General features: G+C 59.0%; 54 protein-coding genes and 3 pseudogenes (1 of these 57 running past the window's edge). 23 read left to right on the forward strand and 34 right to left on the reverse strand.

Going from position 1 to position 54836, the window contains the following annotated elements; translation table 11 throughout:
* Positions 1 to 134: 134 nt before the first annotated feature.
* Both AAIL66_RS19735 and AAIL66_RS19740 read right to left on the reverse strand, forming a co-directional pair.
* Positions 135 to 1736, reverse strand: a complete 1602-nt coding sequence (locus tag AAIL66_RS19735) for an EAL domain-containing protein (protein WP_343497544.1) — start codon at positions 1734 to 1736, stop codon at positions 135 to 137.
* Between the two features lie 111 nt (positions 1737 to 1847).
* A complete protein-coding gene (locus AAIL66_RS19740; RefSeq protein ID WP_343497545.1) occupies positions 1848 to 2273 on the reverse strand; it encodes a hypothetical protein in 426 nt (141 codons plus the stop codon).
* A gap of 244 nt (positions 2274 to 2517) precedes the next feature.
* Between AAIL66_RS19740 and AAIL66_RS19745 the strand changes: the two genes are divergently transcribed.
* Positions 2518 to 2958 carry a hypothetical protein gene (locus AAIL66_RS19745; RefSeq protein WP_034355577.1) on the forward strand — a complete coding sequence of 147 codons (441 nt, stop codon included), beginning with the start codon at positions 2518 to 2520 and terminating at the stop codon, positions 2956 to 2958.
* A 358-nt stretch (positions 2959 to 3316) separates the two neighbouring features.
* Here the strand turns inward: AAIL66_RS19745 and AAIL66_RS19750 are convergent, their stop codons facing one another.
* Positions 3317 to 4135 (reverse strand): DUF2182 domain-containing protein, encoded by an 819-nt coding sequence (locus AAIL66_RS19750; protein ID WP_034355575.1) that lies wholly within the window; start codon positions 4133 to 4135, stop codon positions 3317 to 3319.
* Positions 4136 to 4192: 57 nt separating this feature from the next.
* Entirely contained in the window at positions 4193 to 4795 is a 603-nt protein-coding gene (locus AAIL66_RS19755) for a DUF1326 domain-containing protein (protein WP_034355609.1), read from the reverse strand.
* A 349-nt stretch (positions 4796 to 5144) separates the two neighbouring features.
* Here AAIL66_RS19755 and AAIL66_RS19760 point away from each other — a divergent pair, with 349 nt between their 5' ends.
* On the forward strand, positions 5145 to 5423 hold the full coding sequence (locus AAIL66_RS19760; protein ID WP_343497546.1) for a hypothetical protein: 279 nt from the start codon (positions 5145 to 5147) through the stop codon (positions 5421 to 5423).
* Between the two features lie 135 nt (positions 5424 to 5558).
* Positions 5559 to 6245, forward strand: coding sequence for a pyridoxal 5'-phosphate synthase (locus AAIL66_RS19765; protein ID WP_343497547.1), 687 nt, complete (start codon positions 5559 to 5561; stop codon positions 6243 to 6245).
* A 521-nt stretch (positions 6246 to 6766) separates the two neighbouring features.
* Here AAIL66_RS19765 and guaA read toward each other — a convergent pair.
* The 4 genes from guaA to guaB all read right to left on the reverse strand — a co-directional run bounded on the left by guaA (position 6767) and on the right by guaB (position 10699).
* The gene (gene guaA, locus AAIL66_RS19770; protein ID WP_003064855.1) at positions 6767 to 8383 is read right to left on the reverse strand and encodes a glutamine-hydrolyzing GMP synthase; all 1617 of its coding nucleotides are present in this window, start codon (positions 8381 to 8383) and stop codon (positions 6767 to 6769) included.
* A 33-nt stretch (positions 8384 to 8416) separates the two neighbouring features.
* A complete protein-coding gene (locus AAIL66_RS19775; protein ID WP_003064858.1) occupies positions 8417 to 8857 on the reverse strand; it encodes a type II toxin-antitoxin system VapC family toxin in 441 nt (146 codons plus the stop codon).
* Positions 8854 to 9126 (reverse strand): type II toxin-antitoxin system prevent-host-death family antitoxin, encoded by a 273-nt coding sequence (locus AAIL66_RS19780; protein ID WP_034355606.1) that lies wholly within the window; start codon positions 9124 to 9126, stop codon positions 8854 to 8856. Before AAIL66_RS19780 ends, AAIL66_RS19775 begins: the two co-directional genes overlap by 4 nt.
* Positions 9127 to 9223: 97 nt before the next feature.
* The gene (gene guaB / locus AAIL66_RS19785; RefSeq protein WP_003064862.1) at positions 9224 to 10699 is read right to left on the reverse strand and encodes an IMP dehydrogenase; all 1476 of its coding nucleotides are present in this window, start codon (positions 10697 to 10699) and stop codon (positions 9224 to 9226) included.
* 97 nt (positions 10700 to 10796) lie between these two features.
* Between guaB and AAIL66_RS19790 the strand changes: the two genes are divergently transcribed.
* Complete coding sequence (locus AAIL66_RS19790; protein WP_343497548.1) at positions 10797 to 11300, forward strand: DUF4124 domain-containing protein; 504 nt, start codon at positions 10797 to 10799, stop codon at positions 11298 to 11300.
* Between the two features lie 70 nt (positions 11301 to 11370).
* Here AAIL66_RS19790 and AAIL66_RS19795 read toward each other — a convergent pair whose 3' ends face one another.
* Together AAIL66_RS19795 and AAIL66_RS19800 are read right to left on the reverse strand one after the other, a co-directional pair.
* Positions 11371 to 11733, reverse strand: a complete 363-nt coding sequence (locus AAIL66_RS19795; RefSeq protein WP_343497549.1) for an RnfH family protein — start codon at positions 11731 to 11733, stop codon at positions 11371 to 11373.
* Positions 11726 to 12178, reverse strand: coding sequence for a type II toxin-antitoxin system RatA family toxin (locus tag AAIL66_RS19800; protein ID WP_003064868.1), 453 nt, complete (start codon positions 12176 to 12178; stop codon positions 11726 to 11728). The genes AAIL66_RS19795 and AAIL66_RS19800 overlap by 8 nt, the downstream gene beginning before the upstream one ends.
* A 159-nt stretch (positions 12179 to 12337) precedes the next feature.
* Here AAIL66_RS19800 and smpB point away from each other — a divergent pair, with 159 nt between their 5' ends.
* Both smpB and AAIL66_RS19810 read left to right on the forward strand, forming a co-directional pair.
* Entirely contained in the window at positions 12338 to 12811 is a 474-nt protein-coding gene (smpB, locus tag AAIL66_RS19805) for an SsrA-binding protein SmpB (protein ID WP_003054725.1), read from the forward strand.
* Positions 12812 to 12914: 103 nt separating this feature from the next.
* Positions 12915 to 13313: a DUF4259 domain-containing protein gene (locus AAIL66_RS19810; RefSeq protein WP_003064869.1), complete on the forward strand. Its 399-nt coding sequence runs from the start codon at positions 12915 to 12917 to the stop codon at positions 13311 to 13313.
* 52 nt (positions 13314 to 13365) lie between these two features.
* On the opposite strand, the gene AAIL66_RS19815 is transcribed toward AAIL66_RS19810, so the two are convergent.
* Complete coding sequence (locus AAIL66_RS19815) at positions 13366 to 13659, reverse strand: hypothetical protein (RefSeq protein WP_034355560.1); 294 nt, start codon at positions 13657 to 13659, stop codon at positions 13366 to 13368.
* Between the two features lie 210 nt (positions 13660 to 13869).
* Here AAIL66_RS19815 and alaS point away from each other — a divergent pair, with 210 nt between their 5' ends.
* Positions 13870 to 16494, forward strand: coding sequence for an alanine--tRNA ligase (gene alaS / locus AAIL66_RS19820; RefSeq protein ID WP_343497550.1), 2625 nt, complete (start codon positions 13870 to 13872; stop codon positions 16492 to 16494).
* A 245-nt stretch (positions 16495 to 16739) separates the two neighbouring features.
* On the opposite strand, the gene trmB is transcribed toward alaS, so the two are convergent.
* The 4 genes from trmB to AAIL66_RS19840 form a co-directional block, all read right to left on the reverse strand.
* On the reverse strand, positions 16740 to 17474 hold the full coding sequence (gene trmB / locus AAIL66_RS19825; protein WP_003074922.1) for a tRNA (guanosine(46)-N7)-methyltransferase TrmB: 735 nt from the start codon (positions 17472 to 17474) through the stop codon (positions 16740 to 16742).
* 29 nt (positions 17475 to 17503) lie between these two features.
* On the reverse strand, positions 17504 to 18562 hold the full coding sequence (gene gluQRS, locus AAIL66_RS19830; protein WP_343497551.1) for a tRNA glutamyl-Q(34) synthetase GluQRS: 1059 nt from the start codon (positions 18560 to 18562) through the stop codon (positions 17504 to 17506).
* 41 nt (positions 18563 to 18603) lie between these two features.
* Positions 18604 to 19719, reverse strand: a complete 1116-nt coding sequence (locus tag AAIL66_RS19835; RefSeq protein WP_034379415.1) for an FAD-dependent oxidoreductase — start codon at positions 19717 to 19719, stop codon at positions 18604 to 18606.
* Positions 19720 to 19849: 130 nt separating this feature from the next.
* A complete protein-coding gene (locus tag AAIL66_RS19840) occupies positions 19850 to 20788 on the reverse strand; it encodes a LysR family transcriptional regulator (RefSeq protein ID WP_343497552.1) in 939 nt (312 codons plus the stop codon).
* 121 nt (positions 20789 to 20909) lie between these two features.
* Here AAIL66_RS19840 and AAIL66_RS19845 point away from each other — a divergent pair, with 121 nt between their 5' ends.
* The 3 genes from AAIL66_RS19845 (at position 20910) to AAIL66_RS19855 (ending at position 22812) form a co-directional block, all read left to right on the forward strand.
* Positions 20910 to 21611, forward strand: coding sequence for a pirin family protein (locus tag AAIL66_RS19845; RefSeq protein WP_003064881.1), 702 nt, complete (start codon positions 20910 to 20912; stop codon positions 21609 to 21611).
* A 69-nt stretch (positions 21612 to 21680) separates the two neighbouring features.
* Entirely contained in the window at positions 21681 to 22088 is a 408-nt protein-coding gene (locus AAIL66_RS19850; protein ID WP_012838442.1) for a DoxX family protein, read from the forward strand.
* A 169-nt stretch (positions 22089 to 22257) separates the two neighbouring features.
* Positions 22258 to 22812, forward strand: coding sequence for a flavodoxin family protein (locus AAIL66_RS19855; RefSeq protein WP_034355547.1), 555 nt, complete (start codon positions 22258 to 22260; stop codon positions 22810 to 22812).
* A gap of 149 nt (positions 22813 to 22961) precedes the next feature.
* On the opposite strand, the gene AAIL66_RS19860 is transcribed toward AAIL66_RS19855, so the two are convergent.
* The 10 genes from AAIL66_RS19860 to AAIL66_RS19905 all read right to left on the reverse strand — a co-directional run bounded on the left by AAIL66_RS19860 (position 22962) and on the right by AAIL66_RS19905 (position 34040).
* Positions 22962 to 23747, reverse strand: a complete 786-nt coding sequence (locus AAIL66_RS19860) for a sulfurtransferase (RefSeq protein ID WP_343497553.1) — start codon at positions 23745 to 23747, stop codon at positions 22962 to 22964.
* A gap of 50 nt (positions 23748 to 23797) precedes the next feature.
* Positions 23798 to 24604 carry a MinD/ParA family protein gene (locus tag AAIL66_RS19865; RefSeq protein WP_034355541.1) on the reverse strand — a complete coding sequence of 269 codons (807 nt, stop codon included), beginning with the start codon at positions 24602 to 24604 and terminating at the stop codon, positions 23798 to 23800.
* A gap of 49 nt (positions 24605 to 24653) precedes the next feature.
* Positions 24654 to 25448 (reverse strand): GGDEF domain-containing protein, encoded by a 795-nt coding sequence (locus AAIL66_RS19870; RefSeq protein WP_051517656.1) that lies wholly within the window; start codon positions 25446 to 25448, stop codon positions 24654 to 24656.
* Positions 25449 to 25488: 40 nt separating this feature from the next.
* Positions 25489 to 27204: a SulP family inorganic anion transporter gene (locus AAIL66_RS19875; protein ID WP_034355603.1), complete on the reverse strand. Its 1716-nt coding sequence runs from the start codon at positions 27202 to 27204 to the stop codon at positions 25489 to 25491.
* A 38-nt stretch (positions 27205 to 27242) separates the two neighbouring features.
* Positions 27243 to 27620, reverse strand: a complete 378-nt coding sequence (locus AAIL66_RS19880) for a hypothetical protein (protein ID WP_343497554.1) — start codon at positions 27618 to 27620, stop codon at positions 27243 to 27245.
* Positions 27621 to 27678: 58 nt separating this feature from the next.
* Positions 27679 to 29055, reverse strand: coding sequence for a DUF1329 domain-containing protein (locus AAIL66_RS19885; protein WP_034379410.1), 1377 nt, complete (start codon positions 29053 to 29055; stop codon positions 27679 to 27681).
* Between the two features lie 185 nt (positions 29056 to 29240).
* Entirely contained in the window at positions 29241 to 30716 is a 1476-nt protein-coding gene (locus AAIL66_RS19890) for an amino acid permease (RefSeq protein ID WP_034361973.1), read from the reverse strand.
* 536 nt (positions 30717 to 31252) lie between these two features.
* Positions 31253 to 32047, reverse strand: a complete 795-nt coding sequence (locus AAIL66_RS19895; RefSeq protein ID WP_003064901.1) for an ABC transporter ATP-binding protein — start codon at positions 32045 to 32047, stop codon at positions 31253 to 31255.
* 23 nt (positions 32048 to 32070) lie between these two features.
* Positions 32071 to 32955: an ABC transporter permease gene (locus AAIL66_RS19900; RefSeq protein ID WP_003054767.1), complete on the reverse strand. Its 885-nt coding sequence runs from the start codon at positions 32953 to 32955 to the stop codon at positions 32071 to 32073.
* A gap of 116 nt (positions 32956 to 33071) precedes the next feature.
* Positions 33072 to 34040 carry an ABC transporter substrate-binding protein gene (locus tag AAIL66_RS19905; RefSeq protein WP_034355528.1) on the reverse strand — a complete coding sequence of 323 codons (969 nt, stop codon included), beginning with the start codon at positions 34038 to 34040 and terminating at the stop codon, positions 33072 to 33074.
* Positions 34041 to 34436: 396 nt separating this feature from the next.
* Here AAIL66_RS19905 and AAIL66_RS19910 point away from each other — a divergent pair, with 396 nt between their 5' ends.
* Positions 34437 to 34595 (forward strand): hypothetical protein, encoded by a 159-nt coding sequence (locus AAIL66_RS19910; protein WP_343497555.1) that lies wholly within the window; start codon positions 34437 to 34439, stop codon positions 34593 to 34595.
* Here the strand turns inward: AAIL66_RS19910 and AAIL66_RS19915 are convergent.
* Complete coding sequence (locus AAIL66_RS19915) at positions 34584 to 36287, reverse strand: electron transfer flavoprotein-ubiquinone oxidoreductase (protein ID WP_034355525.1); 1704 nt, start codon at positions 36285 to 36287, stop codon at positions 34584 to 34586. The two genes, AAIL66_RS19910 and AAIL66_RS19915, sit on opposite strands and share 12 nt — an antisense overlap.
* A gap of 257 nt (positions 36288 to 36544) precedes the next feature.
* On the opposite strand from AAIL66_RS19915, the gene AAIL66_RS19920 reads away from it, so the two are divergent.
* The 7 genes and pseudogenes from AAIL66_RS19920 to AAIL66_RS19950 all read left to right on the forward strand — a co-directional run bounded on the left by AAIL66_RS19920 (position 36545) and on the right by AAIL66_RS19950 (position 43967).
* A complete protein-coding gene (locus AAIL66_RS19920) occupies positions 36545 to 36967 on the forward strand; it encodes a thioesterase family protein (RefSeq protein ID WP_012838431.1) in 423 nt (140 codons plus the stop codon).
* A 309-nt stretch (positions 36968 to 37276) separates the two neighbouring features.
* Positions 37277 to 38572, forward strand: coding sequence for a dicarboxylate/amino acid:cation symporter (locus AAIL66_RS19925; RefSeq protein WP_039050781.1), 1296 nt, complete (start codon positions 37277 to 37279; stop codon positions 38570 to 38572).
* Between the two features lie 61 nt (positions 38573 to 38633).
* Positions 38634 to 40496, forward strand: a complete 1863-nt coding sequence (locus AAIL66_RS19930; RefSeq protein WP_233425242.1) for an ATP-binding protein — start codon at positions 38634 to 38636, stop codon at positions 40494 to 40496.
* Between the two features lie 13 nt (positions 40497 to 40509).
* Entirely contained in the window at positions 40510 to 41832 is a 1323-nt protein-coding gene (locus tag AAIL66_RS19935; protein ID WP_343497556.1) for a sigma-54 dependent transcriptional regulator, read from the forward strand.
* 93 nt (positions 41833 to 41925) lie between these two features.
* Positions 41926 to 43036 (forward strand): annotated as a pseudogene (locus AAIL66_RS19940) (saccharopine dehydrogenase NADP-binding domain-containing protein).
* Positions 43036 to 43581, forward strand: a complete 546-nt coding sequence (locus tag AAIL66_RS19945) for a DUF4166 domain-containing protein (protein WP_034410145.1) — start codon at positions 43036 to 43038, stop codon at positions 43579 to 43581. The pseudogene AAIL66_RS19940 and the gene AAIL66_RS19945 overlap by 1 nt, the downstream one beginning before the upstream one ends.
* Positions 43578 to 43967 carry a thiol-disulfide oxidoreductase DCC family protein gene (locus AAIL66_RS19950; protein ID WP_034355509.1) on the forward strand — a complete coding sequence of 130 codons (390 nt, stop codon included), beginning with the start codon at positions 43578 to 43580 and terminating at the stop codon, positions 43965 to 43967. Before AAIL66_RS19945 ends, AAIL66_RS19950 begins: the two co-directional genes overlap by 4 nt.
* Positions 43968 to 44031: 64 nt before the next feature.
* On the opposite strand, the gene AAIL66_RS19955 is transcribed toward AAIL66_RS19950, so the two are convergent.
* A complete protein-coding gene (locus tag AAIL66_RS19955) occupies positions 44032 to 44604 on the reverse strand; it encodes a hypothetical protein (protein ID WP_343497557.1) in 573 nt (190 codons plus the stop codon).
* Between the two features lie 150 nt (positions 44605 to 44754).
* Between AAIL66_RS19955 and AAIL66_RS19960 the strand changes: the two genes are divergently transcribed.
* Complete coding sequence (locus AAIL66_RS19960; RefSeq protein WP_343497558.1) at positions 44755 to 45453, forward strand: RtcB family protein; 699 nt, start codon at positions 44755 to 44757, stop codon at positions 45451 to 45453.
* A 41-nt stretch (positions 45454 to 45494) separates the two neighbouring features.
* On the opposite strand, the pseudogene AAIL66_RS19965 reads toward AAIL66_RS19960, so the two are convergent.
* The 3 genes and pseudogenes from AAIL66_RS19965 to AAIL66_RS19975 form a co-directional block, all read right to left on the reverse strand.
* Positions 45495 to 46289, reverse strand: a pseudogene (locus AAIL66_RS19965) (IS5 family transposase).
* 92 nt (positions 46290 to 46381) lie between these two features.
* Positions 46382 to 47061, reverse strand: a pseudogene (locus tag AAIL66_RS19970) (IS5 family transposase); the annotation flags it as partial.
* A gap of 130 nt (positions 47062 to 47191) precedes the next feature.
* A complete protein-coding gene (locus AAIL66_RS19975; RefSeq protein ID WP_343497559.1) occupies positions 47192 to 47455 on the reverse strand; it encodes a helix-turn-helix transcriptional regulator in 264 nt (87 codons plus the stop codon).
* A gap of 478 nt (positions 47456 to 47933) precedes the next feature.
* Between AAIL66_RS19975 and AAIL66_RS19980 the strand changes: the two genes are divergently transcribed.
* The 3 genes from AAIL66_RS19980 (at position 47934) to AAIL66_RS19990 (ending at position 49760) form a co-directional block, all read left to right on the forward strand.
* Positions 47934 to 48410 (forward strand): HAD domain-containing protein, encoded by a 477-nt coding sequence (locus AAIL66_RS19980; protein ID WP_343497560.1) that lies wholly within the window; start codon positions 47934 to 47936, stop codon positions 48408 to 48410.
* Positions 48411 to 48533: 123 nt separating this feature from the next.
* Positions 48534 to 49076, forward strand: coding sequence for an HAD domain-containing protein (locus tag AAIL66_RS19985; protein ID WP_343497561.1), 543 nt, complete (start codon positions 48534 to 48536; stop codon positions 49074 to 49076).
* Positions 49077 to 49289: 213 nt separating this feature from the next.
* Complete coding sequence (locus AAIL66_RS19990) at positions 49290 to 49760, forward strand: hypothetical protein (protein WP_343497562.1); 471 nt, start codon at positions 49290 to 49292, stop codon at positions 49758 to 49760.
* A 426-nt stretch (positions 49761 to 50186) separates the two neighbouring features.
* On the opposite strand, the gene AAIL66_RS19995 is transcribed toward AAIL66_RS19990, so the two are convergent.
* The 4 genes from AAIL66_RS19995 to AAIL66_RS20010 form a co-directional block, all read right to left on the reverse strand.
* Entirely contained in the window at positions 50187 to 50588 is a 402-nt protein-coding gene (locus AAIL66_RS19995) for a diacylglycerol kinase (protein ID WP_343497563.1), read from the reverse strand.
* A 5-nt stretch (positions 50589 to 50593) separates the two neighbouring features.
* On the reverse strand, positions 50594 to 51295 hold the full coding sequence (locus AAIL66_RS20000; protein WP_343497564.1) for a phosphatase PAP2 family protein: 702 nt from the start codon (positions 51293 to 51295) through the stop codon (positions 50594 to 50596).
* Positions 51296 to 51448: 153 nt separating this feature from the next.
* The gene (gene flgB, locus AAIL66_RS20005) at positions 51449 to 51832 is read right to left on the reverse strand and encodes a flagellar basal body rod protein FlgB (RefSeq protein WP_343497565.1); all 384 of its coding nucleotides are present in this window, start codon (positions 51830 to 51832) and stop codon (positions 51449 to 51451) included.
* A 491-nt stretch (positions 51833 to 52323) separates the two neighbouring features.
* Positions 52324 to 54558 (reverse strand): heavy metal translocating P-type ATPase, encoded by a 2235-nt coding sequence (locus tag AAIL66_RS20010; RefSeq protein WP_343497566.1) that lies wholly within the window; start codon positions 54556 to 54558, stop codon positions 52324 to 52326.
* A 77-nt stretch (positions 54559 to 54635) separates the two neighbouring features.
* On the opposite strand from AAIL66_RS20010, the gene cadR reads away from it, so the two are divergent.
* Positions 54636 to 54836: the 5' portion of a Cd(II)/Pb(II)-responsive transcriptional regulator gene (cadR, locus tag AAIL66_RS20015; RefSeq protein WP_343497567.1), read on the forward strand. Its footprint extends 246 nt past the window's final position; 201 of the gene's 447 nt are visible here — the first part of the coding sequence; its start codon is at positions 54636 to 54638; its stop codon lies off the right edge, out of view.

The following is a 54836-nucleotide window of genomic DNA, read 5'->3' on the forward strand; positions in this document are numbered from 1 at the left end:
ACATCCGTTTCATGAGCCCGAACGTCAGCAATGCAGCGACTGCTGCCGCTAACGCCCGTCATGCATTCATTTCGTTAATGGACAGGCAGACAACCTTGGTCTACCTTTGGACTGCTCCAGTGCAATATGCAACTCTAAGCTTCATGCTCGAGCACCCTCAAATTTCTGTGGTTGTCCAAACCTTCATCGCTTGGAGAGCAAGTCAACAAAGCTATGAATTGCTTGGCAGGCAGCGCTTTCGCATAGAGCCACCCTTGACCAAACTGGACACCTGCATTTTTGAGATAAGTCTCCTGCTCACGTGTCTCGACGCCCTCTGCAATCATGGCCAACTTCAATTCATGCGCCATGCCAATAATGTGGCGCGTGACAATGTTTTGTGCAGCGTCGTGACCAATTGCATCGACGAAAGATTTGTCGATTTTCAATGCATCTAACGGTAGTCCGTCAAGGAGTGCAAGGCTTGAATAGCCTGTTCCGAAATCGTCGACCGCAATCCTGAACCCTGCGTCTCTAGCGGCCGCGATTGTCCTCCTTGCAGCTGGAACATTCATAAAGCTACGCTCCGTCACTTCAAGCCAGATCTGCGATGGATCAATTCCAGCCTTTGCGGTGGCCGTGGTAAGTCCAAGCAGAAATTGCGCACTCTCTATATCGTGAACCGAGATGTTGATGGAGACATGTAGATCCGACTTACTGCGGAGCAATGTCCCCATTTCGCTCGTAACGGTCTCGACCACCAAATTAGTCAACGAAGAGATCAGGCCACTCGCCTCTGCCAGAGGGATGAATTGATCGGGCGGCACCAGCCGACCACCTTGCTGCTGCCAGCGCACTAGCGCCTCAGCTGCGATGCACCGCCGAGTCGAGAGTTCAATGATCGGCTGATAATGAACAACGAATTCGCGGTTCCGTATTGCCTGCTCCAGTGTCTTTGCAGGGGAAAGCTGTAATCTTGAGACCCAGACGATAAATCCAATAAGAGTGAACGAAATTCCACCGCCGACTAGCAGGATGTAACGCCAGTCCACAGAGGTTTTGTATCGGGCATGTTCACGGTCTATGAGTGCAAAGGCAACCAGATCATCATTGACTGCATGTGTCGCATACACATATCGGGAGCTCGTTACGAAAGGTTCGCCAGAGATCAGTGCCTTGATGATTTGCGAATCAGCAGATCCAGAAACTTCCAGTACATGCCCCTGGTTGGTCGCCAGACCTAGCGTCGTGTCGGGATGCCCAACCAAGTCGGTAAACCGCCCAGGCATGATGAGAACCCCGTAGTCGCCGCGACGCAGTTCAATTCGTGGTTTGCCTTTAAACAGTATGGGCTGCTCGGCAAAGTGAAGTGAATATTCGTCGCCGAGATCCAAATCTCCAGCGTGTGCCCTAGCGGGCGGGGAGATCACGCCTAATCGTGTGCAGACCAATTGTCCGCTTCTGAAATAGCCAACGTCCTCAATGCTATGTGCATCTACGGCAACCTGGCCCATTTGACCCATGTGCTCTGGTGAGCAGTCCGCCCCGTCTATCGCTTGAGCGCGGACGAGTGCCTGCTTTGCATTCTCCAATGTTCGTTCACCCCGGAGTGCTGTATAGGATGCGCGGTCATTGACGTAGAGTTGGAGCGTCTCGTTAGCGTTGTCTTGGTCAATCGCGAACATGGCGACTAACGGCAGGGTGCTGGCGAGAATTGCAAACAAGGTGGCAGCACTAATAACTATCCATCTTCTCATGCGATCTAGCTATACAGAGGGTTCCAAATTAACCCATTGATGCTCTGCGCATGACTATTAACATGCACACATAGTGGGCGCTTTAATGGTTGTTGCTCCCAGCATTTAAACTCAAAAATCTTCCCGCTCGCCTTTAGAACAAGAATTTTGTAATGGCTTTTTCCATAATTCCATGATCAAAAATTCAGATTTCTTGTGTAAGAAACTCATTGATCGGAAAAAAATGATCAGTGGAATGTCTTTGTTTTTTGCTGCATGCGTCATCCAACCGATCCAACAGAAATCGGAGGCAGCGATCATAGGCTTGCCAGATCTCAGCAGCTGCAAGTAGTTTGAAGCCGACACTAGCAATCGTTGGCTGGAATTCCGCTTCTGGCCGAAGCCGGGCCTGGCTACTGGTGAGTACAGCACCGCAAAGCTGACCTTCGGGGTTGCGCCTTGAGCGTCCGGCTCAGGACAGGCAGTCAACGGGTGCAGGGCCGTCGCCAGTCGGCCAGGAGCAGCCGTTCGCGAAGGCTGCTTGGCCAACTGCTTCAAGCTGAGAGCTGACGTAGGGGCTTCAACATCGAAGGTCGGCGGCGATCAACAGCTGAACTTGATGGTCTCTGGCTGCAATCTCCAAGAATCGGCATTCAAGGATTTCCGCAGCCCTTGTCGGCGACCACCCCGATCCGGCCTCTTGACGACGAATCACCGTGCCTTCAGGCAAAATCCAGACGATCGGGGCAAGCCTGGCGTCAGGTCTGCCGGGAAGCCCACCTTGAAGAATGGAACAGCATCAATGGCACTGACGAAGAAGGGCGAGTTCATGTACGGGACGACGTCCGGCGACACCCAAGCCGAGCTGCGCAGCTACAGCGTTGCGAATCGCCATGAGGCCGTCCGGTTTGCCTCGTCCAAATGCAATTGCGGGTGCCGGACTTTTGCGCTGCAGACTGATGAAGAAGCAGGCGTGGCAATCCGCACCTGCACCGACTGCGGGCAGAGACACCTGATGGGCGACAGCGCGGACTACGTTGAAGAGGCCGCCCCCGAGGCGCACGAGTGCGTGTGCGAGAACGAGGTGTTCGAGCTGATGTCCGGCGTCTCCGTGTACGAGGGCACACATGACGTGCGCTGGTACTACATCGCTTGCCACTGCGTGGAATGCAATTTGGTTGGGGTCTTCGCAGACTGGAAGTGTGAAGCGGGTGATGCGGCGGCTTTCCTAGCCAAGGTATGAGCGCGTGCCCTCCGCAGAGATCCTGCTCGCAGGCTCGAGCGGCCGAGTAGTGTCATGAGGTGGCCCGGCGGACTTGGCTGTATCAATGACGGCAATCGCTGCATAGCGAAAGTAGATGTGTGAAGTAGCTTTTGCAGTCGTTAGGGCTCTGCTCGGTCTGCGACGGAACATATCAACGCGGACATTTCACTGTTTGTTAATTTCCACGCAGAACTGACCCGCAGGGGATGCTGTCGATGCTGGCCGGATCGATGCCTGTTTTCTGCAGTGCAAGTCGGCACAACAATGAATTGGCCGCGAAGGCGAGCATCGCCACCGCGGCGAGAGCGTTTGCAAGGAGGTGCGGCCAGCACGCGTGTCAACCATGGCTCATTACGATGATGGCAGACCAAGACAGCAGCGCGATACCTAGCGGCTTGCTGAGACGCCGGCCCCAGGGGATGTTCTTTTCGATCGCCATCATGGCCGCGAGCAGGAGCATCCAGCCGAGGCTGCCGGTACCGAGCGCAAACATCAACAGCATCAGCGCCCAGCAGCAGCCGACGCAAAACAGGCCGTGGTGAGCGCCAAGCGCGAACGCCTGCCGCGCTGGGTGCTCACCCCCATGCCAGTGCTCGATCACGAAGCTCAAGGGTGTGCGACACTTTTCCAGGCATTGGTACTTGAGCTTGCTAAATTGAAAAACACCGGCCAAGGCAATGGTCGCCGCACCCAGCAGCCAGCCATGCCAAGCCAGTGTGGGTACGCTGGAGAGCAAAGACAGCACCGCAGAGTGAAGTGCGTGTGCCAGCAGCCCGAAGCCCCCCCATACCGCCATATAGCCCAGGCCGAGCAGCATGCAGAGGCGCCCATGGTCCGTGCGCCCGGTCGTCAACCGATCAAAGGCGTTGAACAGCGGCAAGGTGGTGGGTAGCATCATGGCCGCCGTCATCAGGATCCAGGCAACGGCGTAAAGCGCCATGGGTACGACCACATCGCCGGCGGGAACGACACGGCACAGAAACGCTGCCGGCCCTTCCGCCGTCCAGTCACCGTGTTCGAGATAGCGACCGTAAGGGCTGCGCGCCCAAGCCCACAACGTCACCCAGGCAAGCACCACCAGTGCTGCCAAGACCGGCAAGAACACGCGACGGTGACGGGTGGCCCTGGTCAGCGTAGGGCTTGCCTGCGGCGTCATTGGGAAATCTCCGCGCTTGTGCTCCGATCGCTACTCGCCTTGGATTGACCCGGCGGCTCAGGCGTCGAAGACAAAGGTGCTCTGCAGGGCGTTGTGGTTCTTGATATCGAGGTCGATGGCGAGGGCGGCGTTTTTTGATCGGTAGGTCGGAGCCTTGCCCACAAAAACCGGTGCCCCGGGTACCGTCGAGAACACGGTGTCGGAAAGCGTGGTCTGCCTATCCATGGCCCCACGATACGGCTCGAGTTCAGCGAAGTAGTCCTTGCCGATCTCCAACTGGCCCTTACCCTCCTTGACCGTGAAGCGGATGGGTGCTCGCTCCACGGATACCACCTCGCCGATCAGCTTGGCGAGATCGGCGACCGGCCCCCCGGCCTGGCCGGTGTAGACCTTGAGCAGCGCTTCCTCTTGTGCCTTGGAGGCCTGGTCGTCGACAAAAATCGCGGCCCTCCAGTTGCCTTCCAGAATATTGCCGGGAACATGGGCTACGGCAGCGATGGTATTGCCGCCCACGTCAACACCATCCACGTTTCCCTTGTCTATGCGCCAAGCGACGATGGTGTCGCAAGTGCCGTAGTCCGGGTCCTCGCCAATCCAGCAGGGGCACAGAACCTTACAGTTACAAACCTCGAGCAGGCGACCTTCCAAGTGATAGCTCATACGAACCTCCATGGGAGCCACAGGAACACGCACTTGTCGTCTTGGCTCGCGGCGGCAAGATGAACAATAATTCTGCGCAGCGTGGCGGATCAGGTCAAACTCGATGACGTGCCAATTGCGAGGTTATTGGGTTATTCAACCTCGGAGGCGAATGAGCACTTCGACGTTGGCAATCTGCAGCGTCATTGAAAGACGGCCCGTGGGCGACAACGTGAGCTTGGTGTGCGCCCTGACAGCAGTCATTCGACTTGTGATCAGGAAGTCGTTCGACAGGCCACTATCGGCGGCCAGTACGAAGTGGTGCTCTCGGCCAGGAGCAGACCTCTAACTTAAGGGCAGAATTTCGGCCATGAGCAACGACTTTAATGAAGAGCTGCCATGGGACGCGACCCTTGCGAACACGCTCCCTGGGCAATTGGTTCTCGTTGGACTTGCCTACTTTGACGTGGGTGCCGAGGAGCCTTTCGAGCAGCAACAACTGTTCGGTCGCGTCGTCCATGCCGATGAGCGCAAGGGAATTCTTTTATCACTGGAAGGCCAGCGAGGCGGCGAGCAGTTCCACCTACCTCCCGATACGCATTCGTTTCGAAAGGCTGAGCCCGGCGAGTACCGGCTTCGGACCACTTAGTGGTGAACCCGGACTTCACGGTGACGTTCTCGATTCAGAAGCAAGCGAAGACTCGGCGCGACAACTGAAGACGGCCAGAAGCGGACTCCGACTAACGACGGCCATGAGGTGACGGAGAATCTGCGCATTGCGAACATGAATCGTTTACTTAGTGAAAGAGACAACACCGTGTCCAACATACGAGAGCTGCTGCGGAACCTAAAATCCTTGCCCGGCCCATATAAGCCTTTCGACATCACGCTTGCGCCCGCCAACCCCGAAGTCCTTTTCGTCGAATGGCTGCAGATGGCCATCGACGCTGGAATCCGAGAGCCGCACTCGATGACCTTGTCCACCGTGGATGCTGACGGACATCCCGATGCGCGTGTCTTAATCCTCAAAAATGTAGATGACCACGGTTGGCACTTCGCCATCACACGCAGCAGCCCCAAGGGCCACCAAATTTCCTACAAGTCCAATGTGGCACTGACCTTTTATTGGCCTGCACTTGGACGTCAAATCCGCATTCGTGGTGTTGCGCACGACATGGGTCCTCAAGCTCAAGCAGCCGATTTCTTGGCGCGACCACATGGCTCTCGCGCCGGAGCTCTACTCGGTCGGCAAAGTGATGTTCTGGACTCTGATAGTGAGTTTGAAGATGGGTTGGCCAAACAACTGGAGCGGCTTGAAGAGAACCCGCAACTCATCTCGCCCGAATGGGTTGTCTATGCTGTGCGGCCTGACACCATTGAGTTCTGGCAAGGTCATGAACAGCGACGCCACATACGTCTGCGCTACAGACGCGACGGCGCTGTCTGGACAACCGAGCGCCTATGGCCGTAATGTTACGTAGCTCGGAGCGGGCGGCGGTTGGCTGGCTGCTCTTCGGCGGTCAATTCGCTAGGGCGACGGTCAGCATAGGGTCGTTTACGGACTTGGGTTGTGCCGAGGCTCGCATAAGGCTTTGCGCCAATCCCATGGCGCGATTGGCTCGGCCTCTCGTCAAAGTCCAACTTTTCGAGCCTTGGCCTCTTGCCCTGCAAACTCGTGTTGCCCGCGCTCCTGCGGTGACTGTTGCGCGATACCAGCAGCAAGCAAGCGCGTTTTTGTGCATGGTACCGTATTTTAAATCAAAGACTTAGGTGATTTTGATACCATCAGCTGCAGAAAGCAGGGTTGATGGTATCGACGAGGCGGATGGTATGGGCGACGCTCGGTGCCATGCAAAGTGCCATCGAAACCCGCCGACTTCGCAAGACCGGCTAGTTCCAGATAGGACTAGATGGAAATGAAAAAAGCCCGTGAAAACAAGGGCTTACATGCGAAAAAAGTCTAAAGATTGCGTGTCAGTTCACGACACCTCTTTATTCCCACTCGATGGTTGCTGGTGGCTTGGTGCTCACGTCATAGGTGACGCGGTTGATGCCGCGCACTTCGTTGATGATGCGGCCGGAGACCTTCTTGAGCAGGCCGTAGGGCAGCTCGGCCCAGTCGGCAGTCATGAAGTCGCTGGTGACCACGGCGCGCAGGGCCACGACGTAGTCGTAGGTGCGGCCGTCGCCCATCACGCCCACGCTCTTGACGGGCAGGAACACGGTGAAGGCCTGGCTGGTCAGGTCGTACCAGCTCTTGCCGGTCTTTTCGTCGATCCAGTTGTTCAGCTCTTCGATGAAGATGGCATCTGCGCGACGCAGCAGGTCGGCATATTCCTTCTTCACTTCGCCCAGGATGCGCACGCCCAGGCCGGGGCCGGGGAAGGGGTGGCGGTAGACCATGCCGCGGGGCAGGCCCAGGGCCACGCCCAGTTCGCGCACTTCGTCCTTGAACAGGTCGCGCAGGGGCTCCAGCAGCTTCAGGCCCAGTTGCTCGGGCAGGCCGCCGACGTTGTGGTGGCTCTTGATGGTGACGGCCTTCTTGCTCTTGGCGCCGCCGGACTCGATCACGTCGGGGTAGATGGTGCCCTGGGCCAGGAAGGTGGCACCCTTGGAGCCGGCGTTGGCAGCCTTGAGCTTTTCGGCTTCGGCCTTGAATACGTCCACGAACAGGCGGCCGATGATCTTGCGCTTTTGCTCGGGCTCGGACACGCCGGCCAGCTCGCCCAGGAACAGGGCGGAGGCGTCGACGCGCACGACCTTGGCGTGCAGCTTGCCTTCGAACATGTCCATGACCATATCGCCTTCGTTCAGGCGCAGCAGGCCGTGATCGACGAACACGCAGGTCAGCTGGTCGCCGATGGCGCGGTGGATCAGGGCTGCAGCCACGGACGAATCCACGCCGCCGGACAGGCCCAGGATCACTTCTTCGTCGCCCACCTGCTCGCGGATCTTGGCCACGGCTTCTTCGATGTAGTCGCCCATGATCCAGTCAGCTTGCGTGCCGCAGATGTCGAGCACAAAGCGGTTGAGCAGTGCCTGGCCCTGCACGGTATGCGTGACTTCGGGGTGGAACTGCACGGCGTAGTAGCGACGTGCTTCGTCGGCCATGCCGGCGATGGGGCAGGACGGCGTGGAGGCCATGACCTTGAAGCCTGGAGGCAGTTCGGTGACCTTGTCGCCGTGGCTCATCCAGACCTTGAGCATGCCGTGGCCTTCGGCCGTGGCGAAGTCTTCGATGCCTTCCAGCAGCTTGGTGTGGCCATGGGCGCGCACTTCAGCGTAACCGAATTCACGGGTGTTGGAGCCTTCGACCTTGCCGCCCAGCTGGGTGGCCATGGTCTGCATGCCGTAGCAAATGCCCAGCACGGGCAGGTTCAGCTCGAACACGGCGTCGGGAGCGCGGTCATCCACTTCGTAGACGGAGGCATGGCTGCCGGACAGGATGATGCCCTTGAGCTTGCCGTCGGCGGCAAACTCGCGCACCCAGTCGCTGCTCACATCGCAGGGGTGAACTTCGCAGTAGACATTGGCTTCGCGCACGCGGCGAGCAATCAGCTGCGTGACCTGGGAGCCGAAGTCCAGAATAAGAATCTTGTCGTGTTGCATGGTGATCAAGGGCAAGAGGGTGGCAAAAAGGGATTAGAAATCTTCGGGAGCCCAGACGGTGACGCCGCTTTTGCGGGCGGCCGCGATCTGGGCTGCATCGAATGTGGCCAGTGGCAGGCGCAGCGACTGCGCCAGCCACAGGTATGCGGCATCGTAGGTGGGCAGGCCGGTGTCCAGTGCCACATCCAGCACGGCCTTGTGCTGTGCAGGAGCCAGGTCGTGCAGCTCCACGCGGTGGCGAATGGCTTCCAGCACGCCCCACAGGCCTTCGACCGAAGTCTGCGGGATACGGCCATTATTGACGCCCGATGCAATCAGGTTGCCGCATTCCCACTGCCAGAGGTTGGGGGCTTGCGGGTCCACTTCATCGCGGCGGATACGGGTGTAGAGGCGTCTGGTGTGCTCGCTGGCGTCGTCAGGCAGCAACCAGGCGGCGGTGACGGATGCATCGAGCACAAAAGCGGTGGCGCTCATGCCTGGCTCCGTCCTGTGTGGCGCAAACCGGTGATGCTGTTCGCCGCCGGGTTTGTGGCTGCTTGAGCTTTCACGGTCTGCTGCAGGGCCGAGATCTGCTCCAGCTCGCGGGCAATCTGTTCATCGGTGATCACGGGCTTGCGGCGCATGGGCAGCATGCGCACGACTTCTTTGCCATGGCGCGTGATGCGAACTTCTTCGCCTTGCTCGACCATTTCGACCAGGGCGGAAAAGCGGCTTTTGGCTTCGTAGATACCGATAGATTGCATGGTGGAAAACAAAAAATCTGGCTAGAACCAGTAGTTCAGGCCAGATTTTAGCATTCTGACCAGATTTTTCAATCTGGTCAGATTTCAAGGGACTTGCTTAGTCAGCGCGGTAGTTGGGCGCTTCCTTGGTGATCTGCACGTCATGCACGTGAGATTCGCGGATGCCGGCTGCGGTGATTTCCACAAACTCGGCCTTTTCGTTCATCTCGGAGATCGTGGCGCAACCGCAGTAGCCCATGGAGGCGCGCACGCCGCCAGCCATCTGATAGACGATGGAGACCATGGAGCCCTTGTAGGGGACGCGGCCTTCGATGCCTTCGGGAACCAGCTTGTCGGCATTGGGGTTGCCGGTGGAGGATTCCTGGAAGTAGCGGTCGGCCGAGCCTTGCTGCATGGCACCGATGGAGCCCATGCCGCGGTAGCTCTTGTACGAGCGGCCCTGGTACAGAATCACTTCGCCAGGAGCTTCCTCGGTGCCGGCAAACATGCCGCCCATCATGATGGTGGAGGCGCCAGCGGCCAGGGCCTTGGAGATGTCGCCGGAGAAGCGGATGCCGCCGTCACCGATCAGGGGCACGCCGGTGCCCTTCAGGGCGTCGGCCACATTGGAGATGGCCATGATCTGGGGCACGCCCACACCGGCCACGATACGGGTGGTGCAGATGGAGCCAGGGCCGATACCGACCTTGACCGCGTCGGCACCGGCTTCCACCAGAGCCAGGGCGGCAGCGCCGGTGGCAATATTGCCGCCGATGACGTCCACCTGGGGGTAGTTCTGCTTGACCCAGCGAACGCGATCGATCACGCCCTTGGAGTGGCCGTGAGCCGTGTCCACCACGATCGCGTCCACACCGGCCTTGACCAGCAGTTCCACGCGCTCTTCGGTGCCAGCGCCCACGCCGACAGCGGCAGCCACGCGAAGGCGGCCCGATGCGTCACGCGCGGCATTGGGGAAGGTGGTTTGCTTGTTGATGTCCTTGACAGTGATCAGGCCCTTGAGTTCAAAGGCGTCGTTCACCACCAGGATTCGTTCGAGCTTGTGCTTGTTCAGCAGTGCCTTGGCTTCGGCGGGGCTGGTGCCGTCTTTTTCATTGACGGTGATCAGCTTTTCGCGGGGCGTCATGATCTGGCTGACCTTGACGTCGTAGCGGGTCTCGAAGCGCAGATCGCGGCTGGTCACGATGCCGACCACCTTGCCGCCGTCGCACACGGGAAAGCCCGAAATGCCGCGTTCTTCCGACAGCTGCAGCACTTGCAGCACGGTGTGCTCGGGGGTGATGACCACAGGGTCGTGCACCACACCGGATTCGTGGCGTTTGACCTTGGACACTTCAGCGGCTTGCTGCTCGGCTGTCATGTTCTTGTGGATCACGCCGATACCGCCTTCTTGCGCAATGGCGATGGCCAGACGCGCTTCTGTCACCGTGTCCATGGCGGCAGACACCAGGGGCAGGTTCAGGCGGATATTGCGAGTGAATTGGGTGGCGAGGGAAACGTCCTTGGGCAGGACTTCGGAGTAGGCGGGAACGAGCAGGACGTCGTCAAAGGTCAGTGCTTTTCCGAGAAGGCGCATGTGATGGCTCCAAAAGAAAGATTGTACCTGTGACTTGCCGCACAATGTGGGCTCGTGACCCAGAATCCCCAACGCCAGTCCAAGACTTATTGACTCCATGCACGCCATCAAGTTCGCTTTGTTTGCAGCCATTGCCTGCTGCACGGTCCCCGCAATTGCCCAGTGGCAATGGATTGATGGTCAGGGGCGCAAGGTGTTCAGCGACAGGGCTCCGCCGACCGATATCCCTGCCAAGAATATTTTGCGCAGCCCCGGCGGAGCCAGGCCCGCAGCACCTTCTGCTGTGCCGGAGGCCGGCGCGACCAAGCCCGTGGCGGACGCCGGTGTGGACAAGGGGCTGGAAGAGCAAAAGCGCAAGATGCAGGAGCAGGAAGCAGCCAAGACCCAGGCTGACAGACTGCAAAAGGAAAGGCAGCGCCAGGACAACTGCAATCGTGCCAGGCAGGCCAAGACAACCCTGGCGTCGGGCCGCTTGCTCTCCCATGTGAATGCCAAGGGCGAGCGTGGCTTCATGGATGAGGCCGCGCGCGATGCCGAGATCAAGCGCGCCGATGCCGTGATCGCTTCCGATTGCGGGCCCATGGCCGAGCCGGCGCAGTAGTCGCCGGAGTCTTCGCCGGGATCTCGATAAAAAAGCGCCTTCTGAAGGCGCTTTTTTTGAGTCCTGTTGGCTAGTAACCCGCCTTGGCTCCGTCTCTCTGACGCTTGAAAAGTCCGGCGCTGCGCGCGCCCTGGCGGGCAAAGCGTTCGCGTCGGGCAACCTTGGGGTCTACGGTCAGCGGGCGATAGACCTCCAGACGATCGCCATGTCTGAGAACCTGGCCCGGATTCGCGACCTTGCCCCAGATACCGACCATGCCGGCCAAGGGTTCGGGTACTTGAAGGTCCGGCAATGCTGTTGAAGCGGTCACGGCGTCCAGCGCCTGCTGGACGGTGCTGCCTGCGGGAAGCTGCAACAAGGCTTCCTGTACCGTACCGGAGCAGGGCGATATGCAGACCGTGATGTCGATCACCTCCGGCAGTGCATCAGCCATAGATTTGCTCGGCTCGCTTGATGAAGGCGTCGACCATGGAGCCTGCGATGCGGTCGAAGACCGGGCCGATGATGGCGGCAACGGCACCGTTCTCGAAGCCGTAGTCCAGCTGCAGCTCGACCTTGCAGGCGCGCTGCGTGCCGTCGCCTACAGGATGAAAGCGCCAGTGGCCTTCAAGGCGCGAGAAAGGTCCCTTGACCAGACGCATGCTGACCTGCTTGCCGCCGTCATCCATGCTACTGTTCGTGTTGCGCGTCACGAAAGACTTGCGCAGTCCGCTGAACGCAATACCCACCTCGGCTGTCATGCCTGTGTCGTCCTGCTCCAGAATCTTGGCATGATCGCACCAGGGCAGAAAGTCGGCATAGTGGGCCACGTCCGTCACGAGGGCAAACATTTCTTCGGGGCTGTACCAGATGAGGACGGACTTGTTGACGTTTTTCATGAACAAAGAGCAATCAGCAGGGCGCAAGAGCAGGGAATTGGCCTAGGCCAATGCACCCAGAGGCGCGATGCGAAACTAAAATCATCGCTCAGAGGCGAGACGGCAATCCAGTATTGTAGGGAGAGCTTTCATCTCCGGTCCGCCTGCAACTAATATTCCATGGCCAAGAAACCAGAAACATCGTCGCGCATTGCCGACAATAAAAAAGCAGCTTTCAACTATTTCTTCGAGGAGCGCCACGAAGCCGGCATGGTGCTGCACGGCTGGGAGGTCAAGGCCCTGCGCAGCGGCAAGGTGCAGCTCACCGATGGCTATGTGCTGATCAAGGACGGCGAGCTGTTCCTGCTGGGCTGCCAGATCAACCCGCTCAAGACGGCTTCCACCCACGTCAATCCCGACTCGGCACGTATCAAGAAGCTGCTCTTGAAAAAGGACGAGATCAAGCGCCTGGTCGGCAAGGTCGAGCAAAAGGGCTATACCCTGGTGCCCATCAATCTGCACTGGAAGAACGGTTACGTGAAATGCGAGATCGCCCTGGCCAAGGGCAAGGCCGAGCATGACAAGCGCGACGTGATCAAGGACCGCGAAGGCAAGCGCGAGGTGGAGCGCGCCATGAAAAACCGCAACCGTTGACCTGCGGCGCCTGAATCGATCTTCCGCACTGACACAGTTCTGACATCAAGGCCCGCTATGTTGGGCCTTGCTTTACTGACATATCGCAGCAAGGAGTTTGGTCATGGGCACTTGGTCGCACGGCAATTTCGATAACGACACCGCATTGGACTGGCTGGCGGATATCACGGGCCAGCTCATCGATGAAATTGCCGAGGCCCTGGACTCGCCCGAGGCCTTGCAGGCGGGCGAGTCTGAGTCCGATCTGGTTCCCTGCCGCATCGAGCTGCTGTGCGCCATGGCCGAGGGCGGCATGCATCCGCTGTGGCCGGATCTGCAGACGCTGGAGCAATGGAAAGCCACTTATCTGCAGGCCTGGGACCAGAGCATCGACGAGCTGGAGCCCGAAGAGGGCTACAAGCAGGACCGTCGCATCGCGATCATCGAGACCTTCGATCGCATGATCGCGCTGGCTGCAGCAGAAGAGGAAGAGGGCGCGGACGAAGACTGGGGCGAAGAGTAAGCCCGCCAGTCACCCAAGACGCCTGCCCCGGGCTTGCCGCGTCGCGGCTGCCTCAAGGGTTTTCGCCGTAGCGGGTCTTGAAATCGAACTCCAGGCGTTCGCAGTCCTGAGGGGCTTTGAACTCCTGGGTCTTGCGCTCGGCCTCGGGCTTGGCCGTCTGTTTCCAGCAGATCTTGATGGTTTCTGCCTCCGTCCAGCGCTGCTTGCTGAGCGGATCGTCCATGAACTGGCCGATGAGCATGAGCGCGCCAAAGATGATCACGGGCAGGGCGATGAGCCAGACGACCAGGCGGTTTTTGGCGGGGGCAGCGGGCTTGGAGGTCTCGGTTTGGGGTGTATCGCTCATAGTGGTTGCCGATTATCCGCAAGCCGATGATGAAGACATTAATGCAACGCATGAAAATTCATGATCGCTGTTATCGGCACAAGGCCGCGCGGGTATGTAGCCGCAAACCTATAATGTTCGGCTGATTTGCCTGTCTGCGCAGCTCCTGAAAAAGCAGCGCCGGGCCGTACTGATCGCAGGCGTCATGCAGGCGTCTTCATACCAAACACCATGAGTACACCCACTTTTTCCGTTGCGGACATCCGCAAGACGTTCCTGGATTTCTACGCTTCCAAGGGCCACACGGTTGTCGCGTCCAGCTCGCTGGTTCCCGGCAACGATCCGACGCTGATGTTCACCAACTCCGGCATGGTGCAGTTCAAGGACGTGTTCCTGGGCACGGACAAGCGCCCCTACAACCGCGCAACTTCGGTGCAGGCCTGCCTGCGCGCCGGCGGCAAGCACAACGACCTGGAAAACGTGGGCTACACCGCGCGCCACCACACGTTCTTCGAAATGCTGGGCAACTGGTCCTTCGGCGACTACTTCAAGAAGGAGTCCATCGAGTGGGGCTGGGAGCTGCTGACCAAGGTCTTCGGCCTGCCCGCCGAGAAGCTGCTGGCCACGGTCTATCACGAAGACGACGAGGCCTATGACATCTGGAAGAACGTCATCGGCCTGCCTGCCGAGCGCATCATCCGCATCGGCGACAACAAGGGCGGCAAGTACAAGAGCGACAATTTCTGGATGATGGCCGACACCGGCCCCTGCGGCCCCTGCTCGGAAATCTTCTACGACCACGGCGAGCACATTGCCGGCGGGCCTCCCGGCTCGCCTGACGAAGATGGCGACCGCTTCATCGAGATCTGGAACCACGTGTTCATGCAGTTCGACATGAAGGAAGACGGCTCCGTGGTGAAGCTGCCCGCGCCTTGCGTGGACACCGGCATGGGCCTGGAGCGCCTGGCTGCCATCCTGCAGCATGTGCACAGCAACTACGAGATCGACCTGTTCCAGGCATTGATCAAGGCTGCCGGCCGCGAAACCCGCACCGAAGATCTGAGCACTCCCTCGCTGAAGGTGATTGCCGACCATATCCGCGCCACTTCCTTCCTGGTGTCCGACGGCGTGATTCCTTCCAACGAAGGTCGTGGTTATGTGCAGCGCCGCATCATCCGCCGCGCCATCCGTCACGGCTACAAGCTGGGCCAGAAGACTCCCTTCTTCCACAAGCTGGTGGCCGACCTGGTGGTGCAGATGGGCGATGCCTATCCCAAGCTCAAGGAGCAGGAAGCGCATATCACCAGCGTGCTCAAGGCCGAGGAAGAGCGTTTCTTCGAGACCCTGGCCAACGGCATGGAAATCCTGGACAGCGCTCTGGCCGGCGACGTCAAGGTGCTGCCCGGTGATGTGGCCTTCAAGCTGCATGACACCTACGGCTTCCCGCTGGACCTGTCCAACGACGTGGCGCGCGAGCGTGGCGTGACGGTGGACGAGGCCGGCTTCAATGCCGCCATGCAGCACCAGAAGGAAACGGCGCGCGCAGCCGGCAAGTTCAAGATGGATCGCGCGCTGGAATACACGGGGGATGCCAATGTGTTCACCGGCTACGACAAGCTGGCCGAGGCTGCCAGGATCGTCGCGCTGTACGCCGATGGCGTGAGCGTGAACGAGCTCCAGGCCGGCCAAAACGGTGTCGTGGTGCTGGACACGACCCCCTTCTACGCCGAATCCGGCGGCCAGGTAGGCGACCAGGGCGTGATTGCCGCAGGCGGCAACCGCTTTGCCGTGGAAGACACGCTCAAGATCAAGGCCGATGTATTCGGCCACCACGGCGTGCTGGAAGCCGGCAGCCTGAAGGTGGGCGATGCCGTTGAAGCACAGGTGGATACCGCCGTGCGCGCAGCGACCATGCGCAACCACTCGGTCACACACATCATGCACAAGGCCTTGCGCGAAGTGCTGGGCGGTCATGTGCAGCAAAAGGGCTCGCTGGTCAATGCCGAGCGCACCCGCTTCGACTTTGCGCACAACGCCCCGGTGACGGCCGAGCAGATCCGCGAGATCGAAGCCCGCGTGAATGCCGAGGTGCTGGCCAACACCGCCACCGACGCCCGCGTGATGGACATCGAAAGCGCCCAGAAGACCGGCGCCATGATGCTGTTCGGCGAGAAGTACGGTGAAACCGTGCGCGTGCTGGATATCGGCTCCAGCCGCGAGCTTTGCGGCGGCACTCACGTCAGCCGTACCGGCGACATCGGCCTGTTCAAGGTGGTGGGCGAATCCGGCGTGGCCGCTGGCGTGCGCCGTATCGAAGGCATTACCGGCGAGAACGCGCTGGCTTATCTGCAGTCGCTGGAGTCCACCGTGGACCAGGCCGCAGCCGCTTTCAAGGCACCTGCGGCCGAGCTGACCAACCGCATCGGCGGTGCGCTGGATCAGATCAAGGCACTGGAAAAGGAAATCGCTGCGCTCAAGGGCAAGCTGGCTTCCAGCCAGGGCGACGAGCTGGCCACGCAGGCAGCCGACGTCAATGGCGTCAAGGTGCTGGCAGCCAAGCTCGAAGGCGCCGATGCCAAGACCTTGCGCGACACCATGGACAAGCTCAAGGACAAGCTGGGCGCGGCCGTGATCGTGCTGGCTGCCGTGGACGGCGACAAGGTGCAGCTGGCTGCAGGCGTGACCAAGGCTGAAACTGCCAAGGTCAAGGCCGGCGAGCTGGTGAACTTTGTGGCCCAGCAAGTGGGCGGCAAGGGCGGTGGCAAGCCCGATATGGCCATGGCCGGCGGCACCGATGCCGCAGCCGTGCCCGCAGCGCTGGCCAGCGTGCAAGCCTGGGTGGCCGAGCGCCTCTGAGCCGAGCGCCTCTGAGCCGAGCGCCTGTAAGGCGAGCGTCAAAAGGCAGCCTAGGCTGCCTTGACCCAAAACAAAACGCTCCTCATTGAGGAGCGTTTTTTATGGTTTGGAGCGAAACCCTTGCGACTGGCGCAGACCAAGATCCGAGATGCCGAGCAAGAGCCGCCTCGCGGCGAAGGCATCGTCCCCCTTCCATAGCGCGAAGCGCGTAGAGAAAGGGGGAAGGCGCAGAGCGCCTCAGGGGGTTACTTCTTCCTGAACACCAGGTCCCAGACGCCATGACCGAGGCGAATGCCGCGGTTTTCGAATTTGGTCAGCGGACGGTAGTCGGGCTTTTCGGCGTAGTTCTCGGCCGTGTTCTGCAGCATGGGTTCTGCGTTCAGCACTTCCAGGATCTGCACCGCATAGGGTTCCCAGTCGGTGGCGCAGTGGATGTAGCCGCCGGGCTTGATGCGAGCAGCCAGCTTGGCGATCAGCGGGCTCTGGATCAGGCGGCGCTTGTTGTGCTTTTTCTTGTGCCAGGGGTCGGGGAAGAAGATGTGCACGCCATCGATCGAGGCTTCGGGCAGCATGTTGTCGATGACTTCCACGGCATCGTGCTGGAGGATGCGGATGTTCTCGATCTCCTGCTCGCCAATTCGCTTGAGCAGCGCGCCCACGCCGGGCTCGTGCACTTCGCAGCACAGGAAATTATCGTCGGGGCGCACGCGGGCGATATGGGCGGTGGCTTCACCCATGCCGAAGCCGATCTCCAGAATCAGCTTGCCGTCGCGGCCATAGGCGGCAGCGGCGTCCAGAGGAGCCTTCTGGTATTGCAGCAGGAAGCGCGGACCGAGTTCTTCAAAAGCCTTGGCCTGGCCCGTGGTGGTGCGGCCGGCGCGGCGTACATAGCTTTTGATGGTCTTGGGATAGGCCACGCCTTCGGGCGCCTGGCCTTGGGATGCTGCGGATGCGTCAGCGGCTGGCACGTTTTCGGCCATATCGGTGGTAGGTGTTGGATTTGAAGAAGTCACGGGGCGATATTGTAGGTTTGGCGCCAGCACCGGACCCAGAAGTCCAGCGCCAAAGGCAAGGCGCTTGCGGGGCTTTCGCTGCTGGAGGATGCGGCTGCGGGCGCTTGTGGCAGGCCGAGCTGCTGCGCCGCGCCAGACAGCACGGCCAGCGGCTGGCTGACATCCACGGCGGGTGCGCCATGCTGTTTGGAGAGCTTTTCTCCGTTTTCCATGCAGACCAGCGGCGTGTGCAGATAGCGCGGCTGGGTCAGGCCCAGGGCGTGTTGCAGCACGATCTGGCGAGGGGTGTTGTCGGCCAGGTCTTCGCCGCGCACCACATCGGTGATGCCTTGCTCGGCATCGTCGACGACCACGGCCAGCTGGTAGGCCCAGAGCCCGTCCGCTCGGCGCAGCACAAAGTCGCCCACGCTGGCGAGCAGGTTTTGCTGCAGGGCGCCCAGACGCTGGTCCTGCCAGTGCAGCATGGGGCGCTTGCTTTCCAGGCAAGAGTGCCCGATTGCTATGCTTTGCGTAGCTGCTTGCGCTTGTTGATAGAGTGTTTCGGGTTGATTCTCTTGTAAGTCATGTACCTGCTGCTCCAGCGCAAAGCGCCAGGCTCTGGCAGGCTTGCCTTGCAGGCCATGACGGCAGGTGCCGGGGTAGGGCCGCTCCACATGGCGCTCGTGAGTCAGCCCCTGTGCCAGCCAGGCGGCTTCGATGTCCTTGCGCGTGCAGCCGCAGGGGTAGGCCATTTTTTGCGCCTGCAGCTGTTGCAGCGCTTTTTCATAGAGTGCATGGCGCTGCGACTGCCAGACCACGGGGGCATCGGAGTGCAGGCCGCAGGCGGCCAGTTGGCGCAGGATTTCCTGGTCGGCACCAACCTGGCAGCGTGGCGGATCGATGTCTTCGATGCGAATCAGCCAGCGTCCGTGGTGGGCGCGTGCATCCAGCCAGCTGGCCAGTGCCGCGACCAGAGAGCCGGCATGCAGCGGCCCGGTGGGAGAGGGCGCAAAGCGCCCGATATATGGCCCCGTGCAGGGAGCGCTGGAGGAGGAACGGGAGAGGGCCGCAGTCATGAGGGACGCCATCTTACGCCCCTTGACTGCGCGCAGTTGGCTCAGGCCAGGGCCAGCCCCATTTCCAGACCCGAGACAAAAGCGTCTTCCACCCGCATGCCTATGCACCAGTCCCCGCACAGGCTCAGGCCGACCGAGGGATCGTGGCTGAACGGCCTGCCCAGGGGCGCCAGCGTCTGGGCATGCTGCCAGAGGTAGACGCTGGCATGGCGCGGCGCAACGCGGATGCCCGTGATCTCGCCGAAGGCCTTTTGCAGCTTGGCAAGCACGCGCGTGGCGTCGTCGTGGCGGTGCTCGTTGGACCACAGCGGGTTGGCATGAATCGTCCAGCGCTCGGTCTGGGCGCGGCCGGGTTTGGAGGACTCGCGGGCCACCCAGGCAACGCGCTCATGCGTGCTGCGTGCGGCATTCCACTGCGGGCCCAGTGTGGTCAGTCCGGCCTGCGCGGCCATGGGGTAGGACAGCGTCATGGCCCAGCAGGGGGCCATTTCCACAGGGGCCAGGGTCCTGGCCAGGGCCGCCCCCTGCGGTGCGGTCTGCAGCAGCTGCGCGGCCACGGGCGCCGGCACGGCCAGCACCACGGCATCGAAGTCGGCAGCAATCTGCGGGCCGTGGTCTTCGGTATCCAGCATCAGGGACCATTGGTGGCGGCTGTGGTTGCTGCCGCTGGCAATGTGGTGGCTCATGGCGCGCAGGGACTGGCCCAGATGCAGGCGTCCGGCATCCCATAGCGGCGCTGCCCAGGCCAGTGGCAGCGATTGCATATCGGGCATGCCGACCCAGTGGGTCTCGCGCACCGGCGTGTGCTTGTCGACTCTGCGGCCCTGGGCGTTGCGGGTCTGCACGCTGTTCAGGCTCCAGGCGCGCAGATTGCCGGGCGTGGTGTCCAGCACTTGCTGAAAGCGCGGGTCGCGTACGGTGAAGAACTGGGCCCCGATGTCAAAGCTGCCATAGGGGCCGCTGACCGAGCGCATGCGTCCGCCGGCCTGGGTCAGGCGCTCATAGACATGGACGTCGTGCCCGGCCTGCATCAGCGTGCGGGCACAGGCCAGACCTGCAATGCCCGCGCCGATGACGGCAATGCGCTTTGCACCGGTATGCGGGGAGGGGGAAGAAGCGGAGGCAGTTGCGGACGCGCGAGTGCGGGAAGCATTCATGAAAAAGCCTTTTCGACACCGTTTGAGTTCTAGCGTAGCAGCTATCCAAAAGATAGCAAGTGCTGCTTGTGCTGAATTGCAGCGCAACTCACTCTACACCTCCCGCGTGATGGCTGCGACGCGCAGCAGCTTATTGACGGTGATGGTTTTCCATAAGCGCCTTGCGCGTGGCGGGGCTTTCCAGTTGCGTCAGCCACCACTGGAGGGCACGTCCAGGCGTGCGGTGGGCGGGGCCGGGCCATGCATAGTGCAGGCGCAGATTGCGACTGGCGCGCTGCACCTGTCTTGTGACCAGCAGGCCGGCATCCAGATAGGCCTGCACCATGCCGCGTGGCAGAAAGCCGGCGCCAATGCCGCGTATCTGGGCCTCCAGCTTGGCCTGCATGCTGTCCACGGTGAGCACGTCCTGGCCGTTGACCAGGCCAAAGCTGGTGTTGGTGCGCACGCCGGAGTCGGCCACGGCCACCATGCGATGGCGCAGCAGCAACTCGTCGGACAGCGGCTCGTCGAGTCTGGCCAGAGGGTGGTGCGGCGCGACGGCGAAGACGAAATCAATCTCCCCGATTTCGCGCGTCTGCAGCTCTGAGACATTGCTGGTGTTGACCGCCACGCCAATGGCCAGATCGGCATGGCCGCTGGTCAGCACTTCCAGCGTGCCATTGAGAATGCCGTCACGCAGCTTGAGTGTCGTGGGCGGAGTCAGCGCATAAAAGGCTTCGACCAGCTCGAAGATGGGCGTGCTGGCCACGGCCCCGTCGATGACGATGGTCAGCTGCGGCTCCCAGCCCGTGGCCACGCGCTTGACGCGGTGCGCCACGGCATCGATCTCCTGCAGCAGGCGGGCGCCTTCGCGCAGCAGGGCCTGGCCGGCCTCCGTGGCCTGGGCATGGCGCGAGCTGCGGTCAAACAGCAGCACATCGAGCGCATCTTCGATCTGGCGCACGCGGTAGGTCAGCGCACTGGGCACCAGGCCCAGGGAGCGCGCAGCGGCGGCAAAGCTGCCGGTTTCGGCAATGGCCTGCAGCATGGCCAGGCTGTCGGGGGTGAGCACATCGCGGGAGCTGGGCATGGTGAGATTGATGATTCAAACAGTTTGAATGATGCCATCAACGCCGTTCAGCCACAGCCTGGCAGGTGACTTCTACAGTAGAGCCCATAGAGACAGTCACTTGAACGAAAGGAAGCACACCATGATGACTCTGCGCAAATCCCAGGAACGCGGCTACGCCGACCACGGCTGGCTCAAGTCCTATCACAGCTTTTCGTTTGCCGGTTACTACGACCCGCGCCATATGGGGTTCGGCAATCTGCGCGTGATCAACGAAGACCGGATTGCCCCCGGCACAGGCTTTGGCTCGCACGGCCACCGCGATATGGAAATCATCAGCTATGTGCTCGAAGGTGCGCTCTCGCACAAGGACAGCATGGGCAATGAAACTCCCATCCTGCCTGGAGAGGTGCAGCGCATGAGCGCGGGCTCCGGGGTGGTGCACAGCGAGCAGAACTATGCCAAGGAGCAGACCACGCACTTTCTGCAGATCTGGCTGCTGCCCGCACGGACGGGTATCGAGCCAGGCTATGCCCAGAAGACATTCAGCGAGGCGCAAAAGCGTGGACGTCTGTGTCTGGTGGCTTCACCTGACGGTGCCGAGGGCTCGGTTCCCATGAATGCCGATGCACGCTTGTATGCCGGTCTGTTCGATGCAGAAGAGGCTGCCGATGTGGCCCTGCCAGCCGGTCGCAAGACCTATGTGCACCTGGTGCGTGGCGAGCTGGACGTGAATGGACAAAAGCTGACAAGCGGCGACGCTGCACTTATTGAAAATGAGGAGCGCCTGCGCCTTGCCAATGGCCGGGCTGCGGAAGTTCTGGTGTTTGACCTGGAACCTTGAGTCTGACGATTTCAAGGCTTGTACTGATATGAACCAACGCGGCCCTGGGTCGCAATGACTGGAGTTTAAATGTTGAATCAATTGCGAAATCCTCTGGACCTGGTGGGCCGTGTGCTGATTGCCCTGCTGTTTCTGCCAGCAGGCATTCAGAAAATCAGTGGCTTTGCGGGCACCGTGGGTTATGCCGCATCGGCGGGCATGCCCATGCCTCAGGTAGCGGTGGCGGTGGGCCTGGTGATCGAGATCGTGGGCGGTCTGGCCATATTGCTGGGTTGGCACACGCGCTGCGCGGCCTTGATCCTGGGATTTTTCACGCTGATCGCCAGCTTCTTCTTCCATAACTTCTGGGGCGTGCCCGCAGAGGCCGCCATGATGCAGCAGTTGCTGTTCTGGAAGAACATCGCCGTGGTCGGGGGCCTGCTTGGCTACGCCGCCCATGGGGCAGGCGCCTGGAGCGTGGACGGCCGCAAAGGCTGAAGCATGAAGAGCACAAGCTGAAAGTGCGCAAGCGGTCATAGCTTTGATAAGCTAGCGCGCTCTCGCAAGACAAGGCCCGCCGGGTGTCAATCCGGCGGGCCTTTATTTGGTACAGATACAGGATGGCGCGGCGGATGGCCGCGCCGATGCAAGCAGGAAAGAAGAAATCATGAGCAATATCGTTGTGGTCTACCACTCCGGCTACGGCCATACCCAGCGCATGGCGCAATCCGTGGCCCAGGGCGCGGGCGCACAGTTGCTGGCCATCGACGCCGATGGCAATCTGCCCGAGGGCGGCTGGGAGCAGTTGGCCGCGGCCGATGCCATCGTCTTCGGCGCGCCGACTTATATGGCCGCTCCGAGCTGGCAATTCAAGAAATTTGCCGATGCCTCGTCCAAGGCCTGGTTTGCCCAAGCCTGGAAGGACAAGCTGTTTGCCGGCTTTACCAACAGCGCGAGCGTGCAGGGCGACAAGCAGGTCACGCTCGATTATTTCTACCACCTGGCCATGCAGCATGGCGGCGTGTGGGTGGGACTGGGCCTGCTGCCTTCGAATACCAAGGCCGCCCAGCGCAACGATGTGAACTGGATGGGCAGTTTCTGTGGTGCCATGGCGCAGTCACCCTCTGATTCATCGGCCGGCGAGATGGCCGGCGGTGATCTGGAAACCGCACGCCAGTTTGGCGAGCGCGTGGCCAAGGCTGCAGCACGCTGGGCCAGATAAGCGTTCGGCTAAGTTGGGTGCTATCCAATTCAAAGCGGCTAGCGATGGCCCTGCAGGGGTTTCAGAGATGAATGTTTCTGAAACTTAGCCTGAGCCAGCGCTAGCCGCTTAGTTTTTGATAGTGGCGTTGAGCGCCATCTTGGCGCTGCTTACTCCGCGTCCTGTTCCATCAGATGCTTTTTGATGGGGCGGGGGTGAACCAGCTCGGTGCGCGACAGATCGGTGCCCAACGAGTCGCGACCGTCAAAGACGAAGCAGCCGCCGTCGTAGAACTTGCCGTCGGTCTCCTCGAAATATTTGAGGATGCCGCCTTCGAGCTGGTAGACGTTTTCGATGCCTTCGTCCTGCATGAGGATGGCGGCCTTTTCGCAGCGGATACCGCCAGTGCAATAGCTGACGACGGTCTTGCCGGCGAATTCGTCCTTGTGCTGGCGCAGTGCGGGCGGGAATTCGGTGAACTTGCTCAGGCGCCAGTCGATTGTGCCGGCGAACGCACCTTCGTCCACTTCGTAGTCGTTGCGCGTGTCCAGCGTCACCACCTCGCGGCCCTCGTCGTCATGGCCTTGCTCCAGCCAGCGGCGCAGCGTGGCCGGGCTGACCGATGGCGCACGGCCATGGGCGGGTCGAATGGCGGGATGATCCATGCGGATGATCTCGTTCTTGACCTTGACCAGCATTTTGCGAAAGGGCACGGTCTCGGACCAGCTTTCCTTGGGAGCCAGGTCGGCAAAACGCGGGTCTTGCTTGAGCTGGTCCACAAAGCCGCGAACGGCCTGGGCAGGGCCGGCCAGGAAAAAGTTGATGCCTTCTTCGGCCAGCAGCACCGTGCCCTTGAGGCTCAGGTCATTTGCGCGCTCCAGCAGCGTCTGGCGCAGCTGGTCGGCGTCGGGCAGGGGCGTGAATTTGTAGCAGGAGATGTTGAGTATGTCGGCCACGTCGATATCCGGGGGCGGCCGCGCGGCTGCTGCATCGACGGTGATGCAGCTCAGACCGGGGCCGTCAGCTCTGCCTTGATTTTATTGGACAGCTGTGCCACTGCGAGGGATGCGGGTGCTCCGGGCATGGCCTGCAGCAGCAACTGGCGGCGCATCACGGCCTCGCGCACGGCGGAGTCGACCGGAATATCGCCCCAGTGGGTCAACTGCAGCGGCTGGCCGGACTCGGTGGTCACGAAGCGGTTGAGCACCTGCTGCAACTGGCCCGTGATGGCACGGCCATCGCCGGGGCGTTGCGCCTGGTTGATGACCAGACGGATCTGCTGGCGCTTTTGCTGCAGGGCCAGCACCTTGATGGCAGCGTAGGCATCGGTCAGCGAAGTGGGCTCGGGCGTGGCCACGACCAGCACTTCGGTTGCCAGAGAGACGGAGAACAGCACCACATCCGAGATGCCGGCACCGGTGTCGAGCAGGATGATGTCGTAGCGCGGGCGCAGCAACTCCACCGTGCGCATGAACTGGGAACGAATCTCGGGGGTCAGGCGCGAGTACTCGATCATGCCCGAGCCGGCCAGCAGCACGGAATAGCCGCCCGGCGTGGTCAGAATGGCATCTTCCAGCGTGGAGCGACCCGTGAACACATCGTGCAGCGTGACCTTGGGGTAGAGGTTGAGCACCACATCCAGATTGGCCAGGCCCAGGTCCGCGTCCAATACCAGCACGCTGAAGCCATGACGCGTCAGCGCAGCAGCCAGATTGGCCGAGACGAAAGTCTTGCCGACACCGCCTTTGCCGCTGGTGACGGCAATGATGTGGGCCTGCTTGTTGCGGCCAGGCGCCCGCAGGGCATCTTCCATGGATATATGAGCGGGCAAAGTAGGGTGAGGGGCCAAGGTGTCCATCGTCTCAAGGCGTTATGACCTGGCTTGCGGCGTCGGTGTTTACGTCTGGTGCTGTATTGTCAGAGACATTTTCCTCTAACGAAGCGGCAGGCAAAGGGCTGAAAAGCAGGCTTTTTTCCTCGGCACTCACCGTACTGTCGGGCGGATCCTCCACGCAGACGCAGTTGCGTCCCGCCGATTTGGCCAGGTAGAGCTGGCGATCGGCACGCTCGGTCCACAGTTGCGCCGTGCTGCGAATCCATTGCTGGGCGTAGACCCCGCCGATACTCACAGTGACCTTCAGCGACTGGCCCGAGGACAAAGCGATGGAGTTGCTTTCGATGGCCTGGCGCAGGCGCTCGGCAACCGCACGGCCCTGATGCGCAGGGCACACCGGAAGCACTATGGCGAATTCTTCACCACCGAAGCGCGCCAGGGTGTCCATGGGGCGAATGATTTCGGACAGGGTCTGTGCCACGGATTGCAACACCATATCGCCGGCGATATGACCGTGCTCGTCGTTGATCTGCTTGAAATGGTCGATGTCCAGCATCAGCAGCAGTGCGGTTTCTCCGGAGCGGGCCACGCGGTCGATTTCGCGCTCGATCACGGAGCGGAAATGGCGTCGGTTGGCCAGCCCCGTGAGGGGGTCGCGCAAAGACAGTGCGCACAAGCCATCAATGAGTGCTTGCAGGTAATGGGTGGGAGTGTCAGTGGGCAGACGGTTATCGCTACCGCCCGCGCGAGTCACCAGATTGTGTGCGGTGGCAAGGCGCAGATCGCGCAAAAACACGGATTGGTGGGGGGCGGATGAAGTCACGACAAACTATCAATGATGACCGTCAGTGTAGCAGCGACCCCTAGCTTTTTGTGGATGTAGGCTTTTCGTCAGCGTTGATCCGACTCAGTTCTGTGGGGAAATTGCCAAGCGTTCGCAGAAAGTCGGCATCCGTGCGATAGAGCCTGATGGGGCTGCCTTCCTTGTGCAGCAGTCCGGCGCGTTCCAGCCTTTGCTCGGCCGGCAACTTCAATCCCACCACGTGCAGCAGACCGCCGCGCAACGCGACCAGGCGTTCCAGTCGGGCAAAGGTTTCGACTCCGGTGATGTCTATGCTGTTGATGGACTGCATCAGCAGTGCCAGGTCTTTGGCCTGGGGCGTTTGCTGCAGTGCATCGGCCGCGTAGCGCTCAAGTGCCGTGGCCGTGGCAAAGTCCAGGTCTGCATCCATGCGCAGAGCCACGACTTCAGGTGCCAGGGGTGGCAATTGCCAAAGCAGACGGCTGCGCAGGCTGCCGTCGGGATGCTCGCCGACCTCGATGATGCGCGGGTGCAGATGGTGATAGAGGTAGTAAGCCTGGCTGAGCATGATGCCTGCGAACACACCCCAGTACATGCGCGGGGCGGTGACGATGGTCAGCACCAGCGTGGCGACGCTGATGCTGGCTTCGACCTTGGAGATCCTGAAAAGCTTGAGAATCGCGCTGGGCTTGACCAGGTTGAGCACGGCGGTGATCACGATGGCAGCCAGCGTTGCCTGGGGCACATGGTAGAGCCAGGGAATGAACCAGAGCACGACCACAACCACCAGCAAAATGGAAAAGACGTTGGCATAGCCGGTCCTGGCGCCTGCGAGCAGATTGACGGCAGAGCGTGAGAAAGATGCGCTGGTGGCAAAGCTGCCGAACAGGCCGGCGCTGATCTTGGACAGGCCCTGGGCGATCAAATCCTGGTTTTCGTTCCAGCGCGTGCCGGCCTGCTGATGTTCGACCTGGGCGCTGGACGCGGTTTCCAGAAAGCTGACCAGGGAGATGACCAGCACGGGCATGACGAGGGCGCCGAACTGCTCCCAGTCCAGCATGCCGGGCCATTGGAAGCTGGGCAGCCCCGCAGGCAGGTGGCCGATCACGGCTCCGCCCGCATCGGCGAAGCCCGTGAGCCAGCTGATGAACCCGCTCAGACCGATGATGAAAATGGCCGAGGGAAAAGCAGGACGCCATTTCTTGGCCAGCATCAGCAAGCCCATGCTGACCAGGCCGTAGGCGATGGACTGGATGCTGAACAGATAGATGGACGGCGAATGCCAGACGGTGGACCAGTCAGCGCGCATGCCCAGCAGGGTGGGCAGCTGCGAAGCCAGAATCAGCAGCGCAGCAGCCTGGGTAAAACCTGCCAGTACCGGCGAGGTGACCAGATTGAGCAGCCAACCCGCACGTACCACGCCCAGACTCCATTGAACCAGGCCCGACAGAATGGCCATCCATGCGGCGAGCACCACCCACTGGGCCGAGCCCGGTTCGGCCATGCCGGTCAGAGAGGCGCCGATCAGCAAGGCGCTCAGCGCCGTCGGCCCCACACCCAGGCGGGGCGACGGACTGAAGAGGATGGCCACCGCAGCAGGAATGATGGAGGCATAGATGCCGGTAATCAGCGGCATGCCCGCCAGCGCGGCGTAAGCCACGCCCTGGGGCAGCAACATCAGGCCCACGGTCAAGCCGGCCCAGAACTCACCGCGCAGCAGGCCGAAAGTCGGTTTGGGCCAATTAAGAAAGGGCAGCCATCGGGCCAGGGATTGCATGGAAGTCATGATTGCGGCGAACTAAATCGTCTGCAAGCTTAGTCGGGCTTTGTTGTGCAGGGATTAAAACAGGGCGAGGCTGCGACCTTGGCCGAGTGGGACGCCTTGTTCCAAAGTGACTCGAGGCGTTGTCCGAACCGGGCCCGCATGGCAGCGATGGCGGCAAGGGTGTCGGCGGATGGCCGATGAGTCCGGGAGGGGTCGCCCGCCAGATTCGCGCCCTGCCATGCGACCGGGTGGGTCGCTGGCTGCTTGTGAATGAGGTTCACGTTGAAATCGACTCGAAGAAAAAAACGACGCCAGCTGCTATGGTTTTCAATGCTGGCACCGTGTTTCATCCTAGCACGCAGCCTGCGCATATGCTGGGGTGCGCTCCAGTTTCGGGGCAGGAGCGGCCATAAAAAAGAGAGGCTCATGGCCTCTCTTTGCACCTTGCGGTGCGGTGCGCGCAGTGGCTGAGCCACCTGTTGTCTATCAGTTGCCCAGGTTGCGAATCGCCTCGGGCGTGTACTGGCTGGGCTTGAGGTCGTCCTTGCCCAGAATCGGTGCCTTGGGGCGCTCCTGGACCAGATTCATGCTCACATAGGAGCCGGCATTCAGGTCATAGTAGAACGATGTGCCCGCGTGCCATTTCTTGATGTCGTAGGCATAGTAGTAATTGATTTCACCGTGCTGCCACAACTGGCCGCGTGCGTCGTAGAAGTCACCCGAGACGGCGTGGCCGGTGTCTTCGTCGATGAACATCACACGCTTGGAGTACAGGTGTCGGAAGCCGGGCTTGAGCTTGCCCTCCAGCACCCAGACGCGGCGCAGTTCATAGCGGGTGTAGGCAGGGTTGGGATGACCTGGCTTGAGCAGATCGGCGTATTTCATCTGCTGGTTGATGCGGAAGGTGTTCGCAGGAATGAACATCTCGCGCTTGCCGTGCATGGTCCACTCGTAGCGCTCGGAGCCGCCGTTGAACAGGCGCTCGGAGTCGATGGTCGCCTTGCCGCTGGTGCCGGGGGAGGGCTGGTCATAGCCGAACTCGGGCAGCTGGCGCACGCGGCGAGTGCCGGGATCGTAATTCCAGGCCAGGCGCTTGTCCGTGCCGAAGTTCATGGGCTCGATGGACAGAATCACTCCGCCTTTTTCGCGCTCGGGCAGGATGGAAAAATTGGTCACATAGGCGTATTTGCCTTCGTTGGGCTTGCCCAGATTTTCCTTGGAGTCATAACGACTGAGCTGGATATAGCTGGTGCGGCCCCAGGCGATATCGCCGCTTGCGCCCACCAGTGCCATGTCGCGTTCCACCTCTTCGGTGCTGGCGCGGCTGGGCATGAGGTTGTTCCAGAGAAGTTCCAGGCCGGTCTTGGGAATGGGGAAGGGCAGAGCGCCCATGAAGCCCTTGACTCCATTGCCATCGTTGACTACCTCGGCTTCCAGTGCATTGCGCTTGATGACGGCGCAGATGTCGTCGTCATAACGGAAGTCGCGGTGGCCCGGATAGACGGGAATGCGCATGGTGGTGGGGAACTTGGCGAGTAGCGCCTTCTGACCGGCGCTGAGCTTGTCGCCATATTGCGCCATATTGGCGGCTGTGATTTCGAACAGCGGCTTTTCGTTGGCGTAGATATCGGGCTGGAACTGTCCCACGGACTTGGTGAACTTCACGCCGGGAGGAACGCCCAGGATCTTGCCCGTGAATGGCGGGATGCTGCCGTCGGCATTGCCGGCTTTGATGGCGCCGGTGCAGGTCAGCTCCTTGCCCAGCTTGTCGGCTTCCGTGGCGGGAACCTTGGCACAGGCGGCTCCTGCGCTCAGCAAACCTATGCACAGCATCAGTGCTGCGCTCATCGTCTTTTGTTGCATTGCTCTTGTTTTCCTAGTGATAAAACCTTGCAGGCCGTTGCCTGTGAGCATTTATTTTTCAGATATTTGTCATGACATGAATCGTCTGTTGAGACTAATCGACGGCATTCGAGGCATGCCCAGGACGCAAAAAAGGCAGCGCCGTTGCCGGCGCTGCCTTGGGCGGGATCAAAAATGACTAGGTATTAACGCGAGCCGTTCAGATCCATTTCCGAGTATTTGACGATCTTGGTGCCCTTGACCCATTTGTAGCCAAACCAGATGACCAGGAAGAGAGGCAGGCCGATATAGGTGGCGATGGCACCGACCCAGTCGATCTGGTCCTTGATCAGGTTCTCATAGTTCTGGCCCAAGGTGATGATCAGGCACAGCACAAAGGCGAAGATGGGGCCGAAGGGGAAGGCCGCTGCCTTGTAAGGCAGCTGGTTCATATCGTAGTTCTGCACTTCGCAGCCCTTGCGGAAACGGTAGTGGCTGATGGCAATGCCCAGCCAGGCGACGAAGCCACACATGCCGGACAGATTCAGCAGCCAGATGTAGACCACTTCAGGGCTGAAGATATTGGTCAGAAAGCACAGGGCGGCAATCACGGTGGTGGCGATCAATGCCAGCACGGGCACGCCGCGCGTGTTGACCTGGGCGAACAGCTTGGGCGCCATGCCCTGCTTGGCCAGCGCATACAGCATGCGGGTGGAGGCATACATGCCGGAGTTGCCGGCCGACAGCACGGAGGTCAGCACCACGGCGTTCATCACGGCAGCGGCACCCAGCAGGCCGGCACGTTCGAACACCAGTGTGAAGGGGCTGACGGCGATATCGCCCAGATCGTTGCGCAGCAACTTGGGATCGGTATAGGGAATCAGCAGGCCGATGATGAGGATGGCAAAGACGTAGAACAGCAAAATGCGCCAGAACACCTTGCGCACGGCCTTGGGCACATTCTTGGCGGGATCTTCGGATTCGCCGGCAGCGATGCCGATCAGCTCCGTGCCCTGGAAGGAAAAGCCCACCACCATGGCCACGCCGATCAAGGCTGCAAAACCACCCGCAAACGGCGCGTCGCCTGTGCTCAGGTTGGCGATATTGCCCCAGATACCGTCAGGCGCGCCGCCTTGCAAAATACCGAAGATCATCAGCACGCCGATGGCGATGAAGACCAGCACTGTTGTGACCTTGATGGCGGCAAACCAGAACTCGGACTCGCCAAAGCCCTTGGCGGACAGTGCATTCAGGCCGAACATCAGTGCCAGAAACAGTGCACTCCACAGCACGCCGTTGGTGCCGGGGAACCAGTAGGCCATCACCAGCTGCGCCGCAACCAGGTCCACGGCAATGGTCACGGCCCAGTTGTACCAGTAGTTCCAGCCCAGGGCGAAGCCAAAGCCTTCATCCACGTACTTGGCGCCATAGGTGGCAAAAGAGCCGGAGACTGGCATGTGCGCGGCCATCTCGCCCAGACTGGTCATCAGGAAATAAACCATCAGGCCCACGATCATGTAGGCCAGCAATGCGCCGCCGGGGCCTGCTTGCGAGATGGTTGCGCCAGAGGCGACAAAAAGACCGGTGCCGATGGAGCCGCCGATGGCGATCATCGACATATGTCGGGCCTTGAGGGAACGGTGCAAGCCACCGTTGTCAGTTTTTGCTTGGCTATCGCTCATGAGAGATATTGGTTTTTTGCGGATCATGAAGCCTTGGCGGTCCTGGCTGGTAAAAGCCTCGGCCTCATGCCCGTTTGTTGCGCCCTGATATCAGGAGTCCCCGGATATCAACGCGGTCAGCGTGAACGGCGATGACATGCATCGTGCTCAGTGGCTTCCGATAGGGTGCAGATTGTGAGCGATTTGCGCATGAGCCGTACAGCGTGAGCTGTGGATCAGGGCCGCCATGGCTTGAATCGATATCTAAGTGTTTGATATTTCAGAATTAATGACTGGATCGGAAATTCAAAAAAATATCCTTATATCTTCGTCAAATCGTCGGCGAGACTGGCTTCATACTCGGCCTGCATTCAGTAGGGCTCTGTCTATTTGATTGTTTTATTTTGCATTTCGTCAAAAATAAATGCCGAAATGTCAATGTTGGTTGTCGATAGTTTCTATCTTGAGATGAAAAAAGCCGCCAGCCAATGGTTATCAAGGACTGGCAGCTTCTTTTTTGATAGTGAACTGTGTGCGGTCAGGTCGTCCGGCCTCCATCAGCTGAGCAGCAAGGCGTCATCCGCGAGCTTCTCGCCACGCACCTTCTCGAACATATGCAGCAGGTCGGGCACGTCCATTTTGGAGCGCTCTTCGCCGCTGACGTCCAGCACCACATTGCCCTGGTGCAGCATGACGGTACGCGTGCCCACATCCAGCGCCTGGCGCATGCTGTGCGTCACCATCATGGTGGTCAGATTGGCTTCCTGCACGATGCGTGCCGTCAACTGCAGCACAAAGTCCGCGGTGCGCGGGTCCAGGGCGGCAGTGTGTTCGTCCAGCAGCAGAATGCGCGAAGGCTGCAGCGCCGCCATCAGCAGGCTCACGGCCTGGCGCTGTCCGCCCGAGAGCAGGCCGATGCGGTCGGTCAGGCGATTTTCCAGACCCAGGCCCAGCGTGGCCAGGCGGTCGCGGTACAGCTCGCGATTGCTGGCCTTCACTGCCTTGGACAGGCCGCGGAGGTTGCCGCGCTCGTGTGCCAGCGCCATGTTCTCTTCGATGGAAAGGTCTTCACAGGTGCCGGCCATGGGGTCCTGAAACACGCGGGCCACCTGCTTGGAGCGGGACCATACCGGCATGCGCGTCATGTCGATGCCGGCAATTTCGATCTTGCCCTTGTCCACGCTCTGGTCGCCCGAGACGCAGTTCAGAAATGTGGACTTGCCTGCGCCGTTGGAGCCGATGACGGTCACGAACTGACCGTCGGGGATGGACAGCGACAGGCCGCGCAGGGCGCGGGTCTCGATCGGCGTGCCGGGATTGAAGGTGAGTTCGAGGTTTTGTGCGTTCAGCATGGTGTTCTCCGCCGTCCTTCTTCTTACTTGCGCTTGCTCAGCTTTTTCTTGATTTGCGGAATCACCAGTGCGATGGTCACCAGCACTGCCGTCACCAGATTCAAGTCCTGTGCCTTGAGGCCGATGGCATCGATATTGAGGGCCGCAGCGATGAAGAAGCGGTAGACCACGGCGCCGAGCACCACGGCCAGCGTGGCCCAGATGATCTTGCGCGAGGGCAGGATGGTTTCGCCCACGATCACGGCCGCCAGACCGATGACGATGGTGCCGATGCCCATGGAGATGTCGGAGCCGCCCTGCGTCTGCACGAACAGCGCTCCGGCCAGACCGACCAGGCCATTGGAAATTGCCATGCCCAGCAGAATCATGGCGCCGGTGTTGACGCCCTGGGCGCGGGCCATGCGGGCGTTGGAGCCCGTGGAGCGGATGGCCAGACCGCGTTCGGTGGCAAAGAACCAGTCCAGAGCCAGCTTGGCCACGATGACGAAGCCCAGCATGATGAGGGGGCGCATCACATAGTCGTCAATGTTCGCCGGCTGCAGCATGGTGAACAGAGTGGGTTCGTTGATCAGCGGCACATTGGGGCCGCCCATGATGCGCAGGTTGACCGAGTACAGGCCGATCATCATCAGGATGGAGGCCAGCAGGTCCATGATCTTGAGCTTGACGTTGAGCCAGCCTGTGATGAAGCCCGCCACGGCACCGGCTGCCGTGCCGGCCAGCGTGGCCAGCCAGGGGTTGGTGCCCGTGGAAATCAGAATGGCGCACACCGCACCGCCAAGGGGAAAGCTGCCGTCGACCGTCAGATCGGGGAAACGCAGCAAGCGAAAGGAGATGAAGACGCCCAGCGCCACCAGGCTGAAGATCAGGCCAATTTCAATGGCACCGAGGATGGAAAATAGAGACATAGAGAGAGCGACAGGCGCGGCAAACGTCTAAAAAAATCGGCAGGGCCATGTTGCCACGGCACCTGCCGCTGTGCTGGCACCGCCTGAGAGCGGCAGTGCTGGCGACAGGGAGTGGATTACTTGACCACGGTAGCGGCGGACTTGATCAGCGCGTCGGACAGCTTCACGCCTTGCTTTTCAGCGGCGCCGGGGTTCACGAACAGTTCCATCTTGGTAGAGACTTCGGGCTTGATGTCGCCGGGCTTCTCGCCCTTGAGAATACGCGCCACCATGCGGCCTGTCTGTTCGCCCAGATCGCGGTAGTTGATGCCGTAAGCGGCCACGGCGCCACGCTTGACGGAGTCGGTGTCAGACGCCACCAGAGGAATCTTGGCGTCCTGGCCAACCTTGACCAGCGATTCGTAGGCCGACACCACGTTGTTGTCGGTGTTGGTGTAGATCACGTCCACCTTGCCTACCAGCGAGCGTGCGGCGCTGGAGACGTCCACCGAGCGGGGAGCTGCAGCCGTCACCAGAGTCCAGCCCATCTTGGGCAGCAGGGCCTGCAGTTCCTTCACGACCACGGCGGAGTTGGCTTCACCGGGGTTGTAGACCATGCCGATGCGCTTGGCATTGGGCACGACCTGCTTGACCAGATCCATCTGCTTGTCCAGGGCCAGCAGGTCGGAAACGCCGGTCACATTGTTCTTGGAGGGTTCCCAGCTGGCGACCAGCTTGGCGGCAACGGGGTCGGTCACGGCAGAGAACACGACCGGCACGGTCTTGGTCGACGCGATCACGGCCTGCGCGGAAGGCGTGGCGATGGCGACGATGGCATCGGGCTTGTCACCCACGAACTTGCGCGCGATCTGGGCAGCCGTACCGGTATTGCCCTGTGCACTCTGGTATTGCCACTTCAGGGACTTGCCTTCTTCGTAGCCGGCTGCCTTCAGGGCATCCTTGACGCCGTCGCGCACCGCATCCAGGGCGGGGTGTTCAACAATGGCGGTCACGGCCACGGACTTGGTATCGGCGGCATAGGCACCCGACATGGCGGAAATTGCCAGGGCCAGTGCGCCCATGCGGGCCAAGGACAGCTGCTTCATGTGTATCTCCAGCGTTTGTTGTGTGTTGCAGGTGAATTAAGACGGCAGTGCGTGATGCGCGTCGCCTCGCGGCAAAGTCTACTGCACCGATCTGGCTGTCTTCGCGATTGAGATAACCTTGTTTATCCCTATACGATGATCGCGAAAAAATGGCATGAAAGCTGCGCAAAGCGCTAATTGGCAGGAGTTAGTGTGTGTGGAAGCAGGGCAATGGCGCGCAATATTGCGTTGAGCGGGGCCGGATTTTGGTTTTCTACTGCATTTTTCCTGCGCCTTGTGCGATATGGGAAGGCATATTGATGCAATTGCCTGTTTTTTTGAACATTGCTCTTTCTGCACCGGCAAGCGATCTTCATTGAGTGATTCGCGGCGATTGCGGTGGCATGCGTTTTTGCTGTGATGCTGCAAATTTGTGGGGATTTGGCAGCCTGCGTTGCTAAAAACATTCAGCCCATGAAAAAAGCCTGCGCAGCAATGGCTGGCGCAGGCTTTATGGAGCAGCATCCGGAGCAGCTGCAGCCGCCGAATGCAATCGTGGACGGATTACATACCTGAGTAGTTGGGGCCGCCGCCGCCTTCGGGTGTCACCCAGACGATGTTCTGTGTCGGGTCCTTGATGTCGCAGGTCTTGCAGTGCACGCAGTTCTGTGCATTGATCTGCAGGCGCTGCTTGCCGGCATTGGCTTCGTCCTCGACGAATTCGTAGACGCCTGCGGGGCAGTAGCGCTGCTCGGGACCGGCGAACTTGGTCAGGTTCACGTCGACGGGAACGCTGGCGTCCTTGAGCGTCAGGTGAGCAGGCTGGTTCTCTGCATGATTGGTGCTGCTGATGAACACGCTGGAGAGGCGGTCAAAGGTCAGCTTGCCATCGGGCTTGGGATATTCGATGGGCGTGCAATCGGCTGCAGGCTTCAGATAGGCATGGTCGGGCTTGTTGCGATGCAGCGTCCAGGGGATGTTGCCGCGCAGCACGAACTGCTCCAGGCCGTTCATGATCGAGGCGGTGGTCAGGCCCTTCTTGAACCAGGCCTTGAAGTTGCGTGCCTTCCACAGTTCCTCATACAGCCAGCTGTTCTCGAACGCATAGGTGTAGGCGGTCAGTTCGTCACTCTGGCGACCTGCGACGATGGCGGCGTAGGCGGCTTCGGCGGCCAGCATGCCGGTCTTGATCGCGGCGTGGCTGCCCTTGATGCGGCTGACGTTGAGGAAGCCGGCTTCGCAGCCCACCAGCGCGCCGCCGGGGAAGACAAAGCGGGGCAGGCTGGAGATGCCGCCGGCCGTGATGGCACGGGCACCGTAGGAGATACGCTTGCCGGGCTTGATGCCATTGGCTTCGTCGCCTTCCAGGTAGTAGCGGATATTGGGATGGGTCTTCCAGCGCTGCATCTCCTCGAATGGAGACAGATAGGGGTTGGAGTAATCCAGGCCGGTGATGAAGCCCAGCGTGACCAGATTGTCTTCCAGGTGATAGAGGAAGGCACCGCCGTAGGTGTCGCTCTTCATGGGCCAGCCTGCGGTGTGCAGCACCATGCCGGGCTTGTGACGCTTGGGGTCGATTTCCCAGAGTTCCTTGATGCCCAGACCGTAAGTCTGCGGGTCGCGGTTGGCATCCAGGGAGTACTTGGCGATGATCTGCTTGCCGAGGTGGCCGCGCGCACCTTCGGCAAAGATGGTGTACTTGCCGTGCAGTTCCATGCCCAGCTGGAAGTCGCCCGTGGGCTCGCCTTCCTTGCTGATGCCCATATTGCCGGTGGCCACGCCCTTGACGGAGCCGTCTTCGTTGTAGAGCACTTCGGCAGCGGTGAAGCCGGGGAAGATTTCCACGCCCAGGGCTTCGGCCTGCTCTGCCAGCCACTTGGTGACAAAGCCCAGGCGAACGATGTAGTTGCCTTCGTTATGGAAGCACTTGGGCAGCAGCCAGTTGGGCGTGCGCAAGGAGCTCTTCTCGCCGAGGAAGACCATGGCGTCTTCGGTCACGGGCTGGTTCAGGGGAGCACCCTTTTCCTTCCAGTCGGGGATCAGCTCGGTCAGTGCGCGAGGATCCATGATGGCGCCAGACAGCGTGTGTGCGCCAGGCTCGGAGCCTTTTTCCAGCACGACTACGGAGACATCCTGACCTTTTTCGGCCGCCAGTTGCTTGAGGCGAATGGCAGTGGCCAGGCCACCGGGGCCACCGCCCACCACCACCACGTCATATTCCATGGCCTCTCGCGGGCCGTACTGGGCCAGGATCTCTTCGTTTGTCATCGGGAAAGTCTCGCTTGATATTGGATTGGGAAAACTGGCGTGCGCGGCCTTGGCAGGTGCGTCTGCAAAAACCGCGATGCGGGCGATTCTATGCTGACAGCCCGGCACGACCGTGCAGATTTGGCGACAGCGCATCAATCGGTGTTGCGGCAAAGTCCATAGGCTAGTGATCGCCCCAGGGCATGCCATCCCTCAAAGAAACTAGAACAAGGTGGTGATGCAGTTGCAAATCTCGTTCAATCAGGAGACATACCGGCATGAAAATCGAGCTGCCCGAGCTGAAGAAGCAGGTCTATGAAACGCGCTTTCCCGTACGCTGGGGCGATATGGACGCCATGGGGCATGTCAACAATGCCCAGTACTTTCGCTATCTGGAAACTGCGCGCATCGACTGGATGCGCGGCATGGGCCTGAATCCGGACCCCGCGGGGCAGGGGCCGGTCATCGTCAACGCCTTTTGCAATTTCTATCAGCAGCTTGCGTATCCTGACGAGGTGCTGCTCAAGATGTTTGTCAGCGATCCCGCGCGCACCACTTTTGAGACCTGGGCCACCATGGAGCGTGTGGCGCAGCCGGGAGTCATCTGCGCCGCTGGCGGAGGCACGGTGATCTGGGTGGATTTCCCCCGGCAGAAAGCCGCTGCGCTGCCGGACTGGATACGTTCGGCGGTAACGGCCTGAGTCCTGTTCGGAATTCCGTACATCAATCCAGATGTCGTCCGGAAAACCGATTGTGGTTATGCAAAAAAGTATTTTGAATATAAGCAAATCAAAGACTTGGACGTGATTTTTTGGCTGGCACGGTATGTGCTTAAAGGACGGCACGCCGCTTCACTGCGGCTGACCAAGTGAGACTGGGGCTGGGCCTTGCTGACGAAACCTCGGTTCCGTCGGCGGTCCGTCTCGGTTTGTTGTCGCTGCCAGAACCCGGTGCCTTCAAGGCCTGGATTGAGGCAGCGGCTCAAACAACGCATACCAAGATTCCAAGAAATGAAATCCAATCGCCTGACCATCATGGTTCTGCTGGCCATGGTTCTGGGTGTGGTTGTGGGCTATCTCGTCCACGCCAACGCCGCGACACCGGAGACAGCCAAAGACATTGCCGGCTATTTCGGCATTCTCACCGACGTATTTCTGCGCATGATCAAGATGATCATCGCGCCCCTGGTGTTTGCCACGCTGGTGGCGGGGCTGGCCAATATGGGCGATGCCGGCTCTGTGGGCCGCGTGGGTGGTCGTGCGCTGGGCTGGTTTATCGCGGCATCGTTCTGCTCGCTGTTTCTGGGTCTGGTTTTTGCCAATGTGTTGCAGCCCGGCCACGGCCTGACGGTGGAGCTTCCCACGAATGCCGAGAGCCTGGGTCTGAAGACCGGTGCGCTGAATTTCAAGGATTTCATCACCCATGTCTTCCCGAAGAACATCTTCGAGGCCATGGCCACCAATGAGGTGTTGCAGATCCTTGTGTTTGCGCTGTTCTTCGGTATCGCTCTGGGCTACCTGAACCACCAGAAAAAGCACATGCTGGTCGATCTGATGGAAGAGACCTCGCATGTCATGCTGCGCGTGACCGAGTACGTGATGCGCTTTGCGCCCGTGGGCGTGTTCGGCTCTGTCGCCGGCACCATTGCCACCCACGGACTGGGCATGCTGCTGGTGTTCGGCAAATTCCTGCTGGGCTTCTATATTGCGCTGGCCGCGCTGTGGGTGCTGCTCATCGGTGCCGGCTATCTGGTGCTGGGCAAGGATGTCTTCCGTCTGCTGTCGCTGATTCGCGGCCCGGTGCTGGTGGGCTTTTTCACGGCCAGCAGCGAATCCACGCTGCCCAAGCTCATGGAGCAGCTGGAAAAATTCGGCATCAAGCCGCGTATCACAGGCTTTGTGCTGCCTCTGGGTTACTCGTTCAACCTCGATGGCTCCATGATCTACACCACCTTCCTGGCCATCTTCATCTCTCAGGCCTATGGCATCGAGATGTCGCTGACCGCGCAGCTGACCATGCTGCTGGTGCTGATGATCTCCAGCAAGGGCATTGCCGGCGTGCCTCGTGCCTCGCTCGTGGTGGTTGCCGCCGTGCTGCCCATGTTCGGTTTGCCGGAAGCGGGCATCCTGCTGATTCTGGGCATCGACCACTTCCTGGACATGGGCCGTACATTGACCAATGTGCTGGGCAATGCCATTGCCACGGCCGTGGTTGCCAAATGGGAAGGCGACGAAGAGCAGGAGTCCTGCGCAGATCTGGCTGTCGAGCCACAGCTGATGCCCGAGCCCATTCGCGCCCGAGCCTGATCGTCCGTTGCCCGGATTCCTGTCCCCTGCGGTGCCGGGCGCTGCTACCATGGTTCGCACCATGTTAGCTTTCCTGCCCCCGCGCCTGCGTGCTGTTTTGCTGATCCTGCTCTGGCTGGCTGCAAGCAGCCTGGGCGGCTGGCTGGGCTATCAGGGCTTCGTCAAGATCGGTCTCGAAACCGTGGTGGCTGCCGGCAACAACCGCCTCGATCTCTATGCTGCCAGCCTGCGGCGCGAGATCGACAAATTTGCCTTTCTGCCCGATGTAGTGGCCCTGCAGCCCGAGATCCTGTCGCTGCTGCAATCGCCGGGCGACGAAAGACTGCAGTCTCGCGCCAATCTCTATCTGGAGGAACTGAGCCGTCGTGCGGGCACCCTCAGCGTCTACATGCTCGATCACGACGGTCATGTGCTGGCTGCCAGCAATTGGCGCCGCGCCGACAGTTTTGTGGGCGAGAACCTAGGCTTCAGGCCCTATGTCCAGCAGGCATTGCGAGAAGGGCGCGGGCGCTACTTCGGCGTAGGCACCACGCGCGGCGAGCCCGGCTATTACCTGACCACTACCTTAGGGCAGGGCGAGATGCATGGCGTGGTGGTGGTCAAGGTCGGGCTGGCGCAGCTCGAGCAATCCTGGGCCAGCGCAGAGTCTCCGGTACTGGTCAGCGACGAAAATACCGTGGTCATTCTCAGCAATATGCCGGCTTGGCGCTTTGCGACCTTGCTGCCGCTGGATGAGGCAAGGCGTGCCGAGCTGGAAGCTTCGCAGAAATACAACCGTCTGAACCTGCGGCCTCTGGGCTGGCGTGGCATGAGCAGTGTCACTGGCGTCAGGCAGGTGAGCATTCCCGATGTCAAGGACGCTGCGGCAGACCAGAGCGCAGGCCGCTTTCTGGCCCAGTCCAGACCTATGGCCGGCACGCCCTGGCAGATTACCGTGCTCTCCCCCCTGAGCGTTGCCTTGCAGTTGGCGGCCAGTCGCGCCTGGGTGACGGGGGCGTTGATTGCGTTGATGCTCTTGCTGGGAGCTTTGCTGTACCAGCGGCGCAGACATGTGCGTGAGCAACTGGCGGCCCAGCAAGCTCTGAAACAGGCCAACGAGGTGCTGGAAAACAAGGTGCAGCAGCGCACAGCCGATCTGCAGAGTGCCAATGTGGCGCTGCAGCAGGAGGTGATGGAGCGCATGCAGGCCGAGACCACGCTGCGCGCGGCGCAGGACGAGTTGGTACAGGCAGGCAAACTGGCCGTCATCGGTCAGCTCTCCACGGAAGTGGCCCATGAGCTGAATCAGCCCCTGGCGGCCTTGCGGGCGCTGGCCGGCAACAGTCAGCGCTTTCTGGAACGCGGTCAGAGCGAGATGGTGCAAAGCAATCTGCAGCGCATGGCCGAGCTGACCGAGCGCATGGGGCGTATTACCGGGCAGTTGCGCAACTTTGCCCGCAAGTCCGCAGGCCAGCCCGAGCAGGTTGAACTGGCCAAGGTGGTCGATGGCGCCCTGTCCCTCATGGAGCCGCGCATTGCCCAAAGCGGCGTCATGATCGTGCGACAGCCCTCGGATCTTGAGCTGAGCGCCTGGTGCGATGCCAATCGCGTACAGCAGGTGTTGATCAATCTGCTGAGCAATGCGCTGGACGCCGTGCAGGGCGGCAATACGCGGTGCGTGGAAATTGCCTGCAACCGTTGCGGTGCCTGGGCGCAGATCACGGTGCGCGATCATGGCCCCGGACTCAGCGATCAGGCGCAAGCGCGACTGTTCGAGCCTTTTTTCACGACCAAGCCCGAGGGACTGGGCCTGGGTCTGGGCCTGCCTTTGTCGGCCGAGATTGCCCAGGCCGCAGGCGGCAGCCTGACCGGCGGCAACCATCCGGAAGGCGGGGCCATCTTCACGCTGAGCCTGCCCTTGGTGGATACTCGGCCGCTGTCCTGATTGCCTGCAGCCCATGAACCCTTCCCTCAAAGTCCTGATCGTTGAAGACGATGCCGATGTCGCCATGGCCTGTGAGCAGACCATGCGCCTCGAAGGTCTGGACTGCATCTGCGTGAGCAGTGCCGAGCAGGCGCAAAAGCACCTGTCCCCGGAATTTGCCGGCATCGTGGTCAGCGACATCCGCTTGCCGCAGATGAGCGGCCTTGGGCTGCTGGCCGCCGCCCGCGTGCTGGACGCCGAACTGCCCGTGATTCTCATCACCGGGCACGGCGATATCTCCATGGCCGTGCAAGCCATGAAGGATGGCGCCGCCGATTTTCTGGAAAAGCCGTTTGCGCCCGAGCGCCTTGTGGAAGCCGTGCGCCGTGCGCTGGAGCGCCGCCGCCTGGTGCTGGAGGTGCGCAGCCTGCGCCAGCAGCTACAAAGTCGGGATGTATTGCAGCACCAGTTGCTGGGGCGCTCGCTTCCCATGCAGCAGCTGCGCAGCACATTGCAGAGCCTCGCGGCCAGCGAGGCCGATGTGCTGATCTGGGGGGAAACGGGCACCGGCAAGGAAAGAGTCGCGCGCAGCCTGCATGAATCCAGCCGGCGCAAGAGCGGCAATTTTGTCGCCATCAACTGCGGCGGCCTGCCGGAGACGCTGTTTGACAGCGAAATGTTCGGCAGCGAGGCCGGGGCCTTTACCGGCGCGGGCAAAAAGCGCATCGGCAAGATCGAACATGCCAGCGGCGGTACCTTGTTTCTCGACGAGATCGAAAGCATGCCCCTGCCCATGCAGGCCAAGCTGCTGCGTGTGCTGCAGGAAAGAGTGCTGGAGCGCCTGGGCTCGAACACGCTCATTGCCGTCGACTGCCGTGTGATTGCTGCAACCAAGGTCGATTTGCTGGACCTCAGCCGTCAGGGCCTGTTTCGCTCCGATCTCTACTACCGTCTCAATGTGGTGACGGTGAACCTGCCCCCGCTGCGCGAGCGCCGCGAGGATGTTGCGCTGCTGTTCGAGCATTTCGCGTTGCAGGCCGCCGCCCGCCACCAGCGTCCCGTGGCAGAGCTGACGCCGCAGCGTCTGCAGGCGCTGCTTGCCCACGACTGGCCAGGCAATGTGCGCGAGCTGCGCAATACGGCCGAGCGCATCACGCTGGGGCTGGATGCCGGCCTGTCCCCGTCCGGTACGGCGCCCGAGGCTGCGGCTTCGCTTGCGGCAACCATGGAGTCCATAGAGCGCTCCCTGATTTCCGAAGCCTTGCGCAACAACGAAGGCAGCCTGACACGCACGGCGCAGGCGCTGCACACCCCCAAGACCACGCTGCACGACAAGATTCGCAAGTACGGACTGTGATCGGGCTGTGACCGAGCCATGAGCGCGGCTGAGCAGGCTCGCCGTTGCCGGGCTTGCGCTTCGGAGCGAAACCGCGTCCCGCTACACTGAGGCATGCGTGAATTCAAGGTCATGGTCGTCGGTGCTTACGGCTTCTTCGGCAGCCGGCTGGTTGCCAGGCTGGCCAGGCAAAGCGGTTTGCACATCGTGGTGGCAGGGCGCTCGGCCTCTGCGGCGCAGGCGCTGGTTGAAGGTCTGGCCCCGGACGCTTGCTCAAGCCTGAGCCACGTAGTGGTGGACGTGATGGCGTCCGGTCTGGAGGACAGACTCAAGACGCTGGAGGTGGACGCACTCATTCACACTTCGGGCCCGTTTCAGGGGCAGGACTACCGCGTGGCCCGAGCCTGTGCCCATGCCGGCGTCCACTATGTGGATCTGGCCGATGGGCGTGACTTTGTCTGCGGCATCGATGTGCTCGATCCGCAGGCCAAAACTGCGGGCGTGCTGCTTCAGTGGTGCCAGTTCGGTGCCAGCTCTGTCCTCGGCGGTCGTGGATGCGCTGGCTTCGGGCATGGCTCGCGTCAGCGATATCGACATAGGCATCAGCCCGGGCAATCGTACGGATAGAGGCCTGTCCACCGTCGCTGCCATCCTCAGCTATTGTGGCAAGCCGCTGCCTGGCTTGGGCCAGCAAGCCTTGATTGGCTGGCTGCGCAGCTATGGGCATGACTATCCGGCCCCTGTTGGGCGGCGGCTGCTGTCGGCCTGCGATGTACCGGATCTCGCACTGCTACCGCTTCGCTATGAAGGCAGTCCTTCCATCAGATTCGGTGCTGGGCTTGAGCTGTCGTTCTTGCAGCGCGGGATGAATGCCATGGCCTGGCTGGCTCACAGAGGGCTGGTGCAGGACTGGTCTGCACATGCGCGCAGGCTCAAGCGCATGGCGGACTGGTTCAGGAACTGGGGCAGCGATGCAGGGGCCATGCATGTCACGGTCAGTGGCCTGGATGCAAAGGGGCAAGCCTGCCAGCGCTGCTGGGTGCTTATGGCGGGCTCGGGCGACGGGCCTTATGTTCCCACGCTGGCCGCCAGTGCGCTGGTACGCAAGCTGGCTGCGGGTGTACCGCTGGAGCCGGGCGCCAGGCCTTGCATGGGGCTGCTGACGCTGCAGGACTTTGCAGCCGAAGCGCAGGGACTGGATATTCAGATGCGGGAGCTTGCTTGATGATGCTGAGCGCCTCTTTGTTTCAGCAGGCCATGGGCGATGAGTTCTGCAAGCTCGATGTCGCCCTGCAGCGCTTTCACGGCCTGCAGGGTGAGCATGAGCTTCAGGGCAGGGTGCAGACCGGCGCCCCCCGGACTCTGGCGGCCAAGCTGCTGGCGCTGGCTCTGGGCACGCCACGCGCCGCCAGCGAGGGGACGATTCATTTCGAACTGCAGGCCAGTCCCGATGCGGAAACCTGGATTCGCATCTTCCCCTCGCAGCGCATGCACTCAACCATGCAGTTGCACAATGGCCACCTGATCGAGCGCCTTGGCCTGGCGCGACTGTGCTTTGCCTTGCAGGCGGTAGATGGACGGCTTCTCATGCGACTGCAGCGTCTTTACTTTCTGGGCTTCCCATGTCCGGGCTGGCTGGCACCGCGCATCGTGGCCGAAGAAACCGGAGCCGGGGAGCAAATGCAATTTCATGTCGAAGCGGCCGTCCCCCTGATTGGCGTGGTGGCCAGTTATCGTGGCTATCTATTGCTGCCCGAGGAAAAAGCATGATTGTGGTTTTTGATGCGCAATGTCTGTTGTGCAATGGCTGGGTGCAGTTCTTGCTCAAGCACGACAAGCAGGGCGTTTTTCAGTTCGCCGCCATACAGGGCGAGGTCGGCGGCAAGTTGTTGGCCGATGCAGGCTTGCGCCTGGAAGGTCTGCAGACCTTGCTGCTGGTGGACGGACAGCGCTCCTGGCAGCACACGGATGCCATCTTGCGCGTGCTGCACGCATTGGGCTGGCCCTGGCGACTGACAGCGGTGATCAGGCTGATACCCGCTGCATTGCGCGATGCGCTCTACCGCATGATTGCCAGAAACCGCTATCACTGGTTTGGCAAAAGCGAGCAGTGCATGATGCCGGATCCCGCTGTGGCTGCCCGATTTCTGGATTGAGCTTCGGATGACACGCGGTATCGCTCAGCGAATATGGGGATCAATACGATTGATGGATACGCAATCAGGCATGCTCTGCCGGCATGGGCGGAATATTCAATAGGGCTTGGTACTTCTTCTGCAGATCGCCAAAGCGTTGCAGCGTCGGCAGAACAGCTTGCATATTCAACGCCTTGTGCAGCAGCGGCAGTTGCTGCATGCCGAGATGGTTCAATGACTGGTAGCCCGCGTGAAAGCAGGCTTCGCCTTTTTCATCTTCGTAGTACAACTGCTCCAGCTCGCGCCAGCCCACGTAGTAGCCGTAGTCAAAGAACTCCTGAAAGTTCTCGGCAATCACCCAGCTCAATTCGTTCACGCAGGGCAGTGTCATGACGATGGGGCTGACGCTACCGGGCAGGCGCTCATCGACCAGATAGCTGTAATGAACGCTGTCGCAGCCCGTGGTTGCAAACGTCATCACATTGCGCGGCGTGCACCAATCAATGTAACTGGGTACGGGGGGGATCTCCAGGCGCAGGCCGCAGTCCCCAAAAACGGCTTCGGGCGACAGGCCGAACTGCGGGCCTATGGCTGCAGCCGCGTCGTACAAAGTCTGCAGTGGTGCGGGAATCTGAAAGGACCGAATTGCATTGCGCATTGCAGCATATTAGCAACGCCGGTTAGGCGGCCCGGCGCTTGCTCATTAGAATGCGTCGCTTATCAGTCCTTCTTGATGCTGCTGCTCGAAGGTGCGTTGCATCTCCCAGATTCGGAGATGCGCTGTTGCGTACCTGTTTTTCTCAGCATCATGCCGCACTCTTCCGGGAAGCTTTCCCGACTGCAAAAAGCTCTGTCACGTCAGGGCATCCAGGTCTCCTACCGAGACAATATCTATCAAATCCATAACGAGCAGGCAGCAGCGACCATTTTGCTGCCCGACAGCCTGCCGCTGGAGCACAAAGCCGTTAGTCAATTGCTGGACTTCGCCTCGGTTGCCGACCCGCAAGGTCATGGCGCGGCCTGCAAAGCCTGTGCCACGCCGGACTTTCACCCCGGCAGCATTGCGCCCGTGGGGGCGGTGGTGGCCACGTCGCCAGACTTCGTGATTCCTGCGGCCATCGGCACGGACATCAACTGCGGCATACGCTTGCTGAGCACGGGCCTGACGCAGGCGCAGGCCGAGCTGCACAAAAGCACCATCGTGCAGCGGCTGACCCGCGTCATCTTGCAGAACGGGCGCGATGTGCCCGTGCGCAGCGCAGGCTTCAAGGCGTTGTTTGATGAGGGCCCAGAGGCCTTTATTGAACAGTTGCCTGACGTGGGTCTATGGCAAGGCGTAAACCGCGACCGGCTGCAGGCCGAACTGGCCGAGTGCGTGGGCCTGCAAGGCTTTGCGGGCCGGAGTCGCTACGCACCTGAAGCCCTGTTGCAGGCGCGCGAGCTGCTGCGCCCGCCATCTGCTGCCGACCTGGGAAGCGTTTCCCTGAATGCGAACTTCAGTGCATGAAGTTGTCAGTCTCCGGCTGTTTGTATTTGGACTTAGAGCTGCTAACACCACCGATCCACGAAGCGTGCACAGATGATCGCAGCGGCCAGTTTCAGCAACGCTTCGTGTATGTCCAACCGCCTTTCAAAGCGGATTCGCAGCTTGCCAAAGCCTGCAAACCATCCATGTGTGCGCTCTACAACCCAGCGATGCTTGCCCAGCGTTTCGCTGCTCTCAACACCTCGCCGTGCAATTCGGCTGGCAATGCCTCGTCGTCTGAGATAGGCACGGCAGCGCTTGTAGTCGTAGCCTTTGTCCGCATGCAGCTTCGCCGGTCGCTTGCGTGCCCGCCCCGACAAACCTGCGACGGCTGGAATCGCATCCATGCACTTCTCGAACATCATGGAGTCGTGCCTGTTGGCCCCGCTGATGAGGATCGCCAGAGGGATGCCCCTGGCATCTACGACGATATGTCGTTTGGTGCCGAGCTTGCCTCTATCGGTGGGGTTTGGGCCTGTTTCCTGGCCCCCCGGGGGCTTGGTACCGATGAGCCATCGATGCTGGCCCGGCTCCAATCAATCTGGTCATGTTCACGCAGACGCACCAGCATGGCCTGGTGCAAACGCTGCCAGACGCCATTGGCATTCCAGTTACGCAAGCGCCGCCAACAAGTCATGCCGCTGCCGTAGCCCAAGGCCTGGGGAAGGTCTTCCCAAGGAATGCCTGTTTGCAGCACGAACAGAATGCCATTGAGGGCGGCTTCATCGCTCACGGTGAGCTTGCGTGCGAAGGCGTGAAGGCTTGAATCAGGGCTGCAGTTGTCGCCACAGCTCTTTGCTAACGGGTTGTCTTGCCATGAGGGCCAGAAGCATAAATGCTTCTGGCTGGTCTCAAAGGGAAGTGGCGTTAGCAGCTCTAAGTGTGTTAGTGGCTCTAGGAGCGGCTAATATCAGCGCTTGAAGAAGCGTGCACAGGTATCGCGGCGGCCAGTTTCAGCAGCGCCTCGTGATATCCAGTCGTCTTTCAAAGTGGATTCGCAGCTTGCCAAAAGTTGCAAACAAGCTGTGCGTGCGCTCCATCACCCAGCGATGGTTGCCTAGTCGCTCTCTACTCTCAACGCCTTGCCTGGTGATTCAGCTGATGCTGCCCCGATGCCTTAGGTGGTCTCGGTATCACTTGAAGTCTTAGCCTTTGTTAGCGTGCAGTTTCGATGGTCTTTTACGGGGACGTCCTGGCAAGCCTGCAAGCCCAGGAATCGCGTCCACCCATATTTTGGAGTCGTGCTGGTTTGCCCGCTGACCAAGATCACCATCGGGATGCCTGTTGCATCTACAACGATGTGTCGCTTGGAGCCGAGTTTGCCTCTGTCCGTGAGATTAGGTCCCGTTTCCTCGCCCCTCAGGGGCGTTGTACTTGGGAGCGATTAATGCTGGCCCGGCTCTAGTCGATCTGGCTATGTCCTCGCAAGCGAGTCAGCATAGCCTGGTGCAACTGTTCCCAGGCGCCAACGGTAATCCAGTTGCGCGAGCGCCGTCAGCAAGTCATGTCGCTACCGTAACCAAGGGATTGGGGAAGCTCCTCTCATGGGATACCTGTTTGCAGAACGATCAGGATGTCGTCGAGGGCAGCGAGCATGGGGGCTCTGACGAAGTGGTGTTAGCTCCTCTTAGGTGGCAGTCCAGTGCTCTCACCAGATGCTATTGCTGCGGTCATGTAAAGCTGCTTAGACTAAGTGCGTCACGGCACGCGCTGAAGCTGTTTACGAGAGTGAGGAGAGTCCATTCTGGAGCATTTCATCCAGTTGTATGGCGAAGCTCGCAAACGGAACGCCGATAGCCCTGCACCACTCAATTGTCTCCACCAGATCAAGCCTGCGCTCGCCTCTTTCGCATTTGCTGACAAATACTTGTGTCTCCTCTAGGCGAGCTGCAAGTTCTATCTGTGTCATGCCAACGTCCTGACGATGCTTTCTCAAAAGTGCGATGAAAGCTTTGTAGTTGTCTGTATGGATTGACTTATCCATCGTGCATCTTCCGGATCAAAGCGCCGGAGGATGCTGGTTAGAATGGTATAGTCCAAAAAAGAATAGTCTATAATGGAATATTAAGTTTCGGCGCAACAGCTTCCTGCTGAAGCGTAGAAGTATGAGCTTCCGATCAGTGTCAAATAGGTCTGGCTTATGAGGAATGTTGGTAAGCCCTTTTCAGAGGCAGATCGCGAGAAAGCGGTGACGCTTGTTGCGTGGAGTCGGCATGAGTACCCGTCCTTGAGGGCTACTTGTGTTGCAGTTGCCGGTGTTGTTGGTTGTTCTGCAAGTGCGCTGTATAGCTGGGTACAACCTAAGGAGAAAACGAATCGTGTCGATGCAGATGCGCGACTTCTGCGACTTGAAAAAGATGTCCAAGACTTGCGGCTAGTCCTACTAAAGTGGGCAACGTCAAACTTAGACTCACTAAAGGACAAGTAGCGCACGCGCCTCTACCTGACAGTTTCCAAGCACCATGCTCAAGCCTCATCATTCACGAGCACTATTTCTGGACTTCGATGGGGTACTTCATCCACCAGAAGCTATTGCAGGAGCTAGGCCGCCTCTCACCGCGAATCAGATAAGAAAGAGCTTTCCTGGCACCTTTCAACATCTGCCAACCTTGCGTGATCTTCTGCACAAGCATGATGATGTAGCCGTTGTCGTTTCAAGCTCTTGGCGCTTGTTCCTTTCGGATGGAGAACTGAATGATTTGCTGGCCCCAATTTCGATGTGGTTTGTGGGTTCCTTGAGCAGATACAAGGGAAAGGATGAAGCCATACGTGATTGGCTGGTTCATCATCAAGTCAACGACTTCGCTGTGCTGGATGATGTTGCCCAATTTTTTCCAGAAGGCTCGAAGTCACTGATCTTGTGTAACCCAAAGCGAGGACTTTCGGACCCAGCTGTTCAAGGGCAGCTAAGGGAATGGCTCCAGTTCCCTAGCCACTGAAAAAACTCATAGTGAATTTCTGGTGTAGCCAGAGGTCTGTAGGTCAACTGGTGAGCTTGAAGTATTGAGACCCAGAATGTCGCCTGCTACTAAAAGATTTCACTTTTCCGAAGAAGATCGGCCATGACAAACAGGCACATCAATAGGTCAGAGCCTCTAGGCTTGTCTGGTTGCGGGCCGGTGCTTTACCTCGATTTCGACGGCGTTTTACATCATCACAATGTGCTTTGGTCATCGTCAAAAGGGCCCTACCTAGACGCATCTTCCGGCGACAGGTTATTCGAACATGCTCCTCTGCTGGTCGAGCTATTGGAGCCTCATTCTGCAGTCCAAATCGTCCTGTCTACTTCCTGGGCCGTGAAGTACGGCTGCCATGGTGCTGCTCGTCGTCTGCCTTTTGAACTGCGCACCAGAGTCATCGGGGCAACCTTTCACAGTCAGATGAATCGGGACGAATTCGAATCAGCTTATCGAGGTATGCAGGTCTGGGCAGACGTGTTTCGTCGCCGTCCATCCGATTGGCTTGCGATTGACGATGACTATCTGCAGTGGCCCGCTTGGTGTCGTGACAAGCTTGTCAGATCACACCCTGAAAAAGGTCTAGCGGATCCAACAGTTGTGGCACAGGTTCGACTTGGTCTGCAGCGGATCACCTGCGTCCAATGACGCTGTAATTTCAAGCAGCCTGCAGGCTCACGATTGCAAACGCCCAAATCGGCTGAGCATCCATGACTATTCAGCTCTCAATATGACCTGATCCAGGGCCTTCCAAAGGCGGCAGGATCTACTGATCTACAAGGACTAACGTCGAAGCAGGAAAGTGCCCTTGACGATAGGTGTTGAAGGAACGCCATGATGCAAGCTGCAAGGAGATGAAAAGTGGGTCAATCGCTGAGGGAAGTTATAGATCTTCTGTACAAACCACCACCAGGCGCTCGTCAGGCAATTGCGGTTTCAAGAAGGGTGGCGGAACAACTTCCGCCGCTCAGCACTGTGGCGATGATTTCGATCACTGCGCCTGAGCGAGCTCCTGCAGAAGTACACGGTTTTATCCAGCTTTTGCGGCTGAGTTTTGCCGACGTCGATTTTTTGAACGCGCAGATTTCTGCGCGAGCGAAGGCAAAAATCAAGGACGGTTTTACGCCCCAGCAGGCGAAGGAGATTCATGCATTTGTGCAGGCTCTAGCGCCAGAGATCCGGAGCGTGGTTGTCCATTGTGAGGGCGGCTATTCGCGATCAAGTGGCGTTGTCTTAGCTCTGCACAACATCTATGGCTTTACTGTGAGCCTGAGCAGTCTCAGTCAAGCCAATCGGTCTGTAGTGACGACCATGGATGTGAGTAAGTGTTGAGTTGAATCTGCTGTTACGTGGAGTGGGGCTCGTTGTTGCTCCTGAAAATTGCTTTGAGGAGCGACAAATTACTAAAAAACTATTAGGATTTTGGCTTGTTGATTTGAAAAAAGATGGGTAACTATTCAATTTTCATATTCAAGCTCATTGACGATAAGAACTGAGTTAATTCAGGATTAGAACGAAATCAGAGACCTATTTTTTGTTCTTATCAAATTTTGGCATCTCGCTAGTTGCAGAGAATTCCTCAAAAAGGGATGGACAGTGCAGAGTGCTTGTGGTCGTAGTGGCCTAGTCGAAACGAGAGAGCTTGTTAATTGACTAGGCGATGTCCAGATATTCAAGAGACAAGTCAATGAGCAACCGCACATCCATCATCGATCAAAGCAGTGTACTGGTGTAATTAAATTTTATTGCTAGGAAAACTCAAATATGGTTCTTTATGGCAATTGAGGACCATACAACTAAACAAAATATTATTGTCATAAAAACCGAGGCGCTACCTAAATCTTTTGCCTTTCTGGATAGTTCGTGATATTGAAGTCCTACTCTATCAATTGTTGACTCTATGGCTGAATTTATCACCTCAACGACCATTAGCAACCAGATACTAGAAATCAGGAGTAATTTTTCCATCAAGGTGCCTCCAACGAACTGTGAAAGTGGAAGCGATAATAGAAATAACTTTGTCTCTAGGCGAAATGCAGGTTCGTGCCAAGCATCTTTGATTCCGGTCCATGAGTACTTTGAAGCATGAAGTAATCTGGATAGTCCGGTTCGATGCTTTTGAATATTATTGAATTTTTCAATTTTATCGGTATCTTTCATAATATTTAAAGTCGATTTGTATTTTTGGTGAATGCTATATAAAACAGCAAAGCTGTTATCCAGCAAACAGAGAGTGTGGCAATATCATGAGAAACGAAGTGTGCGCCTCTTAATTGTTGGGATATGCCAAAAATTAATCCTGTAAAGAGGCCACAAGACAACCCCAGCCAACGATATTTTGGGATAGTCATTCTAAAGAAAAAATATAGGCTAACCCACGCATATCCGGAACTTGCATGACCTGCCGGAAAGCACTTTCCATTTTCCATTTCACGAGGTCTCATCTCTATGAGGCCAACGAAAGGTCGATCCCCCCCAAACTGTATTAAGTTCCATGGACAATCCATGTTCGTAATAATTTTAAGAAGGCTTACTAAGGTTGCGCTAGTTAAACTGGCAAGAATTAGGTAAACAAATGGTTTTCGCCATTTAATATATTGGTCGTTGCTAGAGACTAGCAGATACATATAAAGTATTATGGCGGCAACGACAGTCAGCGTGCTTAGATACTTCCCACCTTTGTGAATTAGATTGTTTGTTACCCAATGATCGTTCAGTGCCCATTCTCCACCCTGTAAAGCATATATTTTTGTAGCGACAAAGCTGTCGCCTCCTAAAAACATGAAATATAAAAAGGGGAGTGTTAAAGCGATGAGTGGAAGTACTAGGTGATGCTTAATGAACTTAGATTTATCGGAGTGTAGCATGGCGCAAATTTGCCATTGTTTATATGTAATTAGTGCTATGAATTACTGCAGAAGTGACTCTAAGGCCACTTTCCGAAACGGAGGGAACTTTTCTGAAATGGACAAAAAAATGAGCACATTGCTACGCGCTCATTAAAATAGAAATTATGCGAATCAAACTAAGTTTGATAGCATTCTTCCCATCTCCACATATTCATCGACAGCTTGATTCATAGCGAACTGCGTCCGAATGGCATTCTCAGTAAATGACGCTCTCTCTTGATCAAGATCCACCGTGTTTCTATCCAAAGAATTTTGAGAAACAGGACGGTAGGCTATTTGCGGATCAATTGATGCTGAAGTTATATTTCCAAGATGAGTCTTATTTGTTGACTGAACTGTCAACATTTGCCTTTGAGTTTCTTCGAGCGCAGCTCTGAAGTTTATATCTTTGGCTTGGTAGCCAGGAGTGTCAGCATTCGCAATATTGCTTGCCAATACTTCCATTCTCTTAACTCTAAGATATAGAGCGGCATCCTCAAATTTGAGAGAATCCATAGGACTTTTCGGCAAATTTCGAAGACTCAATGGTAGCTAATTTAGCTTCTGAGCAAGATTACATTTTTGACACTATTCAGTCATTTAACTGGCTGGCAGATTACATTTTCGACATTATTCAGTTATTCGAAGGAGGCGCTGCTTCATCTGTTCGATGTTCAGCGCTCCCTGCGGCTGGATAGGTTAGGCAGACTTGCCGCAGCTAGAGCAAAACCGTGCTCCAGGAGCCATCTGCACTCCGCACGCATTGCAGGCTGCTGGTACGAGGCCGCTCCCACACTGCTGGCAGAACCTAGCTTGGGGCGAGTTCTGTGCTCTGCAACTCGGGCAGATGATCGCGCTAGGTCTTCCTGGATCATTCCAGGTGGCTGGCGCCTTCTGACGGTGCTTGTTTCCATGATGGTCATCAGATCGGTGATGACCCCCCAGTAGACGTTCAAAGAAGCTCATGACAATCCTCACAATCTAAGTTGTTGCGCTCTAAAAAATCGTTACTCACCTTGGGACTTTGGGACTTTTCCGAGCAACCTCAATCCGTTGGCGACAACCAGAAGGCTTGCACCCATATCTGCGAACACCGCCATCCACATGGACGCATTCCCGAACACCGCAAGGACGAGAAATACAGCCTTGATGCCAAGGGCTAGTGAGATGTTTTGCCACAGAATCGAGTGGGTGGAGCGGGACAGCTTCACTGTCTCAGCGATCCTGCGTAAGTCATCATTCATCACAACGACGTCTGCAGCCTCCATTGCTGTGTCCGTACCTGCAGCACCCATTGCGACACCCACATCTGCTTGCGCTAGAGCTGGAGCATCATTGATGCCATCACCGGTCATCGCCGTCAGTCCATACTGTTTTTGAAGCTCCTGGATGGCTACCAGCTTATCTTCCGGCAATAGATTGCCCCGTGCCTGGTCAATGCCTGCTTCACCAGCAACGGACGACGCGGTAGCTTGGTTATCTCCAGTTAGCATCACTGGAGTGATGCCTAAGGACTTCAATGCTGCTATCGCTTCACGAGAGGATCCCTTGATCGTGTCGGCGACGGCAAACAAGGCAACAACTCGATCAGGATCTGCAAGCAAAGTGACGGTACGTCCAGATTCCTCATGTTGTTTGAGTGTTGCTTCAAGCTCTGCAGAGCACTGATCTCGCTCCTCTATTAAGCGATGGTTGCCAAGGACATAGACTGTTCCATCCAGTTCGGCCTGAACTCCTCTGCCCGCTAGCGCCGTAAAATTCTGTACGCTTGCGCTGTTGGGTTTCAAGCCTGCAGCGATGGCGCGGGAGACAGGGTGATCGGAATGGCCGGCGAGCGCTGCAGCGACGGACTCGGCTTTTTCAATGCTGATCGAATGGTCAACGAGCGACCAGTCAACGAGGCGTGGTTTGCCTTCAGTGATTGTTCCTGTCTTGTCGAGTGCAATCGCCTTGAGCTTCCGTGCCTCCTCCAGGTAGATACCCCCTTTGATCAGAACACCACGGCGGGCTGCGGCAGCCAAGCCACTGACAATGGTGACTGGTGTGGAAATGATAAGTGCGCAGGGGCACGCAATAACCAGCAGAACTAGTGCCTTGTAGATGGCCTGCATCCATGTCCAGCCAAGCAACCATGGACCTGCCAATGCAACGACTACGGCAATGACGAAAATGGCAGGTGTGTAAACGGCAGCAAATCGATCCACGAAGCCTTGCGTCGGGGCTCGAGTCGCTTGTGCTTGCTCAACCGCGTGAATAATCCGAGCCAACGTTGAGTTAGAGGCTAGGGCTGTGACCTCAAACTCAAAGGTACCTGACTCGTTGATCGTTCCTGCAAACACCTGGTCACCAGCTGATTTATCAACTGGGATGCTCTCGCCAGTTACAGGAGCTTGGTTGATGCTGGTTTGGCCAGTAAGAACTACCCCGTCCATGGGCACTCGCTCGCCTGGTTTCACCCGTAGGGTTGATCCGACTTCGATTTGTGCGACTGCAACTGTTGCCCAACTACCGTCACTTTGACGAACAGAAGCCTGCTCTGGTGCCATTGCAAGCAAACCTTGAATGGCATTTCTGGCTCGATCGACTGCTCGTGCTTCGATCGCCTCCGCGATGGCATACAACGCCATCACCATTGCTGCTTCAGGCCATTGACCGATGAAAAACGCACCTGTCACGGCAACGGTCATTAGCGCGTTGATGTTGAGCTTGCCACGGCGAAGTGCTCCAAACCCTTTCTTGTAAACGTCAAAGCCCGCAAGCCAGATCGCAATTGCGGCAACTGCGAAGCCAGCAATTTTCCATGCCATGGTTTCTGGAGCAAAGTAGCCCACGCCTTCGGCAGCTATGGCAAGAGCAAGTGCAGCGACTAACTTTTGAGTTGTGCCACGTACAAGCTCATGGTCGTGACCATCTCCTGTAGAGTGGCTTGCATCCGCCGTTGAGGGTGAAATGAGTTTGGGTTCAAAGCCTGCTTCAGCGATCACCAGCAAAGCAGCAGCAAGGGCATCTGCATCTGCGTCAATGGTGAGCGTTCTCTGCGATAGCTGAAATCGAAGGCCGCGGATACCCGCTATAGGTTCCAAAGCGCGCCGGATCTCGGCTTCCTCGCCCGCGCAGTCCATCGTTGGAATGTGGTAAGTTAGTCCCCGGTTCAGGGGGGCTGGCCTCGTCACTGTGGATGAGCTGCAGCAATCCGTGGCAGCGGTACTAAGCGTGTTGTCTTCAATGTTTGGGTGCTTCATACTCGATCTCCTGTTGACCATGCGGCAATTAAAAACCCTGAAGTGGGTATAGAGTCAACTCATCTCGAGGTGGACCCATGAAGATTGGTGAATTGGCTGAAATCACTGGGACGACAGTTGAGACGATCCGCTTCTATGAACGGGAAAATTTGTTGCGCTCTGCTGCGAGAGCTGGGAACAACTACCGTATGTATTCGCAAGAGCATGTGGACCAGCTTGCTTTCATCCGACGTTGCCGGTCACTTGATATGACGCTCGATGAAGTACGTGCACTGCTG

The sequence above is a fragment of the Comamonas sp. F1-6 genome, from assembly GCF_039581415.1.
In the GTDB taxonomy this organism is placed as follows: domain Bacteria; phylum Pseudomonadota; class Gammaproteobacteria; order Burkholderiales; family Burkholderiaceae_C; genus Comamonas; species Comamonas thiooxydans.

What these genes read in the sequence shown, in the direction of transcription:
- AAIL66_RS19735 (WP_343497544.1), bottom strand. Translation starts at nt 1,736, where the DNA reads ATGAGAAGATGGATAGTTATTAGTGCTGCCACCTTGTTTGCAATTCTC.
- AAIL66_RS19745 (WP_034355577.1), top strand. Translation starts at nt 2,518, where the DNA reads ATGGCACTGACGAAGAAGGGCGAGTTCATGTACGGGACGACGTCCGGC.
- AAIL66_RS19750 (WP_034355575.1), bottom strand. Translation starts at nt 4,135, where the DNA reads ATGACGCCGCAGGCAAGCCCTACGCTGACCAGGGCCACCCGTCACCGT.
- AAIL66_RS19755 (WP_034355609.1), bottom strand. Translation starts at nt 4,795, where the DNA reads ATGAGCTATCACTTGGAAGGTCGCCTGCTCGAGGTTTGTAACTGTAAG.
- AAIL66_RS19760 (WP_343497546.1), top strand. Translation starts at nt 5,145, where the DNA reads ATGAGCAACGACTTTAATGAAGAGCTGCCATGGGACGCGACCCTTGCG.
- AAIL66_RS19765 (WP_343497547.1), top strand. Translation starts at nt 5,559, where the DNA reads ATGAATCGTTTACTTAGTGAAAGAGACAACACCGTGTCCAACATACGA.
- guaA (WP_003064855.1), bottom strand. Translation starts at nt 8,383, where the DNA reads ATGCAACACGACAAGATTCTTATTCTGGACTTCGGCTCCCAGGTCACG.
- AAIL66_RS19775 (WP_003064858.1), bottom strand. Translation starts at nt 8,857, where the DNA reads ATGAGCGCCACCGCTTTTGTGCTCGATGCATCCGTCACCGCCGCCTGG.
- AAIL66_RS19780 (WP_034355606.1), bottom strand. Translation starts at nt 9,126, where the DNA reads ATGCAATCTATCGGTATCTACGAAGCCAAAAGCCGCTTTTCCGCCCTG.
- guaB (WP_003064862.1), bottom strand. Translation starts at nt 10,699, where the DNA reads ATGCGCCTTCTCGGAAAAGCACTGACCTTTGACGACGTCCTGCTCGTT.
- AAIL66_RS19790 (WP_343497548.1), top strand. Translation starts at nt 10,797, where the DNA reads ATGCACGCCATCAAGTTCGCTTTGTTTGCAGCCATTGCCTGCTGCACG.
- AAIL66_RS19795 (WP_343497549.1), bottom strand. Translation starts at nt 11,733, where the DNA reads ATGGCTGATGCACTGCCGGAGGTGATCGACATCACGGTCTGCATATCG.
- AAIL66_RS19800 (WP_003064868.1), bottom strand. Translation starts at nt 12,178, where the DNA reads ATGAAAAACGTCAACAAGTCCGTCCTCATCTGGTACAGCCCCGAAGAA.
- smpB (WP_003054725.1), top strand. Translation starts at nt 12,338, where the DNA reads ATGGCCAAGAAACCAGAAACATCGTCGCGCATTGCCGACAATAAAAAA.
- AAIL66_RS19810 (WP_003064869.1), top strand. Translation starts at nt 12,915, where the DNA reads ATGGGCACTTGGTCGCACGGCAATTTCGATAACGACACCGCATTGGAC.
- AAIL66_RS19815 (WP_034355560.1), bottom strand. Translation starts at nt 13,659, where the DNA reads ATGAGCGATACACCCCAAACCGAGACCTCCAAGCCCGCTGCCCCCGCC.
- alaS (WP_343497550.1), top strand. Translation starts at nt 13,870, where the DNA reads ATGAGTACACCCACTTTTTCCGTTGCGGACATCCGCAAGACGTTCCTG.
- trmB (WP_003074922.1), bottom strand. Translation starts at nt 17,474, where the DNA reads ATGGCCGAAAACGTGCCAGCCGCTGACGCATCCGCAGCATCCCAAGGC.
- gluQRS (WP_343497551.1), bottom strand. Translation starts at nt 18,562, where the DNA reads ATGACTGCGGCCCTCTCCCGTTCCTCCTCCAGCGCTCCCTGCACGGGG.
- AAIL66_RS19835 (WP_034379415.1), bottom strand. Translation starts at nt 19,719, where the DNA reads ATGAATGCTTCCCGCACTCGCGCGTCCGCAACTGCCTCCGCTTCTTCC.
- AAIL66_RS19840 (WP_343497552.1), bottom strand. Translation starts at nt 20,788, where the DNA reads ATGCCCAGCTCCCGCGATGTGCTCACCCCCGACAGCCTGGCCATGCTG.
- AAIL66_RS19845 (WP_003064881.1), top strand. Translation starts at nt 20,910, where the DNA reads ATGATGACTCTGCGCAAATCCCAGGAACGCGGCTACGCCGACCACGGC.
- AAIL66_RS19850 (WP_012838442.1), top strand. Translation starts at nt 21,681, where the DNA reads ATGTTGAATCAATTGCGAAATCCTCTGGACCTGGTGGGCCGTGTGCTG.
- AAIL66_RS19855 (WP_034355547.1), top strand. Translation starts at nt 22,258, where the DNA reads ATGAGCAATATCGTTGTGGTCTACCACTCCGGCTACGGCCATACCCAG.
- AAIL66_RS19865 (WP_034355541.1), bottom strand. Translation starts at nt 24,604, where the DNA reads ATGGAAGATGCCCTGCGGGCGCCTGGCCGCAACAAGCAGGCCCACATC.
- AAIL66_RS19875 (WP_034355603.1), bottom strand. Translation starts at nt 27,204, where the DNA reads ATGCAATCCCTGGCCCGATGGCTGCCCTTTCTTAATTGGCCCAAACCG.
- AAIL66_RS19880 (WP_343497554.1), bottom strand. Translation starts at nt 27,620, where the DNA reads ATGAGCCTCTCTTTTTTATGGCCGCTCCTGCCCCGAAACTGGAGCGCA.
- AAIL66_RS19885 (WP_034379410.1), bottom strand. Translation starts at nt 29,055, where the DNA reads ATGCAACAAAAGACGATGAGCGCAGCACTGATGCTGTGCATAGGTTTG.
- AAIL66_RS19890 (WP_034361973.1), bottom strand. Translation starts at nt 30,716, where the DNA reads ATGAGCGATAGCCAAGCAAAAACTGACAACGGTGGCTTGCACCGTTCC.
- AAIL66_RS19895 (WP_003064901.1), bottom strand. Translation starts at nt 32,047, where the DNA reads ATGCTGAACGCACAAAACCTCGAACTCACCTTCAATCCCGGCACGCCG.
- AAIL66_RS19900 (WP_003054767.1), bottom strand. Translation starts at nt 32,955, where the DNA reads ATGTCTCTATTTTCCATCCTCGGTGCCATTGAAATTGGCCTGATCTTC.
- AAIL66_RS19905 (WP_034355528.1), bottom strand. Translation starts at nt 34,040, where the DNA reads ATGAAGCAGCTGTCCTTGGCCCGCATGGGCGCACTGGCCCTGGCAATT.
- AAIL66_RS19915 (WP_034355525.1), bottom strand. Translation starts at nt 36,287, where the DNA reads ATGACAAACGAAGAGATCCTGGCCCAGTACGGCCCGCGAGAGGCCATG.
- AAIL66_RS19920 (WP_012838431.1), top strand. Translation starts at nt 36,545, where the DNA reads ATGAAAATCGAGCTGCCCGAGCTGAAGAAGCAGGTCTATGAAACGCGC.
- AAIL66_RS19925 (WP_039050781.1), top strand. Translation starts at nt 37,277, where the DNA reads ATGAAATCCAATCGCCTGACCATCATGGTTCTGCTGGCCATGGTTCTG.
- AAIL66_RS19930 (WP_233425242.1), top strand. Translation starts at nt 38,634, where the DNA reads ATGTTAGCTTTCCTGCCCCCGCGCCTGCGTGCTGTTTTGCTGATCCTG.
- AAIL66_RS19935 (WP_343497556.1), top strand. Translation starts at nt 40,510, where the DNA reads ATGAACCCTTCCCTCAAAGTCCTGATCGTTGAAGACGATGCCGATGTC.
- AAIL66_RS19945 (WP_034410145.1), top strand. Translation starts at nt 43,036, where the DNA reads ATGATGCTGAGCGCCTCTTTGTTTCAGCAGGCCATGGGCGATGAGTTC.
- AAIL66_RS19950 (WP_034355509.1), top strand. Translation starts at nt 43,578, where the DNA reads ATGATTGTGGTTTTTGATGCGCAATGTCTGTTGTGCAATGGCTGGGTG.
- AAIL66_RS19955 (WP_343497557.1), bottom strand. Translation starts at nt 44,604, where the DNA reads ATGCGCAATGCAATTCGGTCCTTTCAGATTCCCGCACCACTGCAGACT.
- AAIL66_RS19960 (WP_343497558.1), top strand. Translation starts at nt 44,755, where the DNA reads ATGCCGCACTCTTCCGGGAAGCTTTCCCGACTGCAAAAAGCTCTGTCA.
- AAIL66_RS19975 (WP_343497559.1), bottom strand. Translation starts at nt 47,455, where the DNA reads ATGGATAAGTCAATCCATACAGACAACTACAAAGCTTTCATCGCACTT.
- AAIL66_RS19980 (WP_343497560.1), top strand. Translation starts at nt 47,934, where the DNA reads ATGCTCAAGCCTCATCATTCACGAGCACTATTTCTGGACTTCGATGGG.
- AAIL66_RS19985 (WP_343497561.1), top strand. Translation starts at nt 48,534, where the DNA reads ATGACAAACAGGCACATCAATAGGTCAGAGCCTCTAGGCTTGTCTGGT.
- AAIL66_RS19995 (WP_343497563.1), bottom strand. Translation starts at nt 50,588, where the DNA reads ATGAAAGATACCGATAAAATTGAAAAATTCAATAATATTCAAAAGCAT.
- AAIL66_RS20000 (WP_343497564.1), bottom strand. Translation starts at nt 51,295, where the DNA reads ATGCTACACTCCGATAAATCTAAGTTCATTAAGCATCACCTAGTACTT.
- flgB (WP_343497565.1), bottom strand. Translation starts at nt 51,832, where the DNA reads ATGGATTCTCTCAAATTTGAGGATGCCGCTCTATATCTTAGAGTTAAG.
- AAIL66_RS20010 (WP_343497566.1), bottom strand. Translation starts at nt 54,558, where the DNA reads ATGAAGCACCCAAACATTGAAGACAACACGCTTAGTACCGCTGCCACG.